Annotated in this window: 38 protein-coding genes; 33 read left to right on the top strand and 5 right to left on the bottom strand. The window is 41.6% G+C overall.

The window, feature by feature from the left end; genetic code table 11:
* Positions 1-21 precede the first annotated feature (21 nt).
* Positions 22-1,119, bottom strand: coding sequence for a M24 family metallopeptidase (locus V7201_RS09015; protein WP_335376441.1), 1,098 nt, complete (start codon positions 1,117-1,119; stop codon positions 22-24).
* A gap of 249 nt (positions 1,120-1,368) precedes the next feature.
* Between V7201_RS09015 and V7201_RS09010 the strand changes: the two genes are divergently transcribed.
* From V7201_RS09010 to V7201_RS09000, 3 genes are all read left to right on the top strand, one after another.
* The gene (locus V7201_RS09010; RefSeq protein ID WP_335376440.1) at positions 1,369-2,049 is read left to right on the top strand and encodes a metal-dependent hydrolase; all 681 of its coding nucleotides are present in this window, start codon (positions 1,369-1,371) and stop codon (positions 2,047-2,049) included.
* Between the two features lie 102 nt (positions 2,050-2,151).
* Positions 2,152-2,400 (top strand): hypothetical protein, encoded by a 249-nt coding sequence (locus V7201_RS09005; protein WP_335376439.1) that lies wholly within the window; start codon positions 2,152-2,154, stop codon positions 2,398-2,400.
* A gap of 543 nt (positions 2,401-2,943) precedes the next feature.
* Positions 2,944-4,263, top strand: a complete 1,320-nt coding sequence (locus V7201_RS09000) for a CBS domain-containing protein (RefSeq protein ID WP_335376438.1) — start codon at positions 2,944-2,946, stop codon at positions 4,261-4,263.
* Between the two features lie 61 nt (positions 4,264-4,324).
* Here V7201_RS09000 and V7201_RS08995 read toward each other — a convergent pair whose 3' ends face one another.
* Positions 4,325-4,618 carry a YtpI family protein gene (locus V7201_RS08995; RefSeq protein ID WP_335376437.1) on the bottom strand — a complete coding sequence of 98 codons (294 nt, stop codon included), beginning with the start codon at positions 4,616-4,618 and terminating at the stop codon, positions 4,325-4,327.
* A gap of 171 nt (positions 4,619-4,789) precedes the next feature.
* On the opposite strand from V7201_RS08995, the gene V7201_RS08990 reads away from it, so the two are divergent.
* Positions 4,790-5,725, top strand: a complete 936-nt coding sequence (locus V7201_RS08990; RefSeq protein ID WP_335376436.1) for a DHH family phosphoesterase — start codon at positions 4,790-4,792, stop codon at positions 5,723-5,725.
* Positions 5,726-5,765: 40 nt separating this feature from the next.
* Here V7201_RS08990 and ytrI read toward each other — a convergent pair whose 3' ends face one another.
* Both ytrI and V7201_RS08980 read right to left on the bottom strand, forming a co-directional pair.
* A complete protein-coding gene (gene ytrI / locus V7201_RS08985; protein WP_335376435.1) occupies positions 5,766-6,272 on the bottom strand; it encodes a sporulation membrane protein YtrI in 507 nt (168 codons plus the stop codon).
* Between the two features lies 1 nt (position 6,273).
* Positions 6,274-6,603, bottom strand: a complete 330-nt coding sequence (locus tag V7201_RS08980; RefSeq protein WP_335376434.1) for a YtrH family sporulation protein — start codon at positions 6,601-6,603, stop codon at positions 6,274-6,276.
* A 166-nt stretch (positions 6,604-6,769) separates the two neighbouring features.
* On the opposite strand from V7201_RS08980, the gene dnaE reads away from it, so the two are divergent.
* The 8 genes from dnaE (at position 6,770) to V7201_RS08940 (ending at position 18,028) form a co-directional block, all read left to right on the top strand.
* On the top strand, positions 6,770-10,129 hold the full coding sequence (dnaE, locus tag V7201_RS08975; RefSeq protein ID WP_335376433.1) for a DNA polymerase III subunit alpha: 3,360 nt from the start codon (positions 6,770-6,772) through the stop codon (positions 10,127-10,129).
* Between the two features lie 100 nt (positions 10,130-10,229).
* Complete coding sequence (locus V7201_RS08970) at positions 10,230-11,468, top strand: NAD(P)-dependent malic enzyme (protein ID WP_335376432.1); 1,239 nt, start codon at positions 10,230-10,232, stop codon at positions 11,466-11,468.
* A 67-nt stretch (positions 11,469-11,535) separates the two neighbouring features.
* Positions 11,536-12,099 (top strand): FadR/GntR family transcriptional regulator, encoded by a 564-nt coding sequence (locus V7201_RS08965; RefSeq protein ID WP_438825039.1) that lies wholly within the window; start codon positions 11,536-11,538, stop codon positions 12,097-12,099.
* Between the two features lie 270 nt (positions 12,100-12,369).
* A complete protein-coding gene (accD, locus tag V7201_RS08960; protein WP_335376430.1) occupies positions 12,370-13,248 on the top strand; it encodes an acetyl-CoA carboxylase, carboxyltransferase subunit beta in 879 nt (292 codons plus the stop codon).
* Positions 13,233-14,210, top strand: coding sequence for an acetyl-CoA carboxylase carboxyl transferase subunit alpha (accA, locus tag V7201_RS08955; protein WP_335376429.1), 978 nt, complete (start codon positions 13,233-13,235; stop codon positions 14,208-14,210). Before accD ends, accA begins: the two co-directional genes overlap by 16 nt.
* A gap of 464 nt (positions 14,211-14,674) precedes the next feature.
* The gene (pfkA, locus tag V7201_RS08950) at positions 14,675-15,634 is read left to right on the top strand and encodes a 6-phosphofructokinase (protein ID WP_335376428.1); all 960 of its coding nucleotides are present in this window, start codon (positions 14,675-14,677) and stop codon (positions 15,632-15,634) included.
* Positions 15,635-15,659: 25 nt separating this feature from the next.
* The gene (pyk, locus tag V7201_RS08945; RefSeq protein ID WP_335376427.1) at positions 15,660-17,420 is read left to right on the top strand and encodes a pyruvate kinase; all 1,761 of its coding nucleotides are present in this window, start codon (positions 15,660-15,662) and stop codon (positions 17,418-17,420) included.
* 221 nt (positions 17,421-17,641) lie between these two features.
* Positions 17,642-18,028, top strand: coding sequence for an FxsA family protein (locus V7201_RS08940; protein WP_335376426.1), 387 nt, complete (start codon positions 17,642-17,644; stop codon positions 18,026-18,028).
* Positions 18,029-18,099: 71 nt separating this feature from the next.
* On the opposite strand, the gene ytvI is transcribed toward V7201_RS08940, so the two are convergent.
* A complete protein-coding gene (ytvI, locus tag V7201_RS08935; RefSeq protein WP_335376425.1) occupies positions 18,100-19,227 on the bottom strand; it encodes a sporulation integral membrane protein YtvI in 1,128 nt (375 codons plus the stop codon).
* A 295-nt stretch (positions 19,228-19,522) separates the two neighbouring features.
* On the opposite strand from ytvI, the gene V7201_RS08930 reads away from it, so the two are divergent.
* From V7201_RS08930 to thrS, 21 genes are all read left to right on the top strand, one after another.
* Positions 19,523-19,981 (top strand): DUF441 domain-containing protein, encoded by a 459-nt coding sequence (locus V7201_RS08930; RefSeq protein ID WP_335376424.1) that lies wholly within the window; start codon positions 19,523-19,525, stop codon positions 19,979-19,981.
* A 498-nt stretch (positions 19,982-20,479) separates the two neighbouring features.
* Positions 20,480-21,595, top strand: a complete 1,116-nt coding sequence (gene citZ / locus V7201_RS08925) for a citrate synthase (protein WP_335376423.1) — start codon at positions 20,480-20,482, stop codon at positions 21,593-21,595.
* A gap of 189 nt (positions 21,596-21,784) precedes the next feature.
* Positions 21,785-23,053, top strand: a complete 1,269-nt coding sequence (icd, locus tag V7201_RS08920) for an NADP-dependent isocitrate dehydrogenase (protein WP_335376422.1) — start codon at positions 21,785-21,787, stop codon at positions 23,051-23,053.
* A gap of 95 nt (positions 23,054-23,148) precedes the next feature.
* Complete coding sequence (gene mdh, locus V7201_RS08915; RefSeq protein ID WP_335376421.1) at positions 23,149-24,087, top strand: malate dehydrogenase; 939 nt, start codon at positions 23,149-23,151, stop codon at positions 24,085-24,087.
* A 164-nt stretch (positions 24,088-24,251) separates the two neighbouring features.
* Complete coding sequence (locus tag V7201_RS08910; RefSeq protein ID WP_335376420.1) at positions 24,252-24,728, top strand: MaoC/PaaZ C-terminal domain-containing protein; 477 nt, start codon at positions 24,252-24,254, stop codon at positions 24,726-24,728.
* 137 nt (positions 24,729-24,865) lie between these two features.
* Entirely contained in the window at positions 24,866-25,582 is a 717-nt protein-coding gene (locus V7201_RS08905; RefSeq protein ID WP_335376419.1) for a response regulator transcription factor, read from the top strand.
* The gene (gene pnpS / locus V7201_RS08900) at positions 25,579-27,345 is read left to right on the top strand and encodes a two-component system histidine kinase PnpS (protein WP_335376418.1); all 1,767 of its coding nucleotides are present in this window, start codon (positions 25,579-25,581) and stop codon (positions 27,343-27,345) included. Before V7201_RS08905 ends, pnpS begins: the two co-directional genes overlap by 4 nt.
* 262 nt (positions 27,346-27,607) lie before the next feature.
* Positions 27,608-28,576, top strand: coding sequence for an FtsH protease activity modulator HflK (hflK, locus tag V7201_RS08895; RefSeq protein WP_335376417.1), 969 nt, complete (start codon positions 27,608-27,610; stop codon positions 28,574-28,576).
* A complete protein-coding gene (gene hflC / locus V7201_RS08890; RefSeq protein WP_335376416.1) occupies positions 28,569-29,504 on the top strand; it encodes a protease modulator HflC in 936 nt (311 codons plus the stop codon). The genes hflK and hflC overlap by 8 nt, the downstream gene beginning before the upstream one ends.
* Before the next feature lie 149 nt (positions 29,505-29,653).
* Complete coding sequence (gene polA, locus V7201_RS08885; protein ID WP_335376415.1) at positions 29,654-32,287, top strand: DNA polymerase I; 2,634 nt, start codon at positions 29,654-29,656, stop codon at positions 32,285-32,287.
* A gap of 79 nt (positions 32,288-32,366) precedes the next feature.
* A complete protein-coding gene (gene mutM, locus V7201_RS08880) occupies positions 32,367-33,194 on the top strand; it encodes a DNA-formamidopyrimidine glycosylase (protein ID WP_335376414.1) in 828 nt (275 codons plus the stop codon).
* 189 nt (positions 33,195-33,383) lie between these two features.
* Entirely contained in the window at positions 33,384-34,016 is a 633-nt protein-coding gene (gene ytaF, locus V7201_RS08875; protein WP_335376413.1) for a sporulation membrane protein YtaF, read from the top strand.
* A 27-nt stretch (positions 34,017-34,043) separates the two neighbouring features.
* Positions 34,044-34,643 (top strand): dephospho-CoA kinase, encoded by a 600-nt coding sequence (gene coaE / locus V7201_RS08870; protein ID WP_335376412.1) that lies wholly within the window; start codon positions 34,044-34,046, stop codon positions 34,641-34,643.
* Between the two features lie 306 nt (positions 34,644-34,949).
* A complete protein-coding gene (locus tag V7201_RS08865) occupies positions 34,950-35,981 on the top strand; it encodes a glyceraldehyde-3-phosphate dehydrogenase (protein ID WP_335376411.1) in 1,032 nt (343 codons plus the stop codon).
* 314 nt (positions 35,982-36,295) lie between these two features.
* Positions 36,296-36,676, top strand: coding sequence for an adenosylmethionine decarboxylase (speD, locus tag V7201_RS08860; protein ID WP_335376410.1), 381 nt, complete (start codon positions 36,296-36,298; stop codon positions 36,674-36,676).
* A gap of 104 nt (positions 36,677-36,780) precedes the next feature.
* Positions 36,781-37,185, top strand: coding sequence for a hypothetical protein (locus tag V7201_RS08855; protein WP_335376409.1), 405 nt, complete (start codon positions 36,781-36,783; stop codon positions 37,183-37,185).
* A gap of 125 nt (positions 37,186-37,310) precedes the next feature.
* Positions 37,311-37,772, top strand: a complete 462-nt coding sequence (gene nrdR, locus V7201_RS08850) for a transcriptional regulator NrdR (protein ID WP_207500472.1) — start codon at positions 37,311-37,313, stop codon at positions 37,770-37,772.
* A 288-nt stretch (positions 37,773-38,060) separates the two neighbouring features.
* Positions 38,061-39,473: a replication initiation and membrane attachment family protein gene (locus tag V7201_RS08845; protein WP_335376408.1), complete on the top strand. Its 1,413-nt coding sequence runs from the start codon at positions 38,061-38,063 to the stop codon at positions 39,471-39,473.
* A gap of 5 nt (positions 39,474-39,478) precedes the next feature.
* Positions 39,479-40,411 carry a primosomal protein DnaI gene (gene dnaI, locus V7201_RS08840; protein ID WP_335376407.1) on the top strand — a complete coding sequence of 311 codons (933 nt, stop codon included), beginning with the start codon at positions 39,479-39,481 and terminating at the stop codon, positions 40,409-40,411.
* A 127-nt stretch (positions 40,412-40,538) separates the two neighbouring features.
* The gene (gene ytxC / locus V7201_RS08835) at positions 40,539-41,414 is read left to right on the top strand and encodes a putative sporulation protein YtxC (protein WP_335376406.1); all 876 of its coding nucleotides are present in this window, start codon (positions 40,539-40,541) and stop codon (positions 41,412-41,414) included.
* 359 nt (positions 41,415-41,773) lie between these two features.
* Complete coding sequence (gene thrS, locus V7201_RS08830) at positions 41,774-43,705, top strand: threonine--tRNA ligase (protein WP_335376405.1); 1,932 nt, start codon at positions 41,774-41,776, stop codon at positions 43,703-43,705.
* Positions 43,706-43,857: the final 152 nt, after the last annotated feature.

Raw genomic sequence — 43,857 nt, 5'->3', positions numbered from 1 at the left:
AAGGTGCTTGCGCTTTTCTCATTAAGAAACAAATACAAGTTCCTTTGGATATTTTGTAAGGATTTCAATTCCATCCTCAGTGATGACGACATCATCCTCAATCCTAACCCCAGCAACACCAGGTACATAAATCCCCGGCTCAGCAGTGAAGACCATACCTTTTTCTAATAACAAAGAGTTTGTGCTCGTTAATGATGGATACTCATGTACGCTGACGCCAAGTCCGTGGCCGAGACGGTGCGGGAAATATTCGCCATAGCCGGCTGCTTCGATGACATTTCTGGCAGCAAGGTCTACATCTGAACATGTAACGCCAACACGAGCTGTTTCTAATGCTTTTAGCTGTGCCTTAAGTACGGTGTTGTAAATTTCCTCCTGCTGCTTAGTGATTTCACCAAATGCAACTGTCCTGGTGATATCAGAGCAGTAACCATCCATGACTACACCCAGATCGAATAAAACTAAATCACCTTTGCTCATTTTAGTTAGCCCAGGTGTTCCATGCGGGGCTGCGGCATTTTTACCTGTTAATACCATTGTAGAAAAAGACATCTGTGTAACGCCTTTTTTCTTCAGTTCATATTCAATTGCAGCAAGCACATCAAGCTCGGTTTTTCCTTCACTGATTTCGCTTACTCCTGTTTCAATCGCAAAATCAGCAAGTTCACATGCTTTACGAAGTTTTTGCAATTCATCTTCCGTTTTGACCATACGCATCAGCCTTAATTTTTCTTCAGCGGATACAAAAGCCGAGCCGGAAAATAGGGAATTCATTTTTTCATAACGTTCAACATTCAATTGTTCTTTTTCGATTGCTGTACGCTTAATGGAAGGAACTCTTTTTTTAATGGCATTGTATGCAAGCTCCATAGAATCATCAGTATCGCTATAGCCGATAATTTCGAGATTCCAGCCTGCATTTTTCGCATTTTCCTTATCCATTGCTGGACAAATCATGAATGGTTCTGCGTCCTGAAACACGGCAATAGCCAGCAGGCGTTCATGAGGATCGCTTAAAAATCCGCTTAAGTAAAAAACATTGTCTGGAGACGAAATGAAAGTGACATCGATGCTGCTTTCCTTCATCCAGCCAGATAATGCAGTCAATCTTTCAGACATTAAAATTCCTCCTCTTATATGTATAGCTCATAATGAGAGTAGCAATTTGATGATGAAAAGTAAAACGTTCTTTTTATATAAGACTGTTTTTATTAATGGCAGCACGTTACTTAAATAAAATATGTCATATTTCCAAAAGAGCCTGAATTAGATTTTAATCATTCACTGCTCTGGGTATAAAAGAAAAGTAAGCAGGAGATAGGTGAATGATGTGGAAGTTAGTTATTGAGAATTGAAAGGAGCGATAATATGAAAGTATCTTATCACGGCCATTCTGTTGTGAAAATTGAAACGAATGGGAAAACGATCTTGATTGATCCGTTCATTACAGGCAATGATCTGACGGATTTAAAAGTTGAAGATGTTAAGCCTGATGTCATTATCCTTACGCACGCGCACGGAGATCATCTTGGAGATACAGTGGATCTGGCAAAGAAAAACGATTCTTTGGTGATCGCCAACTTTGAAGTCGCTACATATCTAGGCTGGAAAGGGTTAAAAACACATGGTATGTCAATCGGTGGAGCTTATCAATTCGATTTTGGGAAAGTGAAGATGACTCCAGCATTCCATGGCACTGGAATGATCACCGAGAATAATGAGATTATTTATGGAGGCATGCCTGCTGGCATCCTGTTCATGGCTGAAGGGAAAACTGTTTTTCATGCTGGAGACACTGGGGTGTTCTCAGATATGAAACTGATTGGTGAAAGACATCCGATCGACCTGGCCTTCTTGCCGATTGGCGATAATTTTACAATGGGACCTGAAGATGCGGCTTTGGCTGCCGAGTTCCTCAATGCAAAAGTCGTTGTCCCAATCCATTTCAATACATTCCCGCCAATCAAACAGGATCCACATGCATTTGTCGATTCACTTAAGAAAAATAAAGGCAGGGTTCTTGAAGCTGGGGAAGTAATAGAATTATAAACCATTGTGCTGCACAATTTTGTGCAGCATTTTCTTTTTAAATGCTTTTTTATTCTTATCTTGCATAGATATAAAATAAGACAACCTATTAGGAGGGGAATAATGAAAAAGAACAAATACCTGCTATACTTGCTCTTGTGCGGAGTAATGATTTATATTGCCATGCCTCGGCTGAACCTTACATTAGGCGGTAGCGATGCGCTATTCGCCGGATCATGGCTATTTCTGGCCTTGCTTGTATTCGCAGGCAACCTTGCTGCATTTTTGTATACACCGAAAAAGAAGCTGCCGACTGGCAGGAATAGACTTGATAGTAAGCCAAAAAGAAAATCGAGAGTATATACTGGCTGAATAACTCAGCTAGTCAGTTTGTCGACAAAAATTTAGTATCAACTAGTTATTAAAAACCTGTTGATTGGAATGGAAGGCGCGCAGACTCCTCCGAAAATGCTAACGCATTTCCATCATCGTGTGTGGGCACGTTCGAGGAAGCTATTCAGTGTCCTGTGGGCTTAGCAGGACAGGTGAGACCCCGCAGGAGCAAAGCGACGAGGAGCCTCAGCGCCTGGAACGGAAATCAACAGACTAGTTTATTAGATCAACTAAATAAAAAAGCTGTAGACAAACTTGTTTTTCAGAGTTTGTCTACAGTCTGACTGGCTGAATTCAGCCAGTTTTTTTATATGAGCAAAAAATACAAATTGAGTGCCAAACCATGCACTTACATAGCACAAAGGGAACAAAAAAAGAAGTTTCAGTGTCCGAATAAGCAGTTGCATTTACCAAAAGGTTACTGAAAGGGAAGGGTACGATTGAATCAGCGCTCTTTACACTTTATAATATAATATGGATAGAACTACATTGAACGGAAAATTATTATAAAGGGTGAAAGTCTTGGCAACAAAGCATGAACAAATACTTCAATATATAGATGAATTGCCAATAGGAGAAAAGATCTCAGTACGCCAAATCGCCAAGGCGCTAAACGTAAGTGAAGGAACTGCCTACAGGGCCATAAAAGAAGCGGAAAATAAAGGTTATGTCAGTACGATTGAACGCGTAGGCACGATCAGGATCGAAAGGAAAAAGAAAGAAAACATAGAGAGACTTACTTTTGCAGAAGTAGTCAATATTGTTGATGGACAAGTTCTCGGCGGACGAGCTGGGCTTCATAAAACACTTAATAAATTTGTTATTGGTGCAATGAAGCTTGAAGCAATGATGCGTTATACCGAGGCTGGTAACCTTCTGATTGTCGGGAACCGCGATAAAGCTCATGAGCAGGCGCTAAGGGCAGGGGCAGCAGTTCTGGTAACAGGGGGCTTTGATGCAGAGGAACATATCAAAAGGCTTGCAGATGAGCTTCAGCTTCCCATCATCTCAAGCAGCTATGATACTTTTACGGTCGCGACAATGATTAACCGGGCAATCTATGATCAACTGATAAAAAAGGAAATTATTCTTGTCGAGGATATTCTGACACCGCTCTCAGATACGATTTTCCTGAGAAGCAATGATCGTGTTTCTGATTGGTATCGCCATAAAGACAAAACCTTCCACAGCCGTTTTCCGGTTGTCGACCACAATATGAGGGTCATCGGAATGATTACTTCTAAGGACGTCATGGGCCATGAGCAAGACACAGTGATTGAAAAAATTATGACGAAAAACCCGATGGCTGTCAGCGGGTCGACAAGTGTCGCGTCTTCTGCCCACATGATGGTTTGGGAAGGCATTGAAGTTCTCCCGGTTGTGGACGATTCAAACAGGCTTGAAGGGATTGTCAGCAGGCAGGATGTCTTAAAAGCACTGCAAATGATTCAGCGCCAGCCTCAAGTAGGGGAAACGCTTGATGACACAGTCACCAGCCAGATGGCCCTCACAAAAGGAAAAACAAAGGATGAAGATATTTTCCGCTGCCAAGTCACACCTCAGATGACAAACCATCTTGGAACAATCTCATATGGTGTTTTTACAACGATTGTTACTGAGGCAGCAAACCGGGTGCTACGGGGCTATAAAAAAGGCGATTTAGTTGTAGAGAATATGACAATCTACTTCATTAAGCCAGTCCAGATTGACAGTGTAATAGAGATTTATCCAAAGGTGCTGGAAGTTGGCCGGAAGTTCGGAAAGGTCGACATTGAAGCATTCAACGATGGAGTTTTAGTAGGGAAGGCCATGATGATGTGCCAGCTGATTGACAGGCATTAACTAAAATCACTGATCCTATAAATGAGAAAAGCCGATCCGTAATGGATCGGCTTCTTTTAAATTACTCTTTTGCTTCCTTAGCTGCAAGCGGCAGATAGAATTTATATGCTTTTACACCAGACCAGATGCTCATTGAGCCGATGATAATGAAGATGGCTGCAACAATGTAAGTAATCGCTGTTTGAAAAAGGAATACCTGATTCAAGCCAAATAATCCAACGAATAGTCCTAATGCGATGCTGGATTTAGCGGACAGCCATTTCCTTTCAGCAGGACGCTTGCTGCGGACATATTTCATTTTATAGAAGATATAGAATACGAATGAAAGTACGATCAGTAGTACGAATATAGGCATTGCATTTCCTCCATTACTATTATCATTCTTATTTTACCGCTAAATTTACTGGATTGCTATAGAGAGGTTTTGTACTTTGCGCTTTTGAAAAAAACGAAAGGGAAAACTCTCTTTTCTTTTCCAATAAATATGTTCATAATTAGGATAGAAATAAGGTGAAGGAGCATGTAGATGAAAGCGCAAATTCTAGAAGCGATTGAAAATTATGAAACGATCATTATCCACCGCCATGTGAGGCCGGATCCAGATGCATATGGTTCCCAGGGGGGATTGGCTGAGGTTTTAAAAGCTTCATTTCCTGGTAAAAACATTTACACAGTTGGCAAAGAGGAGTCGTCCCTGAACTATTTAAGAAGACTTGATTCAATCCCTGACGATACCTTTAAGGGTGCGCTTGTGATTGTTTGTGATACAGCAAATGCTGAGCGCATTTGTGATGATCGCTATCGCTTGGGCGAACAGCTGATCAAGATTGACCATCATCCGAATGAAGACCCATATGGTGATTTACAATGGGTCGACACGACTGCCAGCTCTACGAGTGAAATGATTTATGAGTTCTATCTTTCATTCAAGGAACAAGGACTCAAGATGTCAGATGAGGCAGCTCGATTACTGTATGCAGGTATTGTGGGGGATACGGGGCGTTTCTTATATCCAAGCACTACAAATAAAACATTCGCATACGCTGGTGAATTGATTCATTATAACTTTTCAAGGACAGAGTTGTATGACCGGATGTATGAGCTTGCTCCGAATGTGGTGAAATTGAATGGTTACATTCTGCAAAACTTTGAGCTCCTCGAAAATGGTGCCGCTAGAGTTGTAATGAAACAGGAATTACTTGAACAATATTCAGTAAAACCATCTGAAGCCTCATTACTTGTCAGTGAATTAGGAAATGTCGCTGGCATAAAGGCTTGGGTGTTTTTCATTGAAGAAGAGGATCAGATCAGAGTGCGTCTACGTTCGAAAGGCCCTGTGATCAACGGGATCGCGAGAAAGTATAATGGAGGAGGTCACCCGCTTGCAGCCGGTGCGTCCATTTATTCATGGGATGATGTCCAAAATGTTCTTAATGATTTAATTGAAGTTTGCAAGGAATAATAAATAAGCCCCACTTGGCTAAATGCTGAGTGGGGTTCTATTAATCCAACATTATCTCTACTTGGATGGTCACGGATGTATAGATAACCATGGATCTAATCTTCAATTTATATCTTTTGTCATTAACTGGGATTGATTTGTTCTCAATCAGCTTGGTAATCAGCTCTCTGCTTTTAAAGACAGAATCTAAATCTTTAGCGAGCAGCACATTAAGTTCGCTCTTTGTCTGTTCTTCAATTTCATAAATGGAAAGCGCATCAAGATACTGCTTGTATTTTTTATCATTAACAATTTTGACTTTTACCTCCTGAACCGTCAGCTTTTCCTCATTTTTCTTATTCAGCTGTGCATAATCATCCTGCCAAATTTTAATGTCACGCTGGAGTTCCCTGATCAGATCCTCTTGCTCATGTATTTTCTTAGCGTTTTTTTCCATTGAAACACCATTAATGTATAAGAATAAACACCAGCTGATGGCGCCGCCGACCGCCATCCCTGAAAAAAATCTTTGCCATGCTGGCTTGCGGTAATATGGAGGGATCCTCATTTTACACATGCTCCTGTGTAAGCCAATTGATAAGTAGCGCACCAGTCTGGGCCCCGCCCATTGCTGTCAGGATCAATAAAAACTGCTTGAAGATATCCTTTGTTTCCCCGTTCAGCAATCCTTTTTCAAAGCTGTACACTGTATCAAACGTACCGCCGATGGCTGCAATAATTGCCCATATTCTTATGGAGCTAGAGAAACGGGCTATTTCAGTCATCAGAGGCTGCCCTGTTAAAAATGAAGCAAGCCCCCCAATCAGCGAGCCGCCCAGCAGAACACCAAGCGCAATGAAGTAAGCTTCAAACAAATGTGGAATAAATGGCTGATTCATAGCAAACATCCTTTAATAAAAAATCGATTTTTCTTCGTATTTCATCATATGGACAAACACGATTTAATATGTTTTAAAGTTCCTTGAACAAAATGAGAACATATTTTCTTTTTTTTAAATAAAAGCCTATAATAATAGAAGATGAACCTTTAAGGGTGTGAGAGAAATGACATTTATTCACCTTCATGTCTATAGTGCATACAGCCTGCTGACGAGCACGGCTACAGTTGAACAGCTCGTCTACGATGCCAGGGCAAAAGGATTTTCCGCACTCGCGTTAACCGACCGGAATGTAATGTATGGTACTGTGGCGTTTTATAAAGAATGTCTTAGAAAATCCATTAAACCTATTCTTGGCCTGACCGTCGATGTTGTCAGCGAAATCGAGGAACAGGAATCATTCCCTCTTGTCCTTCTCGCAAAAAATAATCAGGGTTTCCAAAATCTGATGAAAATTTCAAGTGCTGTGCAAACGAAGTCTCCAGAGGGGATACCGGTAAAATGGCTGAAGCACTATGCGTCAGGGCTATATGCCATGACACCGGGAAACCAGGGGGAAATAGAATATTATTTATCAAACGGTCAACAAGAAAATGCCCTCCAGACAGTGGAGTTATATACGAAATTATTTGGCAAGGATGGTTTTTATCTATCGATTCAAAACCAGGGCTTGCCTGGTCAGCATGAATTAGCAGCCCAGCTTGCAAGGCTTAGTAATCAGACGGATACCCCTCTTGCAGCCGCTAACCAGGTGCATTATCTGGAAAGAGAGGATTCCTTCGCACAGGAATGCCTTTTAGCAATCAGGAATGGTGATAAGCTGCAGGATGACGGACGTGTAAAACTGGGCAGCAGCGAGTTCTATCTTAAAACAGCTGATGAGATGGCAGAACTGCTCTCGGAGTATCCAGAGGCATTAGAAAACACACTTAAAATCGCAGAGAACTGCAACGTCATGCTTGATATGGAATCAAGGCATCTGCCGAAATATCCTGTCCAGCCAGGGCAGAATGCAGATGAACTGCTTGAATACCAATGCTTCGAGGGATTGAAGGAACGCTATGAAAGTCCCTCTGCAGAACATATAGCGAGGCTCAAATATGAGCTCTCGGTGATAAAGAAAATGAAGTTCAGCGATTATTTCCTGATTGTCTGGGATTTCATTAAATATGCCAGGGAACAGGGAATCCTCGTAGGACCTGGACGTGGATCGGCAGCGGGTTCGATTGTATCTTATGTATTATTCATAACCGACGTGGATCCTATTGAACACGAACTCCTTTTTGAAAGGTTCCTGAATCCGGAACGTATAACAATGCCGGATATCGACATCGACTTCCCCGACAACAGAAGGGATGAGGTGATTGAATATGTGGCTTCAAAATATGGAGAGCTGCATGTAGCACAGATTGTCACTTTTGGAACCCTTGCTGCAAAAGCCGCAGTCAGGGATGTCGGGCGTGCATTTGGATTGAACCCGAAAGAGCTTGACCGCCTTTCCAGACTTGTACCATCGAAAATCGGGATTACTCTTCGAGAGGCCCTAAAGGAATCAGAAGGCTTAAGAAGTTTCAGTGAAGAATCTCAAAAGAATAAGAGAATCCTTGATACAGCCATCAAGCTTGAAGGGCTGCCAAGACATACCTCAACGCATGCTGCGGGGGTCGTGATCAGCGAACATCCGCTTACCAACGTTGTACCCATACAATCAGGGCAGGCAAAAGTTTTCCTGACTCAATATTCGATGGATCACCTTGAAGAAATTGGATTGCTCAAGATGGACTTTCTGGGATTGCGTAATTTATCTTTGATTGATTCAATTCTTCAATCCATTTATCAAAAAACCCGCCGCAAGCTCGATATCCATGATATCCCCTTTGATGATGAAAAGACATACCAGCTGCTGAGCAGGGGCGAGACAACTGGTATTTTCCAGCTTGAATCAGAAGGGATGAGAAAGGTTCTGACGAAGCTCGAGCCAAGCCATTTTGAAGATATCGTCGCAGTCAACGCGCTTTATAGACCGGGTCCGATGGAAAATATCCCGCTATTCATTGACAGGAAACATGGAAGACAGCCAATCGATTATTACCATAAGGATCTTGAAAATATCCTTGGGAATACATATGGCGTTATTGTCTATCAAGAACAAATCATGCAGATTGCCTCCAAAATGGCGGGCTTTTCTCTCGGTCAATCCGATTTGCTGCGGCGCGCTGTTTCAAAGAAAAAGAAGGAAGTGCTGGACCAGGAGCGGGAGCATTTTGTGAATGGGGCTTTGCGAAAAGGATATGACAGCAAGACGGCGAATACTATTTATGATCTCATCGTCAGGTTTGCAAACTACGGATTTAACCGCAGCCATGCTGTCGCATATAGTATGATTGCCTATCAGCTGGCATATTTGAAAGCTAATTATCCGTTGTATTTCATGGCCTCACTGTTATCATCTGCAATCGGGAATGATACAAAAATTGCTCAATATGCGAGAGAACTGCAGCAAATGGGAATCAAACTTCTTCCTCCTTCAATCAACAAAAGTGCGTTCAGCTTCCAGCCGGAGGGAGAAGCAGTCAGATACAGCCTGGCAGGTATCAAAGGTGCCGGCATGGCCTCACTTAAAGAAATTTTCCAAGTAAGAAGAAATAAGCCGTTTAAGGATATATTCGATTTTTGCATAAGAGTGCCTCAAAAGGCCGCTTCAAGAAAAGTACTTGAAGCATTGATTTATTCGGGTGCTTTTGATGAATTCGGCCATGACCGCGCAGTGCTTCTCGCCACGATCGATGTTGCGATTGAACACGCCCAGCTTGTTGCGCCTGATGATACCGGACAGATCGATATGTTTGCGGAAGCTGAATTCTCGCTGAAGCCAAAATATACAGAAGTGGATCCCATGCGGGTAGAAGACAAGCTTAGCCTGGAAAAAGAGGTGCTTGGTGTTTATTTATCGAAACACCCTGTTTCAATTCATGAAAAAGAATTCATGGCTGCAGGTGTAAAATCAATTGCTTCTCAACCAATGAACGGAAGAACCCGGCTCGGTGTTTACATCACTGAACAAAAGAAAATCCGTACAAAAAAGGGTGAGGCAATGGCATTCCTGACACTTAGCGATGCCAGCGGAGAAACAGAAGCTGTCGTGTTCCCCGCTGTATACAAACAATATGGCCACGTGTTGACACAGGGGAAAATGGCGCTGGTAGAGGGAAAGTTTGATCAAAGGGATGGGAAAAGCCAGTTTGTGGTCCAATCAGTGCTTGATCTTGAAAAAGAAGCGACAAAAGTAAAAGAAAAAACTGTATTATATTTAAGGATCGCCAAAGAATCAAATCCTGTTGAAATGATGAAAGACGTAAATGCTTTATTGAAAAAACATCATGGTGCGGTTCCTGTCATCGTCTATAATGAGGAGACAGAGAAATCGCTGCTGCTGCCGAATGAATTCAGTGTAAGCATAACGGAAAACAGCATGGATGAATTAAGGAAAGCACTGGGTGTTAATAATGTTGTCCTGAAAAAATAGACCTTTACAAGTGTAATAGATGTGTTATATTGGAAAAGGATATGTGTGGTCAGACCACTGAAGAAGGCAACTTTTTTAAAAATTAAGGAGTGGACCTAAGTTGACTTTACGTGAAGAAGCTTTACACATGCATCGTGTAAACAAAGGGAAATTGGAGTCTAAATCTAAAGTGCCTGTAGCAAATGCCAGGGATTTGAGCCTTGCTTATTCGCCTGGTGTGGCGGAGCCTTGCAAGGAAATATATGATAAACCAGAAACGGTATACGATTATACGATGAAAGGCAATATGGTTGCGGTCGTATCTGATGGAACAGCCGTACTTGGTCTGGGTAACATTGGCCCAGAAGCTGCTCTGCCGGTAATGGAAGGAAAGGCTGTACTTTTTAAGAGCTTTGCTGGAGTCGATGCATTCCCAATTTGCCTGAATACAACAGATATAGATAAAATCGTTGAAACAGTAAAGTTGCTGGAACCGACTTTTGGAGGCGTGAACCTGGAGGATATTGCTGCTCCAAACTGCTTCGCCATTGAAGAGCGCTTAAAGAAGGAAACAAATATACCTGTATTCCATGATGATCAGCATGGTACGGCGATTGTTACTGTGGCCGGCCTTGTTAATGCTTTGAAGATCGTTGGCAAGAAAATGAATGAGATCAAAGTAGTAGCAAACGGAGCAGGAGCTGCGGGAATTGCTATCATAAAGCTTCTGTACTCTTATGGTGTTCGGGATATCATCATGTGTGATACAAAGGGTGCGATCTATGAAGGACGCCCTAATGGAATGAACGCAATCAAGGATGAAGTTGCTAAATTCACAAACAGGGACAATGTTGAGGGAACACTTGCTGAAGCAATTAAAGGCGCCGATGTTTTCATTGGCGTTTCAGTTGCGGGAGCATTGACATCTGAAATGATCCAAACGATGAATAGTGATCCGATTATTTTTGCAATGGCAAATCCGGTGCCTGAGATTATGCCGGAAGAAGCGAAAGCAGCTGGTGCAAAGGTTATTGGAACAGGCCGTTCAGATTTTCCTAACCAGGTTAATAATGTTCTTGCTTTCCCTGGAATCTTCCGCGGAGCTTTGGATGCCAGGGCAACCCATATCAACGAAAAAATGAAGGTCGCTGCTGTAAACGCAATAGCCGGGCTGATAAATGAATCCGAGCTTTCAAGTGATTATGTCATCCCTGGTCCATTCGACCCGCGTGTTGCACCTGAAGTTGCTGCGGCAGTGGCGAAAGCAGCGATGGAAACGGGAGTAGCCCGTATAAAGGTGGATCCTGAAGAGGTAAAAGACCGGACAAGGCGTCTGGCAGTCATTGGAAAAGGTGAGTGAACGCTTAGTGGCACAACCTGAAAAAAACACAAAGGTTTATGTGGAAATTGTCAGGCAGCTAAGGGAAATGATTGAGAAAGACGGTATGAAAGCTGGAGATAAAATCCCCTCAGAACGTGAACTTTCGGAACGCCTTAACGCAGGGCGTTCCTCCGTTCGGGAGGCATTGAGGGCACTTGAACTACTTGGCCTGATTGAAACAAGGCGAGGAGAGGGCACATTCATCCGAGATTTTCGCGGTAACCAACTCGTCCAATTATTAAGTACCTTTATCCTGCAGGATGAAAAAGCAAAAAATGATGTTATTGAAACTAAATATATGATAGAAGTAGATTGTCTTTATCTTGCAGCTGACAAATTCCAAAAAGAGGAATTTGAGAGACTTCAAATCTGGATTGAAGAACATCATTTTGATGATGAGGAGTTCTTCAAAAAAATTGCGGATATAGCTGACAACCACCTTTTTTATCGTATTTGGAATATTTTAAATGACTATTATAATTCCCTTCAGCTACAGGTATTACCAGCTGAAAAGGCTGAATATCGTATGCTTGCAGAATCGCTGGCAAGCAGAAAAAAGGAACTGATCCTGGAAAAGTATCGCGCGCTGCGGAAAATGTCGACCACTTGACGACATGAAGCAACAACTTTTGTCTGTTGGATGTTATATACTTGTGGACATGCTTAAGATACTTGGATGGTGCAGCTCTTTCTTTTTTACAATAGTGGTCTGGCCACTAGTGCTTTATTACTAAGCTGTATTTGAGGACAATGTTGATTTTAGCACCTGTTTATTGGAGCGAGGGTCTTGAGCGGAAATCGACAGACAAGTTTAACACAGCCTATTATTAAAATTATCTATTGACTATAACTACTAGCAAGATTACGGAGGGGTTTTATTTTGCTTAAAGAGCTTTTCACTAAGACGAAGAAGAAAAAGTACGCAACAATTCCTTCTGAAGCAGCCAAGCAGGATGTACCTGAGGGAATCATGACAAAATGCCCGAACTGCAAAAAAATCATGTATACAAAAGAACTCAATAAAAACTGCAAGGTGTGCATCCAATGCGGTTATCACCATCAAATGAATTCAGTTGAACGGATTGACAGCTTCCTTGATGCTGGAACTTTCCATGAGCTCGATCGGGAGATGATTTCTGGCAACCCATTAGGCTTTCCTGGATATGAGGAAAAGCTTGAAAAGGACCGTCGGAAAACAGACCTCAATGAGGCAGTTGTTACCGGAATAGGCAGGGTAAACGGACTCGACGTGGTTGTAGCGATCATGGATGCTACTTTTAGGATGGGAAGTATGGGATCGGTTGTCGGAGAAAAAATTACAAGAGCGATTGAGAAGGCAGATGAACTTTCCATTCCGTTTATCATTTTTACGGCTTCAGGAGGCGCAAGGATGCAGGAAGGCGTATTGAGCCTTATGCAAATGGCAAAAACCAGTGTTGCCCTTAAAAGGTTCAGTGATAAGGGTGGCCTAATCATCTCAATTATGACGCACCCTACTACCGGAGGGGTATCAGCAAGCTTTGCTTCCCTGGGTGATTATAATCTGGCAGAGCCAGGAGCACTGATTGGTTTTGCAGGCCGCAGGATCATTGAACAAACGATCCGGGAAGAGCTTCCTGAAGATTTCCAGACATCTGAGTTTTTGTTAAAGCATGGACAGCTAGACGCGGTAATCTCTAGAATTGATCTGAAGGAAAAAATAGCTGGAATACTTGAAATCCATCAGCCAGGAGGGACATTCGAATGGCAGGAGAACTAGAATTTGAGAAACCGGTAATTGAACTAAGAAAAAAAATTAGCGAACTGAAAGAATTCACACAAAATACGGATGTTGACCTGACATCAGAAATCGATAAATTGGAGGCAAGGCTTGAAAAGCTTGAATCCGAAATTTATGAAAATATGAAACCTTGGGATAGGGTACAGATTGCCCGTCATCCAAGCAGGCCAACTACACAAGAATACATTAATTTGCTTTTCACTGATTTCTTCGAGTGCCACGGAGATCGTTCATTTGGTGACGATGAAGCAATTGTTGGGGGGATAGCGAAGTTTCATGGTTATCCAGTGACTGTCATCGGCCATCAGCGCGGCAAGGATACAAAGGAGAATATCCGTCGCAACTTTGGTATGCCGCATCCTGAAGGCTACCGAAAGGCATTAAGATTGATGAAACAAGCAGAAAAGTTTAAGCGCCCAATCATTTGTTTCATAGATACGAAAGGGGCTTATCCTGGAAAAGCGGCAGAAGAACGAGGACAGAGTGAAGCGATTGCCCGCAATCTTTTTGAGATGGCTGGCCTGAAGGTCCCAGTCATTTGTGTAGTTATAGGAGAAGGCGGCAGTGGCGGTGCACTTGCCCTTGGAGTCGGCAACTATATTCACATGCTTGAAAATTCAACGTACTCCGTCATTTCACCAGAAGGCGCTGCTGCTATACTCTGGAAGGATTCCACATTAGCAAAAAAAGCGGCTGAAACAATGAAAATCACAGCACCCGACCTAAAAGGCTTAGGTGTGATTGATGAAATTATTCCTGAAGTAAAAGGCGGGGCACACAGGGATGTTACCCAGCAAGCAAAATATATGGATAAAATACTGAAAGATTCGATGTCTGAACTTTTATCCATGGATGAGGAAGCTCTCATTGATCAGCGTTATGAAAAATATAAACGAATTGGTGAGTATTCGTTTCCTAATGAATTTATAGGGGTAAAATAAAACGTGCATTTAAGCACGTTTTTATTTTTCTTATATATAGGCTCTTTTAAAGCTTAATTGTGATTTTTAATACCCTGTTGATTGTAGTGGAAGGCGCTTAGACTCTTACGAAAATGCTAACGCATTTTCAACGTGCGTGGGCACGATCAAGGAAGCTATTCAGTGTCCTGCGGGCTCAGTGCCAGACCCACGGAAAGCGATGCGCCTGGAACGAAAATCAACAGACTTGTTTAACAGATCCTATAAATATAACCCATTTATCCCTATTAAAGCGCTTGCAGTTATATGATAATTCCGTCTTTATGTCAATATTAAGGATTCAGTTGAGATACTATATTCTACGTGTTATTTTAGAAATATTCCCGGGTATTCTGTTTATAATAAGATAAGATTAATACAGTATCAGAAAAGAATGGCTTTAATGTAAAATTGTACATAGATGATAACGAATGAGGTGAAAGACTATGAAAAGAATTGGAGTATTGACTAGTGGCGGAGACGCCCCCGGCATGAATGCTGCAGTACGTGCAGTAGTAAGGAAAGCGATTTACCATAACGTGGAAGTTTATGGTGTTTATGGCGGATATGCAGGTTTAATGAGCGGTAATATTAAAAAGCTTGAATTAGGCTCGGTAGGTGATATCATCCATCGCGGTGGTACTTTCCTTTATTCTGCCCGCAGTGAAGAATTCAAAACGAAGGAAGGGCAGCAAAAAGGCATCGAACAGCTGAAGAAATTCGGGATTGATGGACTGGTTGTCATCGGCGGAGATGGATCATACAGGGGAGCTAAAGCTCTTACTGAACAAGGTTTCCCATGTGTTGGTGTGCCTGGAACAATCGATAATGATATTCCTGGAACTGAATTTACAATTGGTTTTGATACAGCACTAAATACTGTTATTGATGCAATCGATAAAATCCGTGATACTGCTTCTTCTCACGATAGAACGTTTGTCGTTGAGGTAATGGGACGAAATGCCGGAGATATCGCTCTTTGGGCAGGTTTGGCAGGGGGAGCAGAAACGATTCTGATTCCTGAAGATCCTCATGATATGAAGGATATCGCTGAACGGCTTAAAAAGGGTCATGAACGCGGCAAGAAGCACAGTATCATTATTGTTGCAGAGGGCGTTATGAACGGTTATGAATTTGCGAAGAAACTTAAAGAAGAAACAGATTTTGATACCAGGGTTTCTGTTCTTGGCCATATTCAGCGAGGCGGTTCACCAACTGCATTTGACCGTGTTCTGGCCAGCAGACTCGGAGCGCGCGCAGTAGAGCTTTTATTAGAAGGAAAAGGCGGACGGGCTGTAGGAATGGAGAGCAACAAACTCGTTGATTATGATATTATTGAAGCACTGGCAAAGCAGCATACAGTTGACTTGAACTTATATAAATTATCAAAAGAATTATCTATTTAAACAGTAAACCAGGAGGTTGCAGTTTATGCGCAAAACTAAAATTGTTTGTACGATTGGTCCCGCAAGTGAAAGTGTAGATAAGTTAGAGGAATTAATGGAAGCTGGCATGAATGTTTCCCGTTTGAATTTTTCACATGGGAATCATGAAGAACATGCAGCACGTATCAAGAATATCAGAGTAGCAGCTGAGAAAACAGGGAAGAAGGTAGGTATCCTTCTTGATACTAAAGGCCCTGAAATCCGCACGAATAATATGGAGAACGGCGCAATCGAGCTTAAGACGGGGCAAGAATGCATTATTTCCATGAAAGAAGTTGTGGGTACAGCGGAAAAGTTCTCTGTTACTTACGAAAGATTAATTGAAGATGTGCACACTGGTGCTAAAATCCTGCTTGATGACGGTTTGATCGGACTTGAAGTGATCAGCGTCGATAAAGCTAATAATGAGATTAAAACTAAGGTATTGAACAGCGGTACTCTTAAAAATAAAAAAGGTGTTAATGTTCCTGGAGTATCAGTACAGCTTCCTGGAATCACAGAAAAGGATGCTCAGGATATTCTTTTCGGGATTGAGCAAGGTGTAGATTTCATTGCAGCATCATTTGTCCGACGCGCGAAGGATGTTTTGGAAATCCGTCAGCTTCTTGAAGAAAACAATGGGTCTCATATTCAAATCATACCTAAGATTGAAAACCAGGAAGGCGTAGACAACATCAATGAAATTCTTGAAGTTTCTGATGGTCTGATGGTTGCCCGTGGAGATCTTGGGGTAGAAATTCCAGCTGAAGAAGTACCGTTAGTACAAAAGGACCTTATTAAAAAGTGCAACGCACTGGGCAAGCCAGTTATTACAGCAACACAGATGCTTGATTCTATGCAGCGTAACCCGCGCCCGACTCGTGCGGAAGCAAGTGACGTAGCAAACGCTATTTTTGATGGTACAGATGCAATCATGTTATCAGGCGAGACGGCTGCAGGACAATATCCAGTTGAGGCAGTTCAAACGATGCATAACATTGCTTCTCGTGCAGAGCAAGCACTGGATCATAAGGAATTATTATCTGCACGCAGTAAAGATACAGATCACAATATTACTGATGCTATTGGACAATCGGTTGCACACACAGCTTTAAATCTTGATGTAAATGCAATTATCACTCCAACTGAAAGCGGCCATACTGCAAGGATGATTTCGAAGTACCGTCCTAAGGCTCCAATTATCGCTGCAACATCAAATGATCATGTAGTCCGCAGACTTGCGCTAGTTTGGGGAGTATATCCGCAGCTTGGACAAAAAGCAGAAACAACTGATGAAATGCTCGCTGTTGCAGTAGATGAAAGTGTAAACAGTGGACTAGTATCTCATGGTGACTTGGTCGTCATTACTGCAGGAGTACCTGTTGGCGAAGCTGGCACAACAAACCTTATGAAGATTCATGTAGTTGGGGATGTTCTGGCAAAGGCTCAGGGAATCGGCCGTAAATCAGCATATGGAGAGGTAGTTGTCGCTAAAGACGCGCAGGAAGCTTTAAGCAAGGTAAAAGAAGGAAGCATCCTCGTTACAATTGGCTCAGACCGTGAAATGGTTCCTGCCCTTGAAAAATGCAGCGCATTAATCACAGAGGAAGGCGGTTTGACAAGCCATGCGGCAGTAGTTGGACTTAACCTTGGAATCCCTGTAATCGTTGGTGTAGAAAATGCAATGAAGCTATTCCGTGATGGTCAAGTGATCACGGTAGACTCTGCAAGAGGCGTTATTTATAACGGCCGTGCAAGCATTTTATAATTATATGGAAAAGGATGGGGAAACCCATCCTTTTTTTATAGGATTAGAACAATCACTTCGAGAATTGTCCAGCACCAACACCTAGCCCTTTGAGTCGCATGCTTATCTTCGGTATTGGTGCCTAGACTTAACAGTTCCTAATTAGATTCAATTATTTGTATTCTCAATAAGGCGGCACATATAATAGAGAGACTAGCTAAACGAATATGATGAGGTGGAAGATGAAATATTTTTTTCTGTTTTTGGTTCTTGTACCGGCAGCTGAAATCGGCGTCCTTCTGTACTCGGGACAAACAATTGGCGTTTGGCCAACCATCTCTATGATTATCCTAACGGGTTTCCTTGGAGCATACCTTGCCAAGCAGCAAGGCCTTGAAATAATTCGGAAGACTCAGGAACAATTAAGAAGAGGGATGATGCCAGGGGATGCTATTCTCGATGGTGTAAGCGTATTGGTTGGCGGCACTCTGCTGCTCACTCCTGGTTTTATTACAGATATTATGGGAATCTTGCTGCTGGCCCCTCCAACGAGGAAGTTTTTCAAGGTTTTAATGATGAAGGCTTTCCGAAATTGGATTGATAAAGGGAACATCAAGGTGATTCGGTAATTTTACATGTCTTAGGTGCTCATCAAACTAAAAACGCCAACCAATGGTTGGCGTTTTATTATGAACGCTTCTTACTTAATGATCTCCTCATTTTTTCCCTTGATGAAAATCCATAAATCACGGAATACATTTGCTCGTTGCAAAGTATTGAAGATGACAAGAACGACTGGCCCGACAATTAGTCCAAGGAACCCGATCGTCTTAAATCCGACAAACAAGGCAATCAATGTCGCAAGCGGATCTAACCCTATACTGGAAGAGAGGATTTTTGGCTCCATGATCTGGCGCTGCACAAGGACGATGATGTATAGAATTCCTAATCCAATGGCAGTGCTCATTTCTCCTGTAATTGCCTCGTAAATGATCCAAGGTACAAAAACAGCTCCGGTGCCAAGATAAGGAATGATGTCAACTATGCCGGTTACCAGGGCGATAGTTATCGCATAATCCACACGCAATATTAACAGCCCGATTAAGATAATGACAGTAGTAATGGAAATGAGTGTTGCCTGTGCCTTTACAAAGCCAAAGAGAGCTTTCTTCAAATCTGCAAATACGGTCTTGCTGCTGCTTCTGGCTCGATTAGGCAAGAAACGTGTGCCCATTGAAGACAGGCGGTACCAGTCTTTACTGATGAAAAAGGTACCAAGCAATGAAAAAATCAATACTGTTGCTGCATTTGGCAGCCAGGAAAGGATATTAGGAATATTCCCGAAAAAGTTTTTAATGAAATTGCCAGCCGTTGTCCCGATGGAAGCACCGACATTCTGGATATTATTCATGATTGAATCTTGCTGCCCTGCTTCAAGGTTCTGGAACAACCCAGCCAATTGATTGTAAAGCGGGATAATTTGTGCGGCAAATAAATGTTCTATGTAATCAATCAGTGTTACAAGATGATCTGGAACAACTCTTGCCAGATATTCAGCTCCCGAAGCGATTTCAACTACAAGCAATGTGATAAGTCCAGCAAATACGGAAATGATCAGTATCAGAGCGACTGTTACCGCCAGCGCTCTTGGCATCTTAGCTTTTGCTTGAAGAAAATTGACAAGGGGATTCATCATGAAGGCAATTAAAAAACCAATAATGAATGGATAAGTAACTTTTGAGACATAAAACAGAGCCATAGCGCCAGCAATGATAGCGCCGATAACGAGAATAAACCTTAACGTTCTATACAAATAAACGGGATTCAAGCAATTTCCTCCTTTTGAAATATAACTGAACCGAGACGGTCTGCTATGTATATATTTTAACAGTTGGCCGGCATTCCGGAAAGTTTCCTTTAATATACGGTGTATGTGTAAAAAAGATTCGACTTGAAAATGAAAAATCCTTTTTTTAAGAGGGAAAGTTAAATGATGCAACATTGAAGGTACAAACTATAACAGAGTATAATCAAGAGATAGCATATGTCGAGACTGCCTCTTTAATGGTGTAATATTTTTAATTATGTTACAATAGTTTTAACCGTGGAAGGATGAAAATTTTATGCTTGAACCTATGCTTTTTTTATTAACGCTTTTGGCGATCGCTTTCCTGGCCAAAAACCAGTCATTAATTATTGCGGTATTGGTTTTGCTCGTTATGAAGATTGCGGGTTTCGAAGCAAAAACCTTTTCCATCATTCAGGGAAAGGGGATAAACTGGGGTGTTACGGTTATTACTATTGCAGTATTAGCACCAATCGCAAGCGGTGATATTGGCTTTAAAGATTTATCAGGGGCTTTTAAGTCACCTTATGCTTGGATTGCACTTATCTCAGGAATGGCTGTAGCCTTGCTTGCAAAAGGCGGAGTAACTTTACTGGCAGAAGATCCCCATATAACGACTGCTCTTGTGCTTGGAACTATTCTTGCTGTTTCCTTATTTAAGGGAGTGGCAGTAGGACCGTTGATTGGCGCAGGAATTGCTTTTGCTGCAATGAAAATATTTGAATTTTTTAAATAACCTTTTCAGATCATATTGAATTTTTTGGTGATGTTTTTTCTTGTTAAGAACTCATCCAATAAAGGATTCAAAAAGTAACTTGAGTGAAGATAACTATGCCGAAAAACTACTTTTAGTCTTTTTGTAAAATAATATTTTATATTGTTTTAAGTTGTTTTCATTCACAAATATCAGATAATTGTTTATAATAGGACTTGTAACTGCTTCCATCCTCTAACAGGATATAGAAGCAAGATTCCACGGAGTTTTTTAATAAAACAAAATGTAAGCATTTTCTTTTTGCGAATTACCTGAGCAAGCGCTCAGGTAATTTAGGCAAAGGTATGGGCTGCCAGCTGATAATGGTCTGTCGCCGGAGAAGTGAACCGGCTTTCTGTAGCCTTGTAGGCTTATAAAGTGTCAGAAATTTCTTTTTTCTGATAGCTGTTGGTTAACAGCATTTTCAACATACAGACAAAATGGGATATGGGGAAATTAACTACAAAGGAGAGATTGAGTATGTCAGTAACACGTGGTCTTGAAGGAGTAGTAGCAACAACCTCCTCAATCAGCTCAATTATTGATGATACGCTGACCTATGTTGGCTATGATATTGATGATTTAGCTGAGAACGCTAGTTTTGAAGAAGTAATTTACTTACTATGGCATCGCAAGCTTCCTACTCAAGCTGAGTTGGAAGAATTGAAGAAACAGCTTGCTGAGAACGCTGCATTGCCTAAGGAAGTACTTGAACATTTCAAGATGTATCCGATCGATAAGGTTCATCCGATGGCCGCTCTGCGCTCGGCTGTATCTCTTTTAGGTTTATATGATGATGAAGCCGATGTTATGGAAAAAGAGGCGAATTACCAGAAAGCAATTCGTCTGCAGGCAAAAATGCCAAGTATCGTTACGGCTTTCGCAAGAGTAAGAAAAGGTCTTGAGCCTATAGCTCCAAGAGAAGACCTGAATTTTGCAGCAAACTTCCTTTATATGCTGACTGGCAAAGAACCTGATGAAGTTGCTGTAGAAGCAATGAATAAAGCGCTTGTCCTTCATGCTGACCATGAGTTGAACGCATCTACATTCACAGCACGTGTTTGTGTCGCAACTCTTTCAGATGTGTACTCAGGCGTTACAGCAGCAATCGGTGCGTTAAAAGGGCCTCTTCACGGCGGAGCAAATGAAGCGGTAATGAAAATGCTGACTGAAATTGGTACTCTTGAAAATGTCGAGCCGGCAATCCGTGAAAAGCTTGCTAACAAAGAAAAAATCATGGGCTTTGGACATCGTGTATATCGTCAGGGAGATCCTCGCGCAAAGCACTTGAGAGAAATGTCCAAGAGATTGACTGAGATAACTGGTGAACCACACTGGTATGAGATGTCAACGAAGATCGAAGCCATCGTTACTGGCGAAAAGAACCTTCCGCCAAACGTTGATTTCTACTCAGCTTCTGTATATCATAGCCTGGGTATTGACCATGACTTGTTCACTCCTATTTTTGCTGTCAGCCGTGTTTCTGGATGGCTTGCTCATATCCTTGAACAGTATGACAACAACCGTTTAATCCGTCCGCGCGCTGACTATACAGGACCTGGAAAACAGGAATACGTGGCAATCGGATTAAGATAATTTAGAAAATAAGGAGCAATATTTTACTTTTCAGTGAAAAATTGCTGTAATAGGAGAGTGTGGGAAGTTAAGTATTCAGTTTCTCAGTTGAGTGTGGATTCCGATGCTTGGCTTCCAAAATAAAAGGTTAGGGGCGATCTCGCCTGCTAACCTTTGATTCTGTTACTGATTTCGAAGGGAGAGAAAAAAATGCAAGGCGAAAAAATTACTGTAAAAGATGGAGTTTTAAACGTACCAAACAACCCAATCGTTCCTTTTATCGAAGGTGACGGTACAGGTCCAGATATTTGGGCAGCTTCTGTACGCGTTCTTGATGCAGCTGTTGAAAAAGCATACAAGGGTGAGCGCAAGATTGTCTGGAAAGAAGTTCTTGCTGGAGAAAAGGCATTCAACCAAACTGGTGAGTGGCTTCCAAGCGAAACTTTAGAGTTAATCAATGAATACTTAATCGCAATTAAGGGGCCATTAACAACTCCTATCGGTGGCGGAATCCGCTCTCTTAATGTTGCATTGCGCCAGGAATTGGATCTATTCGTCTGCCTGCGTCCTGTTCGTTGGTTCGAAGGTGTTCCATCTCCTGTTAAACGTCCTCAAGACACTGACATGGTTATTTTCCGTGAAAACACTGAAGATATCTATGCTGGTATTGAGTACGCAAGCGGATCTGACGAAGTGAAGAAACTTCTTGAATTCCTGCAAAACGAAATGGGAGTAAATAAAATCCGTTTCCCTGAAACTTCAGGTATCGGTATCAAGCCTGTTTCAAAAGAAGGAACAGAGCGCCTTGTACGTTCAGCGATCAATTACGCCATCACAGAAGGCCGTAAGTCATTAACGCTTGTACATAAAGGCAATATTATGAAATTCACAGAAGGCGCGTTCAAAAACTGGGGCTATGAGCTTGCAGAGAAAGAATTTGGCGACAAGGTCTTCACTTGGGCACAGTATGATAAAATCAAGGAAGAGCAAGGCGTAGATGCTGCGAACAAAGCTCAGGCTGATGCAGAAGCTGCCGGCAAGATCATCGTTAAGGATGCAATTGCTGACATCTTCCTGCAACAAATCCTAACACGTCCGAAAGAGTTCGATGTTGTTGCAACAATGAACCTGAACGGCGACTATATCTCTGATGCACTGGCTGCACAAGTAGGTGGAATCGGAATCGCACCGGGAGCAAACATCAACTATGAAACTGGCCACGCTATTTTTGAAGCGACTCACGGTACAGCTCCTAAATATGCTGGATTAGATAAAGTTAACCCATCTTCAGTTATCCTTTCTGGCGTGCTTATGCTTGAACACCTTGGCTGGACTGAAGCAGCTAACATGATTGTCAAGTCAATGGAAAAATCAATCGCTTCTAAGGTTGTAACATATGACTTCGCACGTTTGATGGACGGTGCTACAGAAGTTAAGACATCAGAGTTCGGTGATGAACTGATCAAGAACATGGAATAATTAAGATGCAAAGGCTATCCTTTTTATGAGGGTAGCCTTTACATAAATTTTTTTCAAAATATCCATAAATATGTACCTTCTGAGGAGGAAGCCTTATGTCATTGAAACGCAAAAAGATTTCAGTCATTGGTGGAGGATTCACAGGAGCAACTACAGCATTCTTGCTGGCACAAAAAGAACTTGGGGATGTAGTACTAGTCGATATCCCGCAAATGGAAAACCCTACAAAAGGTAAAGCACTGGATATGCTTGAAGCGAGCCCGGTTCAAGGCTTTGATGCCAACATTACTGGTACATCAAACTATGAAGATACTAAGGACTCTGACATCGTAGTCGTTACTGCTGGGATTGCCCGTAAGCCTGGCATGAGCCGTGATGACCTTGTCCAGACTAACCAAAAGATCATGAAAAATGTTGCACAGGAAATTGCCAAACACTCTCCTGAATGCTTCATCGTAGTTCTGACAAACCCGGTTGATGCAATGACTTATACTATTTTCAAAGAGTCCGGTTTCCCTAAAAACCGTGTAATTGGCCAATCAGGGGTACTTGACACTGCGCGCTTCCGTACATTCGTAGCCCAAGAATTAAATCTCTCAGTTAAAGACGTTACTGGTTTTGTTCTTGGCGGCCACGGAGATGACATGGTTCCTCTCGTACGTTATTCATACGCTGGAGGTATTCCGCTAGAAACACTTATTCCTAAAGATCGTCTTGAAGCAATCGTTGAACGTACACGCAAAGGCGGGGGAGAAATCGTTAACCTTCTCGGTAACGGCAGCGCATACTATGCACCTGCTGCGTCACTAGTTGAGATGTGCGAAGCGATTCTTAAGGATCAGCGTCGTATCTTGCCATCAATTGCATATTTAGAAGGAGAGTATGGATACGAAGGCATCTATCTTGGTGTTCCGACCATCCTTGGTGCTGGCGGAATAGAGAAAGTAATCGAGCTTGAATTAACTGCAGAAGAAAAAGCTGCACTTGATAAATCTGCTGATGCAGTCCGCAATGTTATGGCCGTGCTTGCTTAATCACTAACTGTTTATTAATAAAAAGCCTGTGTTTTGGCAGAGTATGAAATAAGAGAATCGGGGAATATTCCCCGATTTTTTTGCACAAATTAGTAAGTATTTAGTTTTTGGACAAGGGAATGGAATGCAAGGATCTAAACTTCTATTGCAAAGGGGTAAAGGCTATGCTGCTTGGAAAAAAACGTAAGCTCGGCAGGAAGCTTGAAGAAATGACTGTCGGCGAAAAACTGACATTAACTGAAAAAATTGAGGATAAAGATTTACTTTTGTATTTAGGATTAACGAATGATTCGAATCCTTTATATATTCAGCATGACTATGCTTCACAAACTCCTTATGAAAAGCCGATCGTTCCGGCGATTATGCTTAATGGAATCATAACTTCTGCTGTTTCGAAATATTTGCCGGGACCGGGAAGCAACATTTTAAAACAGGATATTGAGTTCGTGAAGCCCGTCTATCATTATGGTACTGTCCAGTTTCTATTTGAGGTAACTGAAGTAATTAAGAGCAAACATACAGTAGAAATCACAGTTTCAGGCAAGAATGAGAATGACGAAACCGTAATTAAAGGGAAACTGATTGTATGTCCGCCATATCCAGTCCAGCGAATGGACGGCAGGGCATTGGAAAATTTTTAAACGAAATGGGGATATACATGAAGATGTATATCCTTTTTTACATCTTAAAAATTTGATTTTCATTGATAGGTTGATATTATAATGTAGATAGTGCTAAATGGATGAATACAGGGGTAATAACTTTTGTGGAGGCTTATATGGACAAGAAGGTCTTGGTTGTTGATGATGAACAGTCAATCGTGACGCTGCTCAAGTATAACCTGGAACAGGCAGGTTATATTGTGGTAACAGCAATGGATGGTGAAGAAGGGATCAATATTGCTGCAGAAGAAAACCCGGATTTAATGATTTTGGATTTAATGCTTCCAAAGCTGGATGGAATTGAAGTTTGCAAGCAGCTGCGTCAGCAGAAAATAAACGTGCCAATTTTAATGCTTACTGCCAAGGATGATGAGTTTGACAAAGTGCTAGGCCTTGAGTTGGGTGCGGATGACTACATGACAAAACCTTTCAGCCCTCGCGAGGTTGTAGCAAGGGTAAAAGCTATATTGAGACGGGTGCAGACTCTTCCTGATGCTGTAGAGGAAAAGCAGGAAGATGAAGGACAAATCAAAATCGGAGAATTGAAGATTCTTCCTGAATTTTATGAAGCCTATTTCATGGGTGAGTTGCTTGAACTGACTCCTAAAGAGTTTGAGCTGCTGCTGTTTCTTGCCAGGAATAAAGGCAGAGTGCTGACACGCGATCAGCTGCTGAGTTCTGTTTGGAATTATGACTTTGCGGGTGACACGAGGATTGTTGACGTACATATCAGCCATTTGCGTGAGAAAATTGAGCAAAACACAAAAAAACCATCCTATATTAAAACCATTCGCGGACTGGGATATAAGCTGGAGGAACCTAAGGGAGAATGACAAAATACCGGACACGTCTTTTGTTTGCCCTTATTACCCTGATCATCATCGTTTTGTTAGGTTTAGGCTTAGTACTAGGCCAGTTATTTAAGAATTATTATATTCATTCATTCAATGAACGGATTAAAATAGAAATGAGCCTGTTAACAGCTAATATCGAGCAAAATGGCGGTTTGGACAAGCTGGATATAAATGAAATTGACCGGATGGGAGACCTATTGAATGCAAGGATCACACTTGTGGATATGGGTGGTGACATCCGTTATGATACTGGCAAAATATCGACAATAAATACTAGCAGACATAATGAGATTATCGGTGATGTTGTTGAAGATAAGCCAAAAGAACAGAGTGATCTTGAAATTGGCGGAGGATATGACCTTCATTATTATTGGAAGCCGCTCATTCATAAAGGGCAAAAAGAAGGGTACGTTTTTTTAACGACACAAATCAATGAACTGCAAAAGGCATATCGCCAAATTTGGTGGATTCTTACAATCAGTTTGGGATTGGCTCTTATTGTAATTATTCTGCTAGGTACAAGAATCACAAACCGCTATACAAAGCCAATCGAATCTGCAACAAATGTCGCAATCGAGCTTGCTAAGGGAAATTACCGCGCAAGGACTTATGAAGATCATATTGACGAAACGGGTATGCTCAGTGCATCCATTAATATTCTGGCAAGAAACCTGCAGGAGTTAATGAAAGCGAAGGAATCCCAGCAGGACCGTTTGACTACCCTGATTGAAAATATGGGCAGTGGATTGATCTTGATAGATAGCAGAGGATATATAAATTTAATCAATCGGCCATATAGGGAAATATTCAGTGTAGACCCTTCAGAGTATCTTTATAAGCTTTATTATGAAGTGATCGAACATGAAGAGATCTCCAAAATGGTCGAAGAAATTTTCATGACAGAACAAAAGGTCCGTAAACAAGTTGTTTTGCCTTTGGAGATCGAACGCCGCCATTTTGAAGTGTATGGGGTGCCGATTATTGGGACAAATAATGTTTGGAAAGGGATTCTGCTGGTTTTTCATGATATTACCGAATTGAAAAAGCTGGAACAGATGCGGAAGGACTTTGTTGCAAATGTTTCACATGAGTTAAAGACACCAATCACTTCCATCAAAGGCTTTTCTGAAACGCTGCTTGATGGCGCCATGCATGATAAAGGGACACTTGAAGCATTTTTGGACATTATTTTAAAAGAAAGCGATCGTCTTCAGGTTCTTATCCAGGAGCTGCTTGATCTATCTAAAATTGAACAGCACGGATTCAAATTAACAATCGGCAAAGTGGACTTGTTGCAGGGAATTACGGACGTGCTTGGAATTTTAAGAGGTAAGGCAGAAGAGAAAGACATAACCCTTGAAATAGGACAGATTAGCGAAAATATGGTGATTGAAGGTGACCCGGACAGGATCAAACAAGTGTTTATCAATCTGGTAAGCAATGCAATTACCTATTCTCCAAATCATGGGACCATCACGATTTCGTTATTTGATAAAAAAGAAATGGTTTCTATAGTTGTTAAGGATTCCGGGATTGGAATTGAGAAAAGTGAAATTCCTCGTATCTTTGAACGCTTTTACCGTGTAGATAAGGCCAGAAGCAGGAACTCAGGTGGTACAGGTCTAGGGTTGGCCATTGTAAAACATATTGTGGAGGCCCATAAAGGAAATATTGAAGTTACAAGTGAGGTCGGCAAAGGGACAACCTTTACCGTAAGGCTATATAAGAGGTTTCCTGGTTGATGACTAATTGTTCGTTCTTTCTCATTTTTGCATAAATTTACAATAGCTTAACAAGGGATTTATTTTTTCTTAACACTAAATTGCTACAATCATTAGTGAAAACCCCTTCATCCAAGGAGCTAGAAAAAAGCACAAGCAGACCCCGCTTGTGCTTTTTTCCATTGTTCAAAATACTATTTTGAATTATGATTCTTTTGAAACTTTTGTCATGGATGTAACGTAAATACCAACATAGACAGAAGTGCAGAAAGAGGGGAATAAAATGGCGAGCTTAAAAAAGATTTATCTTACCAGCGGGATCGTGGTTCTTGCTATTGTTTTAGGTCTATTGGCTTTTACGACCTGGTATACCGTTGATGAGTCTGAACAGGCTGTGATATTGACATTCGGCAAGGTTGAGGATGGCATCAGCGATCCAGGATTGCATTTCAAGCTGCCCTGGCCAATTCAAAGTGTAGAAAAGCTATCCAAGGAGACATTCAGCCTTCAGTTTGGCTATGAAGAAAACGATGGAGAAATAAAAGAGTTCCCTGATGAGACGAAAATGATCACAGGTGACGAAAATATTGTGCTTGCTGACCTTGTGGTGCAGTGGAAAATTACTGACCCGGAGAAATATTTATACAATGCGGATAATCCAAGAGAAATACTTTATGATGCTACATCAGCATCTGTAAGAAGTATAGTTGGAAATTCCAAAATTGACGACGCCCTGACTTCCGGTAAGGCGAAAATTGAAGCAGATGTGCGTGATTTGCTGTCATCACTTATAGAAAAATACGATATGGGTGTTTCTGTTCTTGGTGTTAAGCTCCAGGATGTTGAATTGCCCAATAAAGAAGTGCGTAAAGCATTTACTGATGTAACGGATGCCCGTGAGACGATGAATACAAAAATCAATGAAGCCAAGAAATACCAGAATAAACAGCTTAATGAGGCTCAAGGGGAGAAAGATGCACTAATTTCTCGAGCGGAAGGTGAAAAAGCGGCGAGGATTGAACGTGCAAGAGGTGACGTGGCCGTATTCAACAAACTTTATGTGGAATACAAACAGAGCCCAGATATCACAAAACAGCGGCTTATCCTTGAGACGCTTGAACAAGTTCTGCCCGGCACTGAAATATACATCATGAACGATGAAGGGAACACAATGAAGTATTTCCCAATTCGTCCGCTGGAGACTGAAAAGCCTAAGTCAGAAAAGGAAGGCAGTGAAAAGGATAATGGCTGATCAAAACGTTATTAATTTGAATGAAAAAACAGGCGGTTCATTCAGCTGGAGAAAATACACGAAGCTTGGACTTTTCCTGATTATTCTGGTCGCCTTGCTAGTATTAATATTCACCAATGTTTTCATTGTGAAGCAAGGAGAGTATAAAGTGGTTCGCCAGTTTGGTGAGGTAGTAAAGATTATCAAGGAACCAGGACTCAACTATAAAATACCTTTTGTGCAAAGCGTCACTACTTTGCCTAAATACCAGATGACTTATGATGTTTCACAAGCAGAAATCAATACTAAGGATAAGAAGAGAATGTTAATAGATAACTATGCGATCTGGAGAATTGAAGATCCTAAAAAGATGATTTCAAATGCAAGGTCTCTTGATGCCGCGGAATCCAGAATGGAAGAATTCATCTATTCTGTTGTGCGTTCTGAGCTTGGCCAGCTGGACTATGATGAAATCATTAATGATGAAAAGTCCTCCAGAGGTTCATTGAATGACAGAGTCACAGCTAAAGTAAATGAACTATTAGCAGGTGGAAATTATGGTATTATGGTTACCGATGTCCGTATGAAGAGAACGGATCTTCCTGCTGAAAATGAAAAGTCTGTTTTTACAAGAATGATCTCGGAACGGGAATCTAAGGCACAGGAATACCTCTCAATGGGTGACGCACAAAAGAATAGGATTATTGCCCAAACAGATAGGAATGTACAGGAAATCCTCGCTAAGGCGTCAGCAGATGCTGAAATGATCAGGGGTGAAGGTGAAGGGGAAGCAGCTAAGGTTTACAACCAAAGCTTCTCGAAGGACCCTGAATTCTATACGATGTTCCGCACACTCGAATCATATAAGAAAACAATTGACGGTGAAACCGTCATTGTCCTGCCATCAAATTCACCGTATGCACGAATGCTGATGGGCTATACAAATTAATATTGAGCTGCCCAAAAAGGCCGTTATTTTTCTTTCTATCATCTCTCATGATAAAATAGGAAGTAATTTAACGGTCTTTTCTTACATTAAAAAAGAAATAACACCGGCACTTGTTGGCGCATGTTGCTATTAAAAAGAGGAGGAATTACATGTCTAAAAAGCTTGTACTGATAGATGGAAATAGTATAGCGTACCGCGCTTTCTTTGCGCTGCCGCTATTGAACAATGAAAAAGGTATACATACGAATGCAGTCTACGGGTTTACGATGATGTTAATGAAAATCCTGGAGGATGAAAAGCCGACACATATTTTGGTTGCTTTTGATGCAGGTAAAACGACCTTCAGGCATAAAACCTTCAGTGAATATAAGGGAGGCAGACAAAAGACTCCGCCTGAACTATCCGAACAATTTCCGTTTATCCGTGAATTACTGTCTGCATACGGTATCCCTCAATATGAACTTGCAAATTATGAAGCCGATGACATCATCGGCACATTAAGCCTGCTTGCGGAAAAAGAAGGCTTCGAGACGAAGGTCATTTCCGGTGACAAGGACTTAACGCAGCTTAGCTCGAATAAGACGACCGTCAATATCACAAGGAAGGGCATTACAGATATTGAAGAGTATACACCGGCCCATATCCAGGAGAAATATGGCCTTACTGCTGAACAAATCATCGATATGAAGGGGCTTATGGGGGATGCTTCTGATAATATACCTGGAGTCCCTGGAGTAGGCGAAAAAACGGCGATTAAGCTTCTGAAAGAATATGGTACGCTTGAAAACTTGCTGCAATCCATTGAAAAAGTCAGCGGAAAAAAGCTTCAGGAAAAGCTTGCGGAGTTTAAAGAACAGGCTGTGATGAGCAAGGAACTAGCGACCATAACGAGAGAGGCGCCGGTTGAAGTGAGCTTGAATGAATTGGAATATGAAGGTTCAGAAAAAGATAAAGTCATGAAGATATTTAAAGAACTTGGTTTTAATTCGCTTCTTGACAAGCTGGGCGGGGATGTTGAAGCAGGAAACACAGTCGAGCTCGAGGATATTGAGTTTGAACAGGCGGACAATATTACCCCGGAAATGTTTGCAAAGGAAAGTACTTTTTATGTTGAAGTGCTAGAGGATAACTATCATTATGCTGACATCGTTGGCTTTGCTGTCGTAAGTGAGAAAGGCAGCTTTTATATGCCGGCAAAATTGGCTCTTGAATCTGATGAATTCAAAATATGGGCTGAGGATGAATCCTGTAAAAAGACTGTTTATGATGCAAAGCGTTCCGAAGTCAGCTTAAGACATCACGGAATTCATCTTAAAGGTGCTGGTTTTGATGTAGCGCTTGCTTCTTACATCATAAACCCATCTGAGAATCCTGATGATTTGGCTGCAGTTGCAAAACAGCATGGTTTCTTGAGTGTTCAATCAGACGAAGCCGTTTATGGCAAAGGGGCAAAACGAAGGATTCCGGAAGAGAAAATACTCGGTGAACATCTTGTCCGTAAGGCAGCTGCTTTGGCATTGTTAAAAGAAAAGCTTGAAAACGAATTATGGGAAAATGACCAGCATGATCTGTTTAGCAGCCTTGAAATGCCTTTGTCACTAGTGTTGGCCGATATGGAATATCAAGGTGTAAAACTGGATATGAATCGGCTAGTCAATATGGGGGAAGAAATCAAGGGCCGTCTGGCTGAAATCGAAACAAGGATTTTTGAAATGGCAGGCGAGCAATTCAATATCAATTCTCCAAAGCAATTAGGGGTCATCCTTTTTGAGAAGCTTGGTTTGCCTGCTGCGAAGAAGACAAAAACAGGATATTCAACGTCTGCGGATGTTCTTGAGAAACTGGCATCGAAACATAAAATCATTGAAGAAATCCTTAATTATCGACAGCTTGGAAAGCTTCAATCTACTTATATCGAAGGACTGCAAAAAGTAGTCAATAAAGAAACAGAAAAGGTCCATACGAGGTTCAATCAGGCATTAACCCAGACGGGAAGATTAAGCTCTACAGATCCAAACCTGCAAAACATCCCGATCCGCCTGGAAGAAGGCAGAAAAATTCGGGAAGCATTTGTTCCTTCCGAAAAGGACTGGGTCATCTTTGCGGCAGACTACTCTCAAATTGAGCTCCGTGTGCTGGCACATATTGCTGGAGATGAAAAATTGATAGAGGCTTTCCAGAATGATATGGATATTCATACAAAGACGGCTATGGAAGTTTTCAAGGTTGGGAAAGCTGATGTCACTTCCAATATGCGTCGCCACGCAAAGGCTGTAAACTTTGGTATTGTTTATGGAATCAGCGATTATGGACTATCCCAAAGCTTAAGTATTTCAAGGAAGGAAGCAGGAGAATTCATCGAACGTTATCTTGAAAGCTATCCTGGTGTAAAAGAGTACATGGATGAAATCGTAAAGGATGCAAAGCAAAAAGGGTACGTACAGACCCTTCTGCATCGCCGCAGATACATCCCTGAGATTACGAGCCGGAATTTTAATTTACGCAGCTTCGCAGAGCGGACGGCAATGAATACACCAATTCAGGGCAGCGCAGCGGATATCATAAAAAAAGCAATGATTGATATGGCTGACAGGCTTAAGGAAGAGGGGCTAAGGACAAGGCTGCTTCTGCAGGTACACGATGAACTGATTTTTGAGGCTCCAAAGGACGAAATTGAAAAGCTGAAAAAAGTTGTTCCTGATGTAATGGAAAACGCCATTGAACTAAGAGTGCCGCTTAAGGTGGATTATGCTTTCGGTCCAACCTGGTATGACGCAAAGTAAGTTAATTAATATACGCAAATGGTGCATATAAAGCAACAATGATGAAGAAACAACCATAAGTTTAGAAAGGCGGGATGAGATGCCTGAGCTTCCAGAAGTAGAAACCGTAAGGAGAACTTTAGAGGTTCTCGCAACGGGGAAAGAGATCAAGCATGTTTCAGTGTCCTGGCCAAAAATGATCAAGCGTCCTGAAGAGGCAGAACAATTTAACGATGCCCTGAAAGGACAAATAATTAAGGAAATTGGCCGAAGAGGAAAGTTTCTTATTCTTTACACTGAAAAGCTTGCGCTTGTTTCCCATTTAAGAATGGAAGGTAAATACGGTGTATTTAATGCCGGTGACCCTGTGGACAAGCATACACATGTCATTTTTTACTTTACCGACGGTACAGAATTGCGTTATAAGGATGTCCGGAAATTCGGAACGATGCATTTATATGAAAAGGGGAAAGAGTTTGAAACGCAGCCGCTTGCTGATTTAGGACCTGAACCTTTTTCAGAGCAATTTTCTGTTGAATGGCTGTCCGAAAAGCTGAAAAAGACAAATAGAAAGATAAAGCCAGCCCTTCTTGATCAAAAAATCCTTGTGGGGCTTGGGAACATATACGTTGATGAAGCCTTATTCCGGGCAAGGATTCATCCTGAACGTATTGCTAACACATTGACCCGTGAGGAAGAGGCAGTGCTGTATAAAGAAATCGTCAACACACTGTCTGAAGCAGTAGAAAAGGGAGGAAGCACGATTCGTTCATATGTAAACTCCCAGGGACAGATTGGCATGTTCCAGCTGCAGCTTTTTGTATACGGCCGTAAAAATGAACCATGCAAGGTTTGTGGCACTCCGCTGGAGAAAACAGTTGTTGGAGGCAGGGGAACCCATTTTTGTCCAAGGTGCCAAAAGCTTTAAAAGCCATTTAATAAGTTCTCCAGGTTTAAGCAGAGACTACCGTGGCCGTGCAGAAAGTGAGTGCCTGGAGCGGAACTCAACACATCATCCTACTCACATCCCATAAGTGAATAATGACAGATTGATTCTCACCATAAATAGGCTCCTTCCATATACTAACGTAGCGATTGACAGGAAGGAGCTCCGTTTATGGCACAAACAATCTCTCTGCTTTTACTTGCATTCGCTGTCAGTCTTGACAGTTTTAGTGTAGGGTTTACGTATGGATTGCGAAAAATGAGAATACCACTGAAATCGATAGCGGTAATTGCAGTCTGTTCTGCAGTTGTTCTGATGGCTGCCATGGTTATCGGTCATTTTCTTGAGAGCTTTTTTTCCCCTCAGCTAGCCGAAAAGCTGGGCGGATCCGTTTTGATCGTTCTTGGAGGATGGGTTTTATATCAATTTTTCCGTCCGGACAAAACGGAATTGCTCTGCCACGAAAAAATCATTCTTAATTTTGAGATTAAATCGCTTGGAATTGTCATTAACATCCTGAAAAAGCCAATGACTGCCGATTTTGACCGTTCTGGCACAATCAATGGCATTGAAGCAGTGATGCTGGGGCTTGCCTTATCCCTTGATGCCTTTGGAGCTGGGATCGGAGCGGCAATGCTTGGCTTCTCACCGGGTTATTTGGCATTAACTGCGGCCTGTATGAGTTCATTACTCGTATATGCCGGCATGAAACTGGGCAGTCATTTTTCTGAAATTGGCTGGATGCAGAAGTTTTCCTTTGTCCCAGGAATTTTATTGATCATAATTGGGGTGCTGAAGCTTTAACAGCCCTGTGAAAGGAATACAAAGTGAATGTCATTAGTTATAGGATTAACCGGAGGTATAGCAAGCGGGAAAAGCACGGTATCCGCCATGTTTGCTGACATGGGGATCACGGTGATTGATGCAGATATAGAGGCCAGACTTGCTGTTGATATAGGAGAAAAAGCATACAATGATATTGTCAGCCACTTTGGGAAATCGATATTAGCTGAAGATGGCGCGATAAATCGCCAGAAATTAGGTTCAATTATTTTTAATGATGAAGAAAAAAGAAATCTGCTTAATTCAATCGTCCATCCTGCAGTAAGAGAAAGGATGGCGCAAAAGAGGCAGAAAGCAGAAGAAGCAAATGAAAAAGCGATTGTCATGGACATCCCCCTGCTTTTTGAAAGTAAGCTCACGGGCCTTGTTGAAAAAATCATTCTTGTTTATGTAGACGAAGAAACCCAGCAGGAAAGACTAATGCAACGAAATGGGTTTTCCGAAGCAGAAGCATTATCAAGAATAAAATCCCAAATGCCATTAAAGGATAAAGTAAAGTGGGCAGATGCGGTGATCGATAATGGAGGAAGCGTTGAACATACAAAAGCTCAGTTGATGGATATTTTAAAAGATTGGGGAATATTATAGGAGCCTTTATGGCTCTTTTTTTGTTGTTTTTTTAACTATCCCATGATTGTTATGAATGCCCACCTTAAGTGAATCACAGCGAAGGATATACACCAAAGTAAGTATTAGTACAAATTTCACAACGATTATGGCAAAAATAAACGAAAATAATATTCCATATGAGAGATGTATTACGCCTTTAGTTGTCAGAATTATTTTATATTTAAAATGTGTGCATTTAATCAGCACAAATAAAATTCAATATGTTATACTAATACCATACAAAGGGGTTATTAAGTATAACACTAATTCGGAAGGGGCCGTACAATGAAGGCGAGAATAGCGATAAACGGTTTTGGGAGAATTGGCAGAATGGTTTTCAGAAGAGCCATTCTTGAAGACAATCTTGAGGTTGTAGCAATCAATGCGAGCTATCCAGCTGAAACTCTGGCGCATTTAATTAAATATGATTCAACACATGGTCAATTTACAGGTGAAGTCATTCCTGCGGATGATCATTTGCTCGTGAATGGAAAAACTGTAAAATTATTAAGCAACCGAAATCCTGCAGAGCTTCCTTGGAAAGAAATGAAGATTGATATTGTCATAGAAGCAACAGGGAAATTCAATTCACGAGACAAGGCTGCGCTCCACCTTGATGCTGGTGCAAAGAAGGTCATTTTGACTGCACCTGGTACGAATGAGGATATCACTATTGTGATGGGAGTAAATGAAAGCGCATTAAATATTGAAAAACACGATGTGATTTCCAATGCGTCATGTACGACCAACTGTCTTGCGCCAGTGGCAAAAGTACTTGATGATACTTTTGGCATCGAAAATGGATTGATGACTACTGTACATGCATATACGAATGACCAGAATAACATCGACAATCCACATAAGGACTTGCGGAGGGCACGCTCTTGCGGCCAATCGATTATTCCTACTTCAACGGGGGCTGCTAAGGCTTTATCTCTTGTGCTTCCTCAGCTTAAAGGCAAGCTGCATGGCATGGCATTAAGAGTTCCGACTCCAAACGTTTCACTTATTGACCTTGTTGTCGACTTGAAAAGGGAAGTAACGATTGACGAAATCAACGATGCCTTTTACTCAGCATCAAAAGGGAACCTTAACGGAATCCTAGATATTACTACAGAGCCTCTCGTATCCATTGACTTTAACACGAATGAACACTCAGCAATCGTGGATGGACTGTCGACTATGGTGATCGGTGCAAATAAAGTCAAGGTTCTTGCGTGGTATGACAATGAATGGGGCTACTCAAGCAGGGTTGTTGACCTTACGAAGTATGTTGCCCATGCAATGTTAAATTCTGTTACAGTAAAAGTTGGATAAAAAAAGCACTTAAGCTTGCCGGTCACGGCAAGCTTATTTATATTTGCTGTAATTGGAGTACCTTAAAGCCTATTAACTTAGTATCTATGAAATTGTGAAAAAATCTCGTGGAAAATCATGATAAAAATTTTGTTTTCATGTGTTGCAAAAAAAATATAAACAAAGTATACTAGTCATCGTGAACTTCTTAATAACGGTACCAATTGGCTACTTAAAGGGTTAGGACCTCTCTGGACTAACTTTCCCCCGTGGTAGTTAAGATACCATTGAAACTAAGGATTTCATTCTAATAATGTTAGAGGGGGAAATTGAATATGGAAACAATGGGTCGTCATGTAATTTCTGAACTTTGGGGTTGCGATTTTGAAAAATTAAATGATATGAATTATATTGAACAAACTTTCGTTTCAGCTGCTTTGAAATCTGGTGCTGAAATCCGCGAAGTGGCATTTCACAAATTTGCGCCACAAGGTGTAAGCGGAGTTGTCATTATTTCTGAATCTCATTTAACTATTCACAGCTTCCCAGAACATGGATACGCCAGCATTGATGTTTATACATGCGGCGATCTGAATCCTAATATTGCAGCAGACTATATTGCAGAAGCTCTTGGTGCTCAAACTCGCGAGAATATCGAACTTCCGCGCGGCATGGGTCCAGTGCAAGTGAAACAAGCACAAGCTAAAGCTCTATAATTAAATTACGAATGATAACAAGAGGTGTAGCGATACACCTCTTTTTTAATTTATATCAAAATACGGTACACTGTAACTATATTGATTAAACGGGAGGACCTTTAATGTCTTTTTTAAAAGCCCTTACAGGACGTTACCAAAAGTTAGCCGGAACGAGTGAAAGTCATCGGGACGAACAATTAAGAACTCGTTATTATAAAGCCAATTTCAATCAGATGTTCCAATCAGTTGAAGAACTTCTGCAAGCAGACCCGTCATGCAGGATTACGAGCGTTTCAAAGGAACATGGCGAAATTTCTGTGGAGATAAACAGAAAGGTGCCTTCATTTATGACCGTTACGGTTGTAACGACTAAGCCTTTTGAAACCGCAGTTGACCTGCACATTTCAACTGAGCGCTTTTCGCCTTCGGGAATTAATCCTATACTGAAAAATGAATTGGTGCTTTTTTATCAAAAAATTGATCGTACGCATACATATATTGGCTCGGGCATTAATGGAAATGTATAGTTCCTCTTGTCCAGATACTTACTTTTTTATAAGATAATAGTTAAGGATAAATAAAATGCGGAAGCGCCTGCATTGTGAGGTTTTTTCCATCACTCATTATTTCAAAATATTCGGAGCTGATCGAAATGAAATGTCCAACTTGCCAAAATAACTCTACCAGGGTCCTTGATTCAAGGCCGGTGGATGATAGCCGATCAATTCGACGCAGACGGGAATGTGAAGAATGCGGCTTTCGTTTTACCACTTTTGAAAAAGTGGAAGAGATTCCTTTGATCGTAGTAAAAAAAGAAGGCACACGCGAGGAATTCAATCGCGAAAAACTTCTGCGTGGATTAATTAAAGCTTGTGAAAAACGACCAGTGGCTTTAAAAGAACTCGAGGATCTTGCTTCTGAGGTTGAGAAAGAATTGCGCAGCCAGGGTGTATCTGAAATTAAGAGCGACGCGGTTGGCGAAATGGTGATGGACAGGCTAGCCAAGGTCGATGAAGTAGCCTATGTTCGATTCGCATCCGTATACCGCCAGTTCAAGGATATAAATGTCTTTATTGATGAACTTAAAGAATTATTGAAAAAAGAACAATCCTGAAGTTATAAACTTTTGAAATTACTTGAAGTGTCTTAGCAACTCAAGATTCTTTATAGTCGAAAGAAAAACTTGGGAAATCCTTAACAATCGTTACGGAAATTTGGATAAAGTCTTGAAGTTCTGTTGTAACCTCAAAAAATAATGAAGGAGCTGAGGGAAACTTCAGCTTTTTTTTTAAGATAAGAAAGTGGAAAATTTATTTCGAGAATTGTCCAGCTCCAGCGCTTGTCGGGGCTGACCAAGGCGCTTGCGCTTTTCTATTGAACATGTTTCGGAGGAGGGATTTGGATGGCGCAGCATTGGCAGGAAACTTTGCCTGTAGACCAGTATACCGTCACATCTGGCGGCCTGTTGCATGATTATGATCGCAAGGTTTTAACCTTCTTATATCAGCCTTTGATTGGGCCAGCGTGCTTAAGTCTTTACATGACGATGTGGGCCGAACTTGAAGAAAACCGCCTATGGTCTGAGGCTGTAACGCATCATAACTTAATGAGCATTATGGATATGAACCTGAAGGATATCTATCATGCCCGGCAGAAGCTTGAAGGGATGGGGCTGCTAAAGACTTTTGTTAAAAATGGAGAAGATGGACGTTCCTTTATATATGAGTTGCAGCCTCCGCTCACCCCGGAACAGTTTTTCCTTGATGGGATGTTAAATGTTTATCTCTATCGCAAGGTTGGCAAGAACCAGTTCTTGCGACTAAAGCGATTTTTTAGTGATAAGTCTATTACATCCGGTCCTGGATATTCGGAAATCACCAAGGCGTTTCAGGACGTTTTTCTGTCAGTGCCCCCTGAAGCACTTAAGAATAATCCAGATTACGCTGTCGACCTTCAGGCTGAGGAAGGTAATGCTTTTATAGGCAGGGCAGAAGCATCAAAAATCCAGATTGATCCTGGTGAGTTTAACTTCGATTTGCTTTTGGGCGGGCTGAAAGAGTCGCTCATTCCAAAAAAGGCTTTTACCAAGAAAGTGAAGGAGGCAATCAGCAATCTCGCCTTCCTGTACGGAATTGATGCTCTTAAAATGAAAAATATTGTTCTCAGTGCCGTCAATGCGGAAAATGAAATTGATATCGATGAATTGCGCAAGGCAGCAAGGGATTGGTATCAATTTGAATATCAGGATCAGCTGCCTGCGCTGCTGGACCGGGTTCAGCCTGCTCAACATAAAGCAGGGATTTCAAAGCCGAAAACGAAGGAAGAGGAATTGATCCTCTATTTTGAACGAATTTCCCCACGTCAGCTTCTGATTGATTATTCAGGTGGTGCGGAACCTTCCAAATCGGATTTGCAGATCATTGAAGAGGTAATGTTCAACCAGAAACTGCTGCCAGGAGTGGTGAATGTTTTAGTTGATTATGTTATGCTCAAGACGGATAAAAAGCTGGCAAAGGGCTACATCGAAAAGATAGCGAGCCACTGGTCCCGGAAGAAAATTTCAACGGTTATTGAAGCAATGCAGCTGGCTAAAAATGAGCACCGCCAATATCTCGAATGGGCGGAAGGCAAGAAGGCTCCTGCTTCTGGGGGCAAGCGAAAACCTGTCCGCAAGGAAGTTTTGCCCGATTGGTTTGAGAAAAAGAGTGAAAGTGAACAGAATCAGCAAGCTGGTGCACAGGATAATGATCATGACTATGAAATAGAGAAGAAAAAGCTCGAAGAAGAACTTAAGAAATTTAAATCTGGGAGGTGACTCAGGTGCAAAATATAAACGAAACGCTGAAGAAGCTGGCAAACAACCAAAACTTCCAGACTCGCTATGAAGCGATCAAGCAAAAGGTGATGCAGGATCATCATGTAAAACAATTCCTGGACGAGAACGCAGATCGTGTAACCCGCGAGATGCTCGACGGGAGTATGTCCAAACTGTATGAGTTCACTACCCAAAGCAGGGGATGTGATGACTGCCCAACCCTTGAATCCTGCAAAAATATGATAAAAGGATATGAACCGGAGCTTTTTATCAAAGGGAATTATATCGACATTAAATATGACCGCTGCAAGAAAAAAATCATGCATGATGAACGTCAAAAGCATGCGCGGTTGATCAATAGCATTTTCGTGCCAAAGGAAATCTTAAAGGCGTCATTTGGTGATATTGAACTTGATGACCAGGGAAGATTCAAAGCGATTAAAATGGCCAAGGATTTCGTTGAAAGCTATGAACCTGGCCAAAAGCAAAAAGGCTTGTTCCTGCATGGTTCCTTTGGTACCGGAAAATCATATCTTCTTGGTGCGATAGCAAATGAACTTGCACAGAAACAGGTCAGTTCGCTAATCGTCTACGTTCCGGAGTTTTTCCGTGAAATGAAAAATGCAATTGGTGACCATAGCGTAAATGACAAGCTTGAAGCGATAAAAAAAGCGAATGTACTCATGCTCGATGATATCGGTGCTGAAACAATGAGCAGCTGGGCACGCGATGAGATCCTTGGGACTATACTCCAATTCCGTATGCTTGAAAACCTGCCGACCTTCTTTACATCGAATTTTGACCTGAAAGGGCTGGAACATCATCTGACACACAGCCAGCGGGGAGAAGAAGAGCAGTTGAAAGCAGCGAGAATCATGGAACGAATCAAATATCTTGCTGACCCTGTGAAAGTGGAAGGGAAAAATCGAAGAATATAAAATAATGCCGCAGACCAATAGCTGCGGCATTATTTTTTTGTAATGATAATCCGGCAACTGAATACTTCTAAATTGTCCAAGTTCCCCATATATATAATCAGGGATTATTTATAAAGGGGGGATATGGTTGATTGAAATCATCTTCCAAAAAAAGCAGGATGCCTGGAATTTGTATCAGCATTTACTTGCCAGGCTTGCTTCTTGGCCGGAAACGTATTCAATTCTTCTGAATGAAGATCGAAATAGAGTGCAAATACCCACTCAATTATATATAGATGGAATGCTTCAGGAACTAAAAAGGAGTTTTTCCGATTTTATCATCATGACCAAACGAGAGGAATGGTTCAGGACCATACTGACGGAAGCTTATCTTTTTACTGAAGTTGAAGAGCAGGACCAAATCATTGAAATCATTTATTCTGTTCTCGAAGGTGACCGGGAGGAGCTAGCCCCATTTATGGAAGGGGTCGAAGAAAATGGTCACATTGAAAAAGCTGTGAATGAAATTTTTAATGAGAAAATCTCTTTCTCTTTCGATTCCTTTGTAAAGTTCAGATTGAAGGCTTATGTCGAACAGCTCTCCCAGTGGGTGGAGATTGCGATTGATGAGTATAAAATGGAACAGGAATATCAGGTATTCGTCCATACCCTAAGGAGCTTTCTTGCTGGCCGAAAACCCCAACTCGCCCATTTGTACCTCGTTATCGATGAAAATATGTCGTTTTACGACCAGTATTTTATTGAAATGAAGAGGAGTGAACTGTTTAAAGCGATTGACCGTAAATTGCTTGTCAATCATCCCGTCTATGTCGACTCTGGAACGATTGCTCCTCTTTTATCGATTGCTCCAAAAAACATCTACTTATATACAGACGATGCACAGCAGCCCTTGGTGCGGACAATTATTAATATTTTTGAAGAGCGTGTGAAAATTAGCCCAATTTCTGTTTTTGGGTTAGATAAAGAAAATTTTTTAAGAGAGGAAAGTGAAAATATACGTTAGCCCACTTGATTTTCAAAACATTACAAACTATAATTACGTACATACTAAATGAATCAAGTCATTGTGTTGATGAGGACATGGGCTTTCTTGAAAGGTTTCCAGAGAGGGAAGACAAGGCTGAAAACTTCCTAACACTTAAAGATTGCTTACCACCTTTGAACTCCAGTTATGAACGCCTTTGGCAAGTATTGACTGGCGGCAGCTGCCGTTATCTCAACCAGAGTCATTCTGTCGCTTTTTTGCGAAAGAATGTAAAATTGGGTGGAACCACGTGTGATCAAACTCGTCCCTGTTTCAGGGACGGGTTTTTTTATTTTTGCGCAAGTTTTTGCGCCAATTCTTTTAAGGAGGAAAAGCCAATGGCAGACATGTTAAAAATTTCGTTTCCAGATGGAGCAGTAAAGGAGTTTCCGGCAGGAACAACAACTGAAGACATTGCGAGCTCAATCAGCCCGGGCCTTAAGAAGAAAGCCATTGCCGGTATGGTGAATGGACAGCCGTATGATCTCAAGAGACCAATCGAAGAGGATGCGTCAATTGAAATCGTTACACCTGACCATCCGGAAGCACTTGAAATTCTGCGCCACAGCTCCGCGCATTTAATGGCACAGGCAATTAAGCGTCTTTATAAGAACGTCAAGCTAGGAGTTGGCCCTGTAATCGAAGGCGGCTTCTATTATGATATCGATATTGAGGAGTCTTTGACTCCAGAAGATTTACCTGCGATTGAAAAAGAAATGAACAAAATCATCAATGAAAATATTGATATTGTCCGTAAAGAAGTCAGTCGTGACGAAGCTGTACAATTCTTTAAAGAAATCGGCGATGAGTATAAGCTTGAATTGATTGAAGCGATTCCTTCCGATGAAAAAGTGACTCTATATGAGCAAGGAGATTTTGTTGACCTTTGTCGTGGCGTGCATGTTCCTTCCACTGGAAAACTGAAGGAATTCAAATTGCTCAGCATTGCCGGCGCTTACTGGCGCGGGGACAGCGACAACAAGATGCTACAGCGTATCTACGGTACTGCTTTCTTCAAAAAAGAAGATCTAAAGGAACACTTAAGACTTCTTGAAGAAGCGAAAGAGCGTGATCACCGAAAGTTAGGTAAAGAACTTAACCTATTCACTAACTCACAAAAGGTTGGCCAGGGGCTACCACTTTGGCTGCCTAAAGGTGCTACAATCCGCCGCATCATTGAGCGTTACATTGTTGATAAAGAAGTAAGCCTTGGATATGACCATGTATACACTCCTGTAATGGGAAGTGTGGAGCTTTATAAAACTTCCGGACACTGGGATCACTATCAAGAAAACATGTTCCCAGTAATGGAAATGGATAACGAGCAGCTTGTTTTAAGACCGATGAACTGTCCTCACCATATGATGGTGTACAAAAACAGCATTCACAGCTACAGGGAACTTCCAATCAGGATTGCAGAGCTTGGCACAATGCACCGCTATGAAATGTCAGGTGCTTTGGCAGGTCTCCAGCGTGTCCGCGGAATGACTTTGAATGACGCTCATATCTTCGTCCGCCCTGACCAAATCAAGGAAGAGTTCAAGCGTGTTGTGCAACTAGTTCTTGAAGTTTACAAGGATTTTGATATGAACGATTACTCTTTCCGTCTTTCTTACCGCGATCCACAGGATAAAGAAAAATATTTTGATGATGACCAAATGTGGGAAAAGGCACAGTCCATGTTGAAAGAAGCAATGGATGAAATGGGACTTGACTATTTTGAGGCGGAAGGCGAAGCAGCATTTTACGGCCCTAAGCTTGATGTCCAGGTTAAGACTGCTCTTGGGAAAGAAGAAACACTTTCAACTGTCCAGCTTGATTTCTTGCTTCCTGAGCGCTTTGATTTAACTTATATTGGGGAAGATGGCAAACACCATCGTCCAGTCGTTATCCACCGCGGTGTTGTATCGACTATGGAAAGATTCGTTGCCTTCCTGATCGAGGAATACAAGGGCGCATTCCCAACATGGCTGGCGCCGGTTCAAGCACAAGTCATCCCTGTTTCACCATCTGTGCATTATGACTATGCACGTGAAATCCAGGAAAAGCTTAAAGCAGAAGGCTTCCGTGTTGAAATTGATGGCCGTGATGAAAAGATTGGCTATAAAATCCGTGAAGCGCAAATGCAGAAGATTCCTTATATGCTCGTTGTTGGTGATAATGAGGTGGCTGAAAAAGCAGTCAACGTCCGTAAATACGGTGAACAAAAATCAGAAACTGTTTCGTTCGATGAATTCCTTGAGGCTTTCAGGAAGGAAGCGAAGAAGTAATAAAAAGGCTCTGTTAAAGCTGAATATTGATTTTTAACCCCTGTTGATTGTAGTGGAAGGCGCGTAGACTCCTCCGAAAATGCTAACGCATTCCCTCGTGCGTGGGCAGGCTCGAGGAAGCTATTCAATGTCCTGCAGGCTCAGCGCCAGCC

Source organism: Bacillus sp. JJ1122, from assembly GCF_036964885.1.
GTDB lineage: Bacteria > Bacillota > Bacilli > Bacillales > Cytobacillaceae > Mesobacillus.
This window is presented reverse-complemented; position numbering and strand designations above follow the sequence as displayed.

What these genes read in the sequence shown, in the direction of transcription:
- ytaF (WP_335376413.1), top strand. Translation starts at nt 33,384, where the DNA reads ATGGCACAAACAATCTCTCTGCTTTTACTTGCATTCGCTGTCAGTCTT.
- nrdR (WP_207500472.1), top strand. Translation starts at nt 37,311, where the DNA reads ATGAAATGTCCAACTTGCCAAAATAACTCTACCAGGGTCCTTGATTCA.
- pnpS (WP_335376418.1), top strand. Translation starts at nt 25,579, where the DNA reads ATGACAAAATACCGGACACGTCTTTTGTTTGCCCTTATTACCCTGATC.
- mutM (WP_335376414.1), top strand. Translation starts at nt 32,367, where the DNA reads ATGCCTGAGCTTCCAGAAGTAGAAACCGTAAGGAGAACTTTAGAGGTT.
- pyk (WP_335376427.1), top strand. Translation starts at nt 15,660, where the DNA reads ATGCGCAAAACTAAAATTGTTTGTACGATTGGTCCCGCAAGTGAAAGT.
- V7201_RS08940 (WP_335376426.1), top strand. Translation starts at nt 17,642, where the DNA reads ATGAAATATTTTTTTCTGTTTTTGGTTCTTGTACCGGCAGCTGAAATC.
- mdh (WP_335376421.1), top strand. Translation starts at nt 23,149, where the DNA reads ATGTCATTGAAACGCAAAAAGATTTCAGTCATTGGTGGAGGATTCACA.
- thrS (WP_335376405.1), top strand. Translation starts at nt 41,774, where the DNA reads ATGGCAGACATGTTAAAAATTTCGTTTCCAGATGGAGCAGTAAAGGAG.
- citZ (WP_335376423.1), top strand. Translation starts at nt 20,480, where the DNA reads ATGTCAGTAACACGTGGTCTTGAAGGAGTAGTAGCAACAACCTCCTCA.
- icd (WP_335376422.1), top strand. Translation starts at nt 21,785, where the DNA reads ATGCAAGGCGAAAAAATTACTGTAAAAGATGGAGTTTTAAACGTACCA.
- hflC (WP_335376416.1), top strand. Translation starts at nt 28,569, where the DNA reads ATGGCTGATCAAAACGTTATTAATTTGAATGAAAAAACAGGCGGTTCA.
- V7201_RS09015 (WP_335376441.1), bottom strand. Translation starts at nt 1,119, where the DNA reads ATGTCTGAAAGATTGACTGCATTATCTGGCTGGATGAAGGAAAGCAGC.
- V7201_RS09010 (WP_335376440.1), top strand. Translation starts at nt 1,369, where the DNA reads ATGAAAGTATCTTATCACGGCCATTCTGTTGTGAAAATTGAAACGAAT.
- V7201_RS08930 (WP_335376424.1), top strand. Translation starts at nt 19,523, where the DNA reads ATGCTTGAACCTATGCTTTTTTTATTAACGCTTTTGGCGATCGCTTTC.
- V7201_RS08855 (WP_335376409.1), top strand. Translation starts at nt 36,781, where the DNA reads ATGTCTTTTTTAAAAGCCCTTACAGGACGTTACCAAAAGTTAGCCGGA.
- V7201_RS08905 (WP_335376419.1), top strand. Translation starts at nt 24,866, where the DNA reads ATGGACAAGAAGGTCTTGGTTGTTGATGATGAACAGTCAATCGTGACG.
- V7201_RS08865 (WP_335376411.1), top strand. Translation starts at nt 34,950, where the DNA reads ATGAAGGCGAGAATAGCGATAAACGGTTTTGGGAGAATTGGCAGAATG.
- V7201_RS08910 (WP_335376420.1), top strand. Translation starts at nt 24,252, where the DNA reads ATGCTGCTTGGAAAAAAACGTAAGCTCGGCAGGAAGCTTGAAGAAATG.
- V7201_RS08990 (WP_335376436.1), top strand. Translation starts at nt 4,790, where the DNA reads ATGAAAGCGCAAATTCTAGAAGCGATTGAAAATTATGAAACGATCATT.
- dnaE (WP_335376433.1), top strand. Translation starts at nt 6,770, where the DNA reads ATGACATTTATTCACCTTCATGTCTATAGTGCATACAGCCTGCTGACG.
- hflK (WP_335376417.1), top strand. Translation starts at nt 27,608, where the DNA reads ATGGCGAGCTTAAAAAAGATTTATCTTACCAGCGGGATCGTGGTTCTT.
- accA (WP_335376429.1), top strand. Translation starts at nt 13,233, where the DNA reads ATGGCAGGAGAACTAGAATTTGAGAAACCGGTAATTGAACTAAGAAAA.
- coaE (WP_335376412.1), top strand. Translation starts at nt 34,044, where the DNA reads ATGTCATTAGTTATAGGATTAACCGGAGGTATAGCAAGCGGGAAAAGC.
- V7201_RS08845 (WP_335376408.1), top strand. Translation starts at nt 38,061, where the DNA reads ATGGCGCAGCATTGGCAGGAAACTTTGCCTGTAGACCAGTATACCGTC.
- V7201_RS08995 (WP_335376437.1), bottom strand. Translation starts at nt 4,618, where the DNA reads ATGCCTATATTCGTACTACTGATCGTACTTTCATTCGTATTCTATATC.
- V7201_RS09005 (WP_335376439.1), top strand. Translation starts at nt 2,152, where the DNA reads ATGAAAAAGAACAAATACCTGCTATACTTGCTCTTGTGCGGAGTAATG.
- pfkA (WP_335376428.1), top strand. Translation starts at nt 14,675, where the DNA reads ATGAAAAGAATTGGAGTATTGACTAGTGGCGGAGACGCCCCCGGCATG.
- polA (WP_335376415.1), top strand. Translation starts at nt 29,654, where the DNA reads ATGTCTAAAAAGCTTGTACTGATAGATGGAAATAGTATAGCGTACCGC.
- speD (WP_335376410.1), top strand. Translation starts at nt 36,296, where the DNA reads ATGGAAACAATGGGTCGTCATGTAATTTCTGAACTTTGGGGTTGCGAT.
- V7201_RS08965 (WP_438825039.1), top strand. Translation starts at nt 11,536, where the DNA reads ATGATTGAGAAAGACGGTATGAAAGCTGGAGATAAAATCCCCTCAGAA.
- V7201_RS08980 (WP_335376434.1), bottom strand. Translation starts at nt 6,603, where the DNA reads ATGAATCAGCCATTTATTCCACATTTGTTTGAAGCTTACTTCATTGCG.
- ytrI (WP_335376435.1), bottom strand. Translation starts at nt 6,272, where the DNA reads ATGAGGATCCCTCCATATTACCGCAAGCCAGCATGGCAAAGATTTTTT.